We start from the raw sequence: 57,195 nt of genomic DNA on the forward strand, positions 1-57,195 counted from the left end.
GGCCGCTGCTCAAATCAGCGACAGCCGAAAAAGGAAAGATGGTGCTCTCCTTCGAATACGCCGATGGCCTGAAAGCCAAATCGGGCGAACTCGAAGGCTTCGCCATCGCCGGTACGGATGGCAAATTCGTCTGGGCCAGTGCCAGAGTCGAAGACGGAAAAGTCATCGTCTGGAACGAAAAACTCACCGATCCCAAGGCCGTGCACTACAGCTTTGCCGGCATGCCCAAAGGAAACCTGGTGAATGCCGCAAACATTCCTGCCTCCCCCTTTCGCACCGACGACTGGCAGTAAGATCCTCCATCAACAAAGGCGGAAAGTGCAGCGAAAGTCCGCGGGCGACGTCGTTAGAGGGCGTGGTTTTTCCTCCCTATGAAATGGTTTTCTTTTCTTCTGCTGCTCGGAATGGCGGTTCCATCGTTGAGCGACACCCCGGCGCGCAAACCGGATGTCCTCGTCATCCTGGTGGACCAATGGAGCCCGCGCTATCTGAGCTGGGAAAACCCGCAGGTGCGCACGCCGCATCTCGATAAGATCGCGTCAGAAGGCATGGTCTTTGACCGCTGCTACACCACCTCTCCGGTGTGCATGCCCGCGCGTGTGTCGCTGCTCACCGGACTGTATCCGCACAATGGCGGCCACGGCATTTGGGGCAATGCGTTGAATTACCACGTTCCGGCGGAGGAGGCCACCATGTTTCGCGACATCAAGGCCGCCGGTTACACCACCGCGCAGATCGGCAAGACCCACTGGACCTCCGGCCCCAGCGTTCGCGAAGCCTATCCAAAGCTCGAGGACTACCACCGTGCGCTCGGACTCGACTACGTCTTCGATGTCTCCGGCCCTGTGGACTCCGTCACCGAACGAAATCCCTATGCCGAGTATCTGCGCAAACTCGGCCTGCTCGAAAAAGTCGCCGAGGAGATGCACGACCGATACGTGAAGTGGGAGTTTCAGCCCAAGGCCAGCCTCGTCCCGCCCGAACATTACCACGATGTTTTTGTCAGCCGCGAAGCCGCCGACTTCGTTGGCAAACAGCCCGCTGACATACCCCTCTGCGTCGTGCTCAGCCTGCACTCGCCCCATCCACCGCTCGATGCTCCGGGTGAATACGCCACCATGTATAATGCCGGAAAACTCACGCTCCCTCCCAACGTCCCCGAGACCTTCCGTCGCGAGATGCGTACCATCGGCCATCCCGAAACCCGCGAGATGCTCGCCAACTACCTTGGAAAAATTTCCCTCGCAGACGACTGCATCGGCCGCGTGGTGGAGGCCTTCCAAAAGCGCGGCACCTGGGACCGCACCCTCGTCTGCTTCACTGCCGATCATGGCGAAATGATGGGCGCACACGGCATGCTCACCAAAGGCCGCATGTATGAGGAATCCGCACGTGTCCCGCTCGTGTTGCGCTTGCCCGGCCAGGTAAAGCCCTGCCACACCAAGGCGCCCGTGCAGATGTTTGATGTCTATCCCACCATCGTCGAAGCAATCGGCGGCACACTTTCGCCACATCGCAAGGCTGTCTCCCTGCTGCCAGTCGCGGCTGGAAGAAAAGAAAAGCTGCGTCCTTTCGCCATCAGCGAGATCGGCACACGCGCTCCCTTGAACATGATGGCCACGGACGGCCGCTGGAAGTGGTGGGTTGAGGAAAAAGGAGAGTTCCTTTTCGATCTCGATGCAGATCCCTATGAGATGAACAATCTCGCTGCCGATCCCGCTCACCTCACCACACTCAATCAAATGCGCGAGGGCATGCTCACGCACCTCCGCTCCACGCAGACAAACCTCTCCGAAGGCTACAAATCCAAGGTGCAGCGCATGCGCGAGGCTGAAGGAAAACCCGCCAAACCCAAAAAGAAGGCTGCCGAAAAACTCCCATGAAATTCCTCATTCACAGCCTTGCCGCACTGCTCATTTCGCTGGGTTCTCTCCACGCTGCCGAACAGCCGAACTTCATCGTCATCAACATTGACGACCTCGGTTATGCAGACATCGGCCCCTTCGGCTCAAAGCTCAACCGCACTCCCAATCTCGATCGCATGGCCCATGAGGGCAGAAAGCTCACCTGCTTCTATGCAGCGCCCGTGTGTTCTCCTTCTCGCGCCGCCCTCATGACTGGGTGCTACCCGAAGCGCGTTCTGCCCATTGGTGGCGTTCTGTTTCCGTCTGCGGCAGCAGGCCTGAATCCGCAGGAGCACACGGTCGCGGAACTCCTCAAAGCCACCGGCTACGCCACGGCCTGCATCGGCAAATGGCATCTCGGAGATCAGCCGGAGTTTCTCCCCACAAAGCAGGGCTTCGATTACTACCTTGGCATCCCTTATTCGAACGACATGGGCCCGCCTGAGGACGGCTCCAAGAGCAGCCTCGGCGACAAGCGGCGCGAGATTAAGCCCGGAAACGGCCCCAAAGATGACGAGAGCGGCATCCGCGATGGCGCCCGCCAGCCGCCGCTCCCGCTGCTGGAAAACGAAAAAGTCATCGCCCGTGTCAAAGAAGACGAACAGCAGGGCATCGTGCAGCGCTACACCGAGGCCGCCGTGAAGTTCATCAAAGCGAACGAGAGGAAGCCCTTCTTCCTCTACCTGCCGCACACAGCCGTGCACGGCCCGCTTTATCCCGGAAAGCAGTTCGCCGGCAAATCCCCCCACGGCCACTACAGCGACTGGGTGGAGGAGGTGGACTGGAGCGTGGGCCAGATTCTCGGTGCCCTGCGTGATCTGAAGCTCGATCAGAAAACTCTCGTTCTCTTCACCTCCGACAACGGCGGGACTCCACACTCGGTAAACACCCCTCTGCGCGGCTTCAAAACCACCACCTGGGAGGGCGGCATGCGTGTGCCTACCATTGCCTGGTGGCCCGGAAAGATTCCCGCAGCCACCTCCTGTGACGAGATCACCGGCATGTTCGATGTCCTTCCCACCCTGGTAAAACTCGGCGGCGGGACGCTCCCCGAGGGGCGCAAAATTGACGGTGCGGACATCTGGCCGCTTCTGGCAGGAATGACCGGAGCAAAATCCCCGCATGAATCCTTCTATTTCTACCGCGGCATGAAGCTCGAAGGCGTGCGCTCTGGTCCCTGGAAGCTGCGGCTCGCCTCCGCCGCCGAGCCAGCTCCGAAAGCCGAGGAAGCACGCGGAACCAAAGTGAAGGCCGGTGAGAACCAGCTATACAATCTTGAGTCCGACATTGGTGAATCAAAGAACGTTGCGGCAGATCATCCAGAAGTGATGAAGCAACTGCTCGCTCTCGTGGATGCCACAAAGGATGATCTGGGCCTCAATGATGCGGGTCCCGGCGTGCGTCCTCTGGGCCACGTGGAAAATCCAAAGCCAGTCCTGAACAAAGAAGGGCAGGTCGCCGAAGGCTTCATCGATGACCGCGCGAAGGATTCAGTCGCTCCTATGGCAAAAACCAGCCTGCCGCTGAATGTCCTCTTCATTATGGCGGACGACCTGCGCGCCGAACTCGGCTGCTACGGCGCAAAGCACATCCACTCGCCCAACATCGACAAGCTCGCCGCGCGCGGCACTTTGTTTGAGCGCGCCTACTGCCAGGTCTCCGTCTGCAATCCTTCGCGCTCCAGCCTTCTCGGCGGCGTCCGCCCGGACACCACGGGAGTGCTGGACAATCAGCACTTCCTCCGTCCGCAGCTTCCAGACATCGTCACGCTTCCACAGCATTTCAAAAACAACGGCTGGCACTCCCTTTCGCTGGGAAAAATCTTCCACCACAGCGAGCGCGAGCCCGGTGACGATCCGCAGTCTTGGAGCGAGCCCTCCTGGTATCACAGTCTGCCAGACCGGAGCTGGTTCTTGAAGGAGAACGACGACAAGCTGAAGGCCATCAAAAAACTCCCGCCGGACAAGCGCCCCAAACTCGTGCGCGGCCCACCCTTTGAAGCCGCGAACGAACCCGATGACGTTTACAGCGACGCCAAAACGGCCGCCAAGGCCATCGAAACGTTGCAGCGGCTCAAAAGCACCGAGAAGCCCTTCTTCCTCGGCGTCGGCTTCCACAAGCCGCACCTCCCCTTCACCTGCCCGCAAAAATATTGGGACATGTATCCGGCGGACACCATCAAACTGCCGGACAACTACAAGGTAAATGCGGACGTGCCCGCTCCTGCCTTGCACAACTGGTATGAACTCCGCTCCTACGGCGACGTGCCTCCTGCAGGCGGCATCCCGGACGAAATGGCCCTCAATCTCATTCGCGGCTACCGCGCCTGCACCACCTTTGTTGATGCCCAGATCGGTCGTGTGCTGGATGAACTCGACCGCCTCGGCCTGCGCGAGAATACCATCGTCGTTCTTCTCGGCGATCACGGCTACCACCTCGGCGAAAACAACATCTTCACCAAGATGACCAATTTCGAGCTCTGCACCCACGCTCCGCTCATCGTCAGCGCCCCGGGTCAAAAGCCCGGCCAGCGCACACGCGCGCTGGTCGAGTTCGTGGACATCTACCCCACGCTCGCCGAACTCTGCGGCCTTCAGCTCCCCTCACATCTCGAAGGCACCAGCTTCGCTCCTTTGATCGCTGATCCCGAACAAAAAGGAAAGCGCGCCGCCTTCAGTCAATACCTGCGTCCGGGCAAAGAAAAGTTCATGGGCCGCTCCGTCCGCACCGACCGCTGGCGCTACACCGAGTGGGCCAATGACAAAGACGAAATCGTCGGCACCGAGCTTTACGATGAACGCACCGATCCCCACGAAAATCACAACCTCGCCAAAGACACCACTCACGCGGAGACGCTGGCCGCCATGGCAAAGCAGCTTCACGAAGGACCAAAGAAAAAGGCGGCTCCAAAGCCCGAAGCACCCGCAAAGAAAAAAGACCCAGCAGCCCAGCCAAAGCCTGCCACCAAGGATGGCGACATCGTCCTGGGCGATTTCGAAGCCAGCGATCTCGGTGGCTGGACGCTCACTGGCAGGGCTTTTGCCCCGGCCCCCGTAAAGCCGGGAGATCGCGTGACTGCATTTGAAGGCACCGGTATCGAATGGAGCGGTGAAGAAGGACCCAAAAGCACCGGCACCTTGCTCTCCCCCGCCTTCAAACTGGAGCGCACATTCATCAACTATCTCGTCTCCGGTGCTCGCGATCTTCCCGCACGACTCGGTGTCGAACTCCTCATCGATGGCAAGGTCGTCCGCGCCGCCAGCGCCACCGAAATCAAAGACCCCTCAAAAGCCATGCTCTGGCGCACCTGGGGTGTGCGTGACCTCGCGGGAAAGACGGCACAGATTCGCGTCAATGATCAGTCCACACTCGCCAGCATCGCCGTGGACAGCTTTGCCCAGAGCGACAAGGCGAAAGGCCTGCCCGTCGATGCCAGCGTTCTCGGCTACGAATCCCTCCGCCCCCAATATCATTACACAGCTTTGTCCGGCTGGCTCAATGACGCCAATGGCCTGCTTTACTATCAGGGCACCTGGCATCTCTGTCATCAGCATCGTCCGCCGGAGGTTTCAGGCATCACCTGGGGCCACGCAAAAAGCACCGACCTCCTCCATTGGCAGCGTCTTCCTGAAGCCATTCAGATCGACAAAGGAAACGGCGTCGCCGCTTCCGGCTCCGGCATGGTGGACTGGAAAAATCACTCGGGACTTCAGCGCGGCGAGCGCCCTCCCTTGCTTTTCTTCTATTCAGAGCACGACAAATCCAAGGACGCAGACCGCATCAATCAATGCCTCGCCTTCAGCAACGATGCTGGCAAAACCTTCGAACTCTACCAGGGCAATCCGCTGCTCGTCACACCAGCCACCAAGGACCGCGATCCCAAAGTCTTCTACCACGAACCCAGCAGCGCCTGGGTCATGGTCCTCTCCCTCTCACGCGACAACAAGGACCGCGAACACGCCACCTATGGCATCTTCCGTTCTCCCGATTTGAAATCGTGGAAGCTCATTCAGGAGCTTGGCCCCGGCTCCTGGTACTGGGAATGCCCCGACATGTATGAGCTCCCCATCGACGGCGATCCTGCAAAGACAAAGTGGCTCCTCCAAAAAGGCAGCGGCGACTACATCATCGGCACCTTCGACGGCCACAAATTCACCCCCGAAACCGATCCCATCCGCACCAACTGGGGCGGCAACTTCTACGGCGCGCAAAGCTTCAATGACGCTCCCAATGGACGCCGCGTGCACCTCGGCTGGATGAGCACCGGCAAAGACGGCCCCAAAAGCTGGCCCGGCATGCCCTTCAATCAGCAGATGAGCTTCCCCCGAGAACTCACCCTCCGCTCCACCCCCGAAGGTCCCCGCCTCTTCAGCGAACCCGTCGCCGAAATCGAAAAACTCTACACCAAGACCCACGATCTAAAACCCGGCCCGCTTGCTCCAGGTACCAACGCCCTCGAAGGCATCTCCGGCGACCTCCTCGATATCGAACTCGAAATCGATCTGCAAAAAGCAGAGCAGCTCATCCTCAATCTCCGTGGCGATCTCATTTTCTACGACGTCACGGAGCAGCGCCTGCGCACCACCGGCCGCGACCGCGAATTCGCCATGCTTTCACTCAAGCCCAATAACGCCAAACTCACCCTGCGCGTCCTTCTTGACGCCACCAGCATCGAACTCTTCGGCAATCATGGCGAAGTCAATCACGCCCGCGACTTCTTCCCCGATCCCTCCAATCACACCCTCTCTCTCACCACGAAAGGCGCCCCGGCACAAGTGAGCAAACTCATCGTCCACGAGCTCAAATCCATCTGGCCTGCTTCACCATGATCAACCGCCGTCAATTCATTCATGGCGCGGGCGTGCTCGCTGCTGCTGCCAGGCTTCCTGCGGCCTCCTCATCACAGGCCGCGCCCCGCGTCCTCTACAGCAACGATACCACCAACATCTCCTCCTGCATCAGCCCCTTTCACAAGGAGCGCGAGCCCTTCCGCAAAGAAATGCTCGAAGCCACCGTCGATGAAGTCGCAGGCCTCGTGGACGCCCACCTGCTCCAGCCCGGCCTCGGCATGGTCCCCATGTGGCCCAGCAAAGTGATCCCGCTCGCGGAGCACTACGCCTGGATCAAGCAACGCTACGGCCAGAAGCCCGATCCATTCGGCCAGTTCGTGCTCGATGGCGGCGACATCGTTCAAGTCTTCATCGACCGCTGCCACCAGCGCAATCAATCCGCATTCATCTCCTTCCGCATGAACGATGCGCACCACAAGGAGTTCGCCGATCCCAAGCCCGGAGACAAACCCGGCGGCAGCATTGGCATGAGCGTGACGAAATTTTACGTCGAGCATCCCGAATACCGCATCATACCAGGATCCTTGCGCGGAGCCGATCTCGTCCAAAACTGGGCCGTTCCCGAAGTTCGAGCGCAAAAGTTCGCCCTCATCCGCGAACTCTGCGAAAACTACGACCTCGACGGCCTGGAGCTCGATTTCCTCCGCTTCTACAGCTACTTCCGCCCTGAGGAAACTCCGCTCGAGCAGCGCCGCGCCATCATGACCGCCTTCGTGCGCGAAGTCCGAACCTTGCTCGATCAAACCACACGCAATGGCAAACACCGCTGGCTCTGCGCCCGCGTGCCCTGCCATCTCCCCGCTCTCGACGTCCTCGGTCTCGATCTGAAATCCCTCGTCGCCGCCGGACTCGACATGGTCAATGCCTCCGAGCACTACTTCACCACCCAGCAGCACGATCTCGCCGCCATCCGCGCGCAGACACAGGGCGCCACACTCTACTTCGAGCTCTGCCACACCATTTGGAAAGGCGACAAGCTCTTGAAAGGCTACGATGTCTTCCCCTTCCGCCGCGCCACCCGCGAGCACCTCCACACCTCCGCGCACCTCGCCTACGCACGCGGTGCCAATGGCATCAGCCTCTTCAATTTTGCCTACTACCGCCAGCACGGCCAGGGCGAAGGCCGCGGCGTCTTTGGCGAGCCACCCTTCGAAGCACTCAAATCCCTGCGCGATCCCAAAACGCTCTCCCAAGAGTCGCAGCACTGGTTCATCGCCCAAGGCTGGCGTGCCCCCGGAATGAAGCCGCTGCCCGTCCCGCGCAAAGTTGAAGCCAGCAAACCCGCCAAGTTCAATTTCGATCTCGCCCCACCCACAGGCGGTTGGAAAAACGACGCCCGCATCCGCATCCAGACAGACCGGTCACTCGGCACCGATGAATGGACCGCCACCTTCAATGGCGCAGCCATCACCTCCACCCCCGATGTCTCCGAGCCATTCGCCGTTCCCTATCCCTCCATGCTCGCCAAGCCGGACGAACTGCGCGCATGGCTCATCCCTGCCAAACTCCTGCGCGAAGGCAAAAACAGCCTTGAGGTCACGCTCACCTCAGGTGCCCCCCTCTCCATCATTTTCGTCGATCTCGCCGTTGGTCAGCCTTCTTGACCAGCAAGGTGCGCCCTCGGCCCGCGTCTGATTTCGCTACCATTCATGAAGTCCTTTCTGCTCGTCCTTGCCCTCTCATCGTCTCTCGCCTCCGCCGCCGTGGTGGAGTCTGACATCTGCGTCTATGGCGGCACCAGCGGTGGCGTCGCCGCCGCGGTGCAGTCCGCGCGCATGGGCAAAAAAGTCGTCATCGCCGAACCCGGCAAACACCTCGGCGGCATGACCAGCGGCGGCCTCAGCGCCGTGGACATTGGCGATCCCCGCTCCGTCGGTGGCATCGCCCGCGAATACTTCACCCAGCTCGCCGCCACCGTGGGCGTCACCCTCGCGTGGGACAAAGCCTTTGAAAGCAAAGCCGGCGGTCCCGCCACCGGCGGCGCCTACGCCATCGAGCCTCACAAAGCAGAGCAGGTCTTCAATGACATGGCCCGCGAAGCAGGTGTAAAAGTGAGCCTCGGCGCACGCCTCGCCTCAGTCAAAAAAGACGGCGCACACATCACCGAATTCACCACCGAAGACGGCACCGTCTTCCGGGCCAAAGTTTTCATCGACGCCACCTATGAAGGCGATCTCATGGCCAAATCCGGCGTCAGCTACACCCTCATGCGCGAGGGCAATGCCAAATACGGCGAGACCTACAACGGCATCCACTACGTGGAAAAATTCATGCCTCACACCCATTACGAGCAGCCCGGCGAGAGCGGCCGGCTCAAAGGCGGCCAGGGCGTGTGGGACCGCGACTTCCCCCTCGATCCCTACGTGATCAAAGGCGATCCAAAAAGTGGCCTCCTTCCACTCATTCAGCCCGGCGAGCCCGGCACACCCGGCGATCCCGCTCCCGGCGTGCAGGCCTACTGCTTCCGCCTCTGCCTCACCACCAATCCGGCGAACATGATCCCCATAACACCGCCCACCGACTACGATCCCAAGCGTTACGAAATCATCGTCCGTTTCATCGAGGCCTGTCTCGCCAATGGCGACGCCATGGACCTCCGCTGGTTCTCCAAGCACGATGCCCTCCCCAATGACAAGTGGGACTTCAACACCGCCACCTTCGGCGGCAATCTCCCCGGCGCCTCCCACGCCTGGCCCGAAGCCTCTTATGCACAGCGCGAAAAGATCGCCAAAGAGCACGAAAACTACCACCGCGGCCTCCTCCACTTCCTTGCCACGGATCCACGCGTGCCGGAAAAAGTCCGCAAAGACATGCAGCGCTTCGGTTTGCCCAAGGACGAATTCACCGACAACGGCGGCTGGCCCCACCAGATCTACGTCCGCGAAGCCCGCCGCATGATCAGCGACCTCGTCCTCACCGAGCACCACACCTTCGGCCGCACTATCGCCCCAAAGCCCGTCAGCCTCGGCAGCTACGGCACAGACACCCATGAGATCCGCCGCATCGTGAAGGACGGCGTCGTCACTCGCGAAGGCAAAACCGCCGGTGGCCGCGATGGCGCACCACCCTACGGCATCGGCTACGCGGCCATCGTGCCAAAGCAAACCGAGTGCGACAATCTCCTCGTCACCTTCGCCCTCAGTTCCAGCCACACCGCCTTCAGCAGCATCCGCATGGAGCCTGTCCTCATGTGCACCAGCCAAAGCGCCGCCACCGCCGCCTCCCTCGCCATCGATGACAAAATACCCGTGCAGCAGGTCGATTACACCAGGCTAAAAGCACGCCTCGAGCAGGATGGTCAGGTGCTGGAGTGGAAGCATCCGGTTCCCGCAAAAAAGGCTTCCCACTGATCCGGCAAAACCCCTTGCCGTCGCACACCTGGCGCGGATGTATCGCACCACGAATGGAACGCGAAAATCTCCCTCTCGACCGCCGCCTGCGCCAGGAAATCCTCTTTGCCCGCGAGCGCGTGTACCGCTTCGGCCAGCCCACGCCCATCGAGCGCCTCATTCTCCCCGGCTCCGAGCCCGGTCCCGAAATCTGGGTGAAGCGCGAAGATCTCTCCCCCGTGAAATGCTACAAATGGCGCGGCGCCTGCAATGCCATGACCGAGCTCACACCCGAGCAGCGCTCCAAAGGAGTCGTCACCGCCTCCGCCGGCAATCACGCCCAGGGCGTCGCACTCGCCGCCAAAACCCTCGGCATCCACGCACGCATCTACATGCCGCGCTCCACGCCCAAAGTGAAACAAAACGCCGTCCTCCATCACGGCAGCGAATTCGTCCGCATCATGCTCGCAGGCGACAGCTACGATGAAGCCGTCACCGCCGCGCGCGAAGACGAGCGCACTAGCGGCGCCACTTACGTGCACGCGTATGATGACCTCAAAGTCATGGCAGGGCAGGGGACCCTTGCCGATGAAGTCGTGCTCTCCGGCCACGGCCCCTTTGATGCCGCCTATCTCCAAATCGGTGGCGGTGGCATGGCCTCCGCTGTTTCCTGCTGGCTCAAAACCTACTGGCCAAACATGGAAGCTGTTGGAGTCGAAGGCACCGGGCAGGCCTCCATGAAAGCTGCCCTCGCCGCCGAGAAACCCGTCGAACTCCACGACCTCGACATCTTCTGCGATGGCACCGCCGTGCGCAAAGCCGGCGTACTCCCCTTCGGCATCTGCCAGCAAAGTCTCGACCGCGTGGAGACTATCACTAATGCCGAAGTCAGCGCCGCCATCCGCGTGCTGTGGGAGACGCTGCGCTGCGTCTCCGAACCCTCCGGTGCCATGGGTCTCGCTGCCGTGCTGAAAAATCGCGCCGCTCTCGCAGGAAAGAAGGTCCTTATCGTCATCACCGGTGCCAACATCGACTTCCTCCAGCTCGGTCTCATCGCCCAGTCCGAAGGCTCCAGCAACACCGCTTCCCGCGCCCTCCGCGTCTGCATCCCCGAGCGCCCCGGCGCCATGCTTGCCCTCCTCGACTCCTGCTTCGAAGGTCTCAACATCGCCGACTTCCAGTACGGCCTCCATCGCGCCGACGAAGCCTGGCCCGTTTTCACCGTCACCGCCGAAAACGCCGAAAAACTCGCCGCTCTCCCCGCACGTCTCGAAGCCGGCGGCTATCGCTGGGAAGAACTCACCGGCGCTGTCGATGTCGCCTTCCGCGCCATCCCACTCCGCGGCGATCTCCTCACCCATCCTCTCTTTCTGCGTCTCGACTTTTACGAACGCTCGGGCGCCCTCCACGACTTCCTCTCCCGCCTCATCCGCGACCGCGCCAGCCTCTGCTACTTCAACTACCGCCAGTCCGGCGAGCGCATCGGCCGCGCCCTCATCGGCCTCGATTTCCCCTCCGCCGACTCTCGCGCCGCCTTCCTCACCGAACTCCCCGAACACGGCGAAGGCTACCGCTCCTGCAAACCCGTCGATGACGCCGTCATGGCCCGCATGACCGCATAAAGCATTTTAAATAGAGATATGCCCAGTCAACCCACCGCAGCAAAAGCATCCCCCTCTCCCCGCCCCTGAAAAACGAAAAAACGAATGCTTCTCTTCGGGGAGAGGGTTGGGGTGAGGGGCCGGGCTTGATTTCCTTAGGGTACGGCATGCCGCCAATACCACGTCATAGCTCAAAATATTCGAACCTGTGAAATATCTCATTCTCTTCCTCCTTCAGCTGGGTGTCCTGTTCAGCGCCCACGCAGCAAACGCCCCCCACCTCACCGTCACCCCTCTCACCACCGGCCCAAAACATCACTTCTTCGGCTACATCGGCCACGTGCGCACCATCCCCTGGAATCAAAGCGGCCGCTACATCGTCGCCCTGCAGACCGATTTTCAGGACCACATGCCACGTCCCGAAGACGCCGCGGACATCATCCTCATCGACACTCAGAACAACAACACCATCACCGTCCTCGATCACAGCCGCGCCTGGAATCCCCAGCAGGGCACCATGCTCTACTGGAATCCTCAGCAGGCCGAAACGCAGTTCTTCTTCAACGATCGCGATCCCGCCACCAACGAAGTCTTCTGCGTCCTCTACGACATCCAGTCACGCAAACGCGTCGCCGAATATCGCTGCAAAGGCACCCCCTTTGGCAACAGCGGCGTCGCACAAAACGGCGGCTCCTTTCTCGGCCTCAACTACGCCCGCATGGCCCGCCTCCGCCCCGTCACCGGCTACCCCGCCACCCACGATTGGACCATCGGCGTCGCTCAGCCCGAAGATGACGGCATCTTCAAAGCAAACATAGCCACCCAGGAGGCCCGCCTCCTCGTCTCCTTTAAACAGCTCGCCGATGCATTGCGCCCCACCCATCCCGAAGTCGATGGCAAAGAGCTCTTCATCAATCACACCCTCTGGAATCGCGACGACGACCGCATCTTCTTCTTCGTCCGCGGCGACTTCGACAAACCCGACCGCTGCAACATCCCCTGCATCATGAACGCAGACGGCACCGGCATCCGCCCGCTTGAAATGTTCATCGGCGGCCACCCCGATTGGGAAACCGGCCACCGCATGATCGGCCAGAAAGACGACCGCCAGATCATCTACGACACCGACACCATGATGATCGTCGGAGACCTCGGAACCCCGCAAATCTTCCCCAAACCCGGCGGCGATGTCGCCCTCTCACCCGACGGCCAATGGTTCGTCAATGGCCACGGCGACAAAGCCAAAAACCACTACACCATCCTCCGCCGCACCGACGGCGCCTGGGTTCGCTCCCCCGCCTTCGATCAAGGCACCTACACCAGCGGCGACCTCCGCCTCGACCCCGGCCCCCTCTGGAATCGCACTAGCACTCAACTCCTCGTCCCCGCCCTCGCCAAAGACGGCACCCGCCAGTTGTTCATCCTCACCATCCACCCATAGCCGCCCAACGCGGTTCTCCCTCTCCCCGCCCATGACGCAACCAATGGGGTATATTTCTCTTCGGGGAGAGGGTTGGGGTGAGGGGAAATCATCCGCCTCTGTCAGGCGAAGGTGACCACCGCCCTCCATGGTCCACTCATTTGACCAGCAACAACCCCACCCGCACACCGTCTTCAAACCATGCGCCTCCCGACCACCGCCGCACTCGCACTGCTCGCCCTTTCATCTCTCCACGCCGCTCCGCTACCCCCCACGCTAGACCTCTCCGAAGACACCTCCCGCCAGGTCATCATCGCCCAAGGCACCGCGTCAGAATACCAAGGCCACCCCACCACCCTCCTCCTGCCAGACGGCAAGACCATGCTCTGCGTCTGGACCCACGGCCACGGCGGCGGCTGCGGCCCCCTGAAGCGCAGCGAAGACGGCGGCAAAACTTGGAGCGCTCTCCTGCCCGTTCCAGAAAACTGGCAGCAAGTCAAAAACTGCCCTGCTCTCTACCGCCTCACCGATCCCCAAGGCACCGCGCGCCTCTTCGTCTTCGCCGGCCAGGGCCCCGACGGCACCATGCAGCAGTCCATCTCCACAGACGAAGGCCGCACATGGTCCCCCATGCAGAGCAATGGCCTCGTCACCGTCATGCCCTTCTGCACCATCATGCACGTGGATGGCGGCAAAAAACTCATCGGCCTCTCCAACATCCGCCGCCCCGGCGAAACCAAGGACAAAAAGTCCAACGTCGTCACCCAAAGCGAGTCCATCGATGGCGGCCTCACCTGGAGCCCCTGGCGCATTCTCGTCGATCTCGGCGACCTCAAGCCCTGCGAGCCCGAAGTCGTCCGCTCACCCGATGGCAAACAACTCCTCTGCCTCATCCGCGAAAACATCCGCACCGAGCCAGCCCACTTCATCACCAGCGACGACGAAGGCAAAACCTGGTCGCCCGTGAAAGCCCTCCCCCCCGGCCTGCATGGCGACCGCCACAAGGCTGTCTATGCCCCCGATGGCCGACTCGTCATCTGCTTCCGCGACGCTGGTTCCAAAAGCCCCACCAAAAATCACTTCGTCGCCTGGGTCGGCCGTTACGAAGACATCACCAGCGGTCGCGATGGCGAATACAAAATCAAACTCCTCCACAGCCACAAAGGCAGCGACTGCGGCTACCCCGGCCTCGAGCTTCTCCCAGACGGCACCCTCGTCGCCACCACCTACATCAAATATCGCCCCGGCCCGGAACAAAACTCCGTCGTCAGCACCCGCTTCACTCTCGCCGAAACTGACAAACTCGAAAAATCCACCGCCGCACCCGCTGCCACCACCAAAGCCGCCGGACTCGTGCTCGATGACACGGAAGCCACCTTCACCGGCAAGTGGGCCACCAGCGACAAACTCCCCGCACTCATCGGCTCCACCTACCACACCGCTGAGCGCAAGGCTCCTGCCAAAGCCACCTTCACCCCCCTCATCCCAGATTCAGGCCGCTACGAAGTCCGCCTCCTCTACACCTCCGCAAGCAATCGCGCCAGCAATGCTCACATCACCATCGGCTCCAAATCGCTCACCTTAAATCAACGCGAGCCTTGTATGGAGGACGGCATCCCTCACGCACTCGGTGTCTTCGCCTTCGAAAAAGGAGCCACCACCATCACCATCTCAAACACAGATGCCGATGGCTATCTCGCCGTCGATGGCCTGCAACTCCTCTCCGAAGCCGAAGCCACCGCCGAGCGCAACACCCGCACTTTCACAGGATTCCCAGCCCAGGAAAAAACATCCGCTGCTCCCGTTAAAATTCCCCCGCCCATGCTCCTCAAGAGCGCCGTAATGCCTCATGACGTAAACGGCAAATCCTACGACCTCGTCGTCATCGGTGGCACACCCGGCGGCATTACCTGCGCCGTGCGTGCCGCGCGCGAAGGCCTCAGCGTCTTGCTCGTCAATCACACCCAGCACCTCGGCGGCTTCAGCACCAGCGGGGCAGGCGGCTGGGAGGCACCCTATGACGGCCTGCGCTCGCCGCTCTATGCCGAAATCCTGCGCGGTGCCAGCGACTACTACCGCAAAACCTACGGAGAGAATTCCCCCCAGCACATCCTCTCCATGCCCAGCGCCACCAGCCGCGCCCACATCGACCGCCCCAAGATCGAGCCCCGCATCGCCGAGCTTCTCTTCAATCAGATGGTCGAGCATGAAAAATCGCTCACCGTCCTCCTCGGCCACATCGTCACAAAGACCACACGCGAGGGCCGCCTCCTTAAAACCGCCACCATTCAGCCCCTGCATGGCGGCAGCGAAATCACCGTCAGCGCTAACGTCTTCGCCGACGGCATGTATGAAGGCGATCTCCTCGCCGCCGCTGGCGTGAAAACCCAAATCGGCCGCGAGTCACGCACCCAATACAATGAACCCCACGCAGGCGTCATCTATTCCGAAGAGCGCCACAAAGAGCCAGGTCAGCGCGGCTTCCCCAAAGCCGCCGACGAAGGCACCCTGAACATCCGCTACAACAGCCACGCCACCGCCGGCATCGTTGAAGGCCCAAACAGCGGCGAGGCCGATGGTTCCGTCATGGCCTACAACTACCGCCTAATTCTCACGCGCGATCCCGCCAACCGCATCCTGCTTCCCAAGCCCGCCAACTACGATCCCGCCATCGCCAAAGCCGCTGGCGGCGGTGGCTTCGTTCCCAATCTCCCCAATCAAAAAGTCGCCTGGAACGGCGGCCGCCTCATCGGCCCACAAAACGAATACCCCGCCGCCGACTGGCCCACTCGAGAAGCCATTTCAAAGCGCTACCTTGAAGGCATGCTCATGCGCCTCTGGTGGGCGCAGAACGATCCCGCAGCCTCAGACGCAGACCGCAAACAGTTCGCCGGCTACGGCCTCGCCGCCGACGAATTCCCCGACAACAACCACGTCCCCTACGAGATCTATGTCCGCGAAGCCCGCCGCCTCGTCGGTCGCTACATTTTCAAAGAGCAGGACAACGTCATCGCTCCCGGCATCTCCCGCACTCCAATCCACACCGACAGCATCGCCATCACCGACTGGCCCGTCGATTCTGTCGCCTGTCTCCCGCGCAAAGCCCCCGGTGGCAACATGGACGGCATCCTGTTCCTCGGTGAAGAATCACGCTCCGCACAGGTGCCCTACCGCAGCCTGCTCCCGCAGGAGCTCGACAACGTCCTCGCCCCCGTCCCTCTCTCCGCATCCCACGTCGGCTGGGGCTCCATCCGCCTCGAACCCGTTTGGATGCAAACCGGCGAATCCGCCGGTTTTGCCGCCGCCCTTGCCATCAAAAACAAATCCACCCCCGCCGCACTCGATCCCGAGCATCTCATCCGCAAGCTCGCCTCCAGCCACGTCATGATCAGCTTCTTCAACGACATCGACGTCACCTCCAACGATCCCCGCATCGCCGCCGCCGAATACTTCGGCACCAAAGGCTTCTTCGACAGCTACGATGCCCGCCTCGACTCCCCCCTCACCACCGCCGTGCGCACCGCCTGGGAATCAGCCTTCAAACAAACCGCTGATCCCGCACAGACCGCCATGGCAGTTCACGTCGCCGAATCACAAAACTCCCCCGCCACCGATCAAACTCGCGGCGCCTTCCTGCTCACACTTTGGCAGCAGCTCAAACCATGAAGCCCATCCTTTTCATCCTCGCTCTTTGCACCTCACTCGCCTCTGCCGAGGACGGCCAGCTGCTGAACCTCATCGTCCCACCTACCGGCACCGATCGCTTCCAACACGCCGAATTCTCCTGCTGGCTCCCAGATCCCGCACAGCCAGTCAAAGCCGTCATCATCCACCAGCACGGCTGTACCAATGCCTCTCCCGATAAACACCCGCCCGTCACTCTCGACTTCCACTGGCGCGCCCTCGCCCGCCAGCACCACTGCGCACTGCTTGCGCCCATGTATCACGTAGCCGGCAGCTGCGATGAATGGAACGACCCCGAAAGCGGCTCCGAGCGCGCCCTCCTCTCCGCCTTGTCCGAATTCGCGCAAACCTCACGCCGCCCCGAACTCAAAGACGCCCCTTGGCTTCTCTGGGGCCACTCCGGTGGCTCCAGTTGGTCCGCGCAGATGATCACGCGCCATCCCGACCGCGTCCTCGCCGCCTCCTTCCGCGGCGGCTGTCACAAGCAGTTCGGCGATCCCGCCTTCCGCGCCAAATTCATCCCAGCCGCACTCAAGCTCCCGCTTCTCTTCGTCTGGGGAAAACGCGAGACCGTCCCCACCTCCAGCCACTTCGTTTCATGGGAACCCATGAGCACCATGTTTCGCGAGCTTCGCACCCAGGGCGCCACCGTCGGTCGCCTCATCGATCCTCTCTCAGAACACGGCTGCGATGACTCCCGCCTCGTCATCATCCCATTCTTCGCTGCCGTGCTTCAATCAAAAATCCCCGGCACGCTCGTGGACACCACCTCCCTCCAGGACCGTGAACTCAACGACTCAAACCTTCACGACCCCATCCTCGCCTGGCTGCCAAATCAAGACATCGTCAAACTCTGGCGCGAATTTTCCGAACACGGCAGCCTCCATCCATCACATCCCAAACTCCCCGCTCCCACACTCACCGCCACGCGCGATGCCACCGGCATCATCCAGCTCACCTTCACCATCACACCCGCCCTCGATGGCGGCCTGCGCACCCTCCGCATTCATCGCGATGGCATGCTCTGGAAAGAGCTCGGCGTCAAACCCGGCGCCCGCATCGCCACCTCCCGCGATGCACCACCCGAAGGCCTTCGCGCTTCCCCCATCACCGATGACTCCAAAGAGCCACACACTTACACTCTCACCTTCCTAGACGTCGCCGGCAACGAATCCCCACCCAGCCATCCCGCATCCGTGCCGAAATCATGAAAGCTCTCCTCGTCACTCTTCTGCTGGCCGCGTCATCACTCCACGCTGAAGAAGCCGACCTGTGCATCTACGAAGCCACCCCCGGCGGCATCGCCATGGCAGTGCGCGCTGCTCGCGAAGGCCTCAGCGTCGTCCTCGTGAATCACAATGCCCACCTCGGCGGCATCCTCTCCAGCGGCCTCGGCGTCTGGGACACACTATGGGAGGGCAAACGCTCGCCCATCTACGATGAAGCCCGTCAGGCCATCTTCGACCACTACCGTACGACCTACGGAGAAAAATCCCCTCAGTATCGAGATGCCCTCCCCGGCAAAAGCGGCCACACCAATGGCAAGTTCGAGCCCCACGTCGCTGAGGACATTCTGACCCGCCTCGTCACGCAGGAAAAAAACATCACCGTCATTCGCGGCTATTATCCCACTGCCGTCCAACGCGACGGCACCCTTCTAAAATCAATCACCATCCACGAACTCGACGGCACCGGTGAAAAACACATCACCGCAAAAATCTTCGCCGACTGCAGCTACGAGGGCGATCTTGCCGCCGTCGCCAAAGTCCCGTATCGCGTCGGCCGCGAGGGCCGCGCTGAATTCCACGAACCTCACGCCGGCGTCATTTACATGGCCGGCGTCAAAACCGCCCCCACTCCCGAAATCGAGCGCGCCGCCAAACTCCACGCCACACTGAACCTCCGCAAATTCAGCGGCCTTCAGGCCATCAAAGAACCCGAGAGCACTGGCGAAGCCGACGGCAACGTCCAGGCCTTCAACTACCGCACACCCCTCAGCTCCGATCCCGCCAACCGCCTCCCCGTCGAAAAGCCCGCCGACTACGACCCCGAAAAGCTCAAGCTCCTCGAGCACGGCTCTATCGTCTCCCCTATCCCAAATATGAAGCGCGGCTGGAATCGCCCCCAGCTCGTCGGCCTTCAGACCGACTACGTCGAGGCCGACTGGCCCGGCCGCCGCAAAGTCATGGACGCCCATTGGACCGCCACCATGGCCCTCCTCTACTTCCTGCAAAACGACCCCTCCGTCGATCCCGCACGGCAAAAATCCTGGCGCGACTACGGCCTCGCCAAAGACGAATTCCCCGACAACGCCCATCGCCCCTACGAGTTCTACATCCGCGAAGCCCGCCGCATCACCGGCCGCTACATCTTCACTCAGCACGATGCCATGCTCGCTCCCGGCCTTGAGCGCGCCCCGCTGCACTCAGACAGCATCGCTACCACGGAATGGTATCTCGATACCCACGCTTGCACCCCACTCCACATCCCCGGCGCTTTGGAAGAAGGCAAGATGATGCTCGATGTCGAAACCTTCCCTGGCCAGGTCCCTTATCGCGCCATCCTTCCCCAGGGCATCGACAATCTCCTCGTCCCCGTCTGCCTCTCCTCCACCCACGTCGCCTGGGGCACCATCCGTCTCGAACCCACCTGGATGAATATCGCCGAGTCCGCCGCTCACGCCGCCTCCCTCTCCGTCCGGCAAAACATCCCGCCCGCCCAGCTCTCCCCCGACCTGCTCCTGCGCAAACTCGTCACCCAGCACGTCATGGTCACCTTCTTCAATGACCTCGATGTCTCCTCAGACGATCCCCGCATCCCCGCCGCCCAGTATTTCGCCACCCAAGGCTTCTTCGCCGACTACAACGCACGTCTTGACGCACCACTCAAAGAAAGCACCCGCACCGTCTGGGGCCAGGGCCTCGCCGCCCTGCGCGCCGGCACCCTCCAGCCCATGGAATTCATCAAGCAAGTGCGCGATGCCGAAGCCGCCGACTCTCCCCTCCTCGACCGCCCGCGCGGCGAATCCCTCCTCCGCATGTGGAAGAGCCTGCAACCCGCAGCACCAAAACCAAAAGCTCACGTCACTCCCCTCCGCTCCTCACCTCCTCAGGACGTCGCCGGCACACACTACGATCTCATCGTCATCGGCGGCACTCCCGCTGGCATCGCCTGCGCCGTCCGCAGTGCCCGAGAAGGCCTCTCCGTCCTCCTCGTCCAGCACAACAAACACATCGGCGGTATGCTCACCAATGCCCTCATGCAGTGGGATTCACTCTGGGGCGGTCCCCGTGCCCCCATCTTCAATGAGTACGCAAAGAAGATCGAAGATCACTATCGCGAAACCTACGGCGCAAATTCCAAAGAATACGCCTCAGCTCGCTACACGCAGTCCCATTATCCCATGAGCCGCTTCGAGCCTTCCGTCGCCGAGCGCCTCTTCAATGAACTCGTCTCCGCCGAAAAAAACATCACCACCCTCCTCTCACACTACCCCGCCAAAATCGATCGCGAGAAAGCCAAGCTCAAGACCCTCACCCTGCGCGAATACGGCACCACCCATGACATTCGCGTCGATGCGGACACCTACGTCGATGCCACCTACGAAGGCGATCTCGCCGCACTGGCCGGTGTGCCCTGTCGCATCGGCCGCGAAAGCCGCGAAGAATTCGGCGAACCCCACGCCGGCAAAATCTTCACCAACATCACCCCCGAGTCCGGGCCGCAGGCCGTGAAGGACGGCACGTTAAATCTCCATCTCTACGCCCACACCCAGGGCAGCATCGATCCCACCAGCCCCTTCACCGCAGACGGCGCCATCCAGGCCTACAACCATCGCTTCTGCCTCAGCAACGAACCCGGAAAATTTCGCCTTCCCGAAAAGCCGCCCGGCTACAACCGCGAAGAATACCTCCACTACAATCGCAAAGGCATGGGCGGCGGTGCCATGCATGGCAAAAGCAGCTTCAACAGCGCCATCCTCCCCGGTGAAAATCACCTCTACCCCGCTGCCACCTGGCCCGAGCGCGAGAAGATCATCGAGCGCCACAAAAACTTCGCGCTCGGCCTCATGTACTTCCTCCAGAACGACGAATCCATCCCGCTCGCCAAGCGCGAAGGCTATCGCCGCATCGGCCTCCCCCTCGACGAATACCCAGACAACAATAACCTCCCCTACGAGCTCTACGTGCGCGAGGCACGCCGCATCGTCGGCCGCCACATCTTCACCGAGCACGACAACACCCTCTCCTCCGACTACGCCCGCACTCCCATCCATCCTGACAGCATCGCCTTCACCGACTGGTCCATGGATTCCCATGACTGCACCACCGACCGCCATCCCGGCTACGACTACGATGGCAAACTCATCCTCACCGAAGAGTCCCGCCCTGCGCAGATCCCTTACCGCTGCCTGCTTCCCCAGGACGTGGATAATCTCCTCGTCCCCGTCTGCCTCTCCGCCACCCACGTCGCCTGGGGCGCAGTCCGCCTGGAACCCGTCTGGATGCAAATCGGCGAAGCCACAGGCTGGGCCGCCGTCCTCTCAAAGCAGCATCACACCACCCCGGACAAACTCGATGCTGCAGTCCTTCTGCACACACTCGTGCAGCAGCACCACCACCCAAGCTTCTTCAATGACCTGCCGCTTGATGCCAGCGATCCGCGCATCCCCGCCGCCGAGTATTTCGCCACCCAAGGCTTCTTCGCCGACTACAACGCCCGCCTCGATGAACCATTGAAAACCGCCACCCACACGGCATGGCTGCAGAAGTTCGAACATCCGCGGATACGAGCCGCCGCCGTCGCTGCGGCGGAAAAATCGGATGCACCCTCTTCCGGCAAGACCCGGGGTGAGGTGCTGGCTGAGATGTTTAAAAAACTGCCGTGAAAGCCCCCTGCTGCTGAGCAGTCGCAGAGAGGCGGGCTGCCACCTCAGCACCTGCACGCCAAGCTCACGGCCACTGCCTTTACCGTTTGCTGACAATTCAGGGGCCGGGTGCTCATGGAGAGCTGACATGCCACCTCCAGCATGCGGTCGTATGAAAATGTCAGTCACACAGCTTCTGCCGCTCGTTTTTGCCCTGCCCCTCGTTGGCCTGGCCCACACTCCGGGCGCCACACCGGGTCGGCATGGAGAAACGGTGTACACCGAGGAACTGCGTCAGCACATTCTGGACGAATACCTCCAATCTTCCGCCGCACTGAAACCGCAGGCAAAGGCTGCCGCACCGCTGCCAGAAAAACTGCGTCGTCCGCTCATGGTGGCTTCCACGCAGGGGGCTCCCTCGTCGTTTTATTCGATGCTCATGGCCTCCATCGCACCGCTGGTCACGGCGCCTGCGGGAAACGGAACGCTGATGGCCGCCTCGTTCGCGCCTTTCAAGCCCAAGGTGCGATTTTATTGGGACGGCACCACCTTTTACGAAGAGTCTGACAACATGCCGGACAACATGCCCAACCGCATGGTCGGCATCAGCTCCTGGCAGCAGCAGATTCCGCTGCCGGTGGCCTACTTTGCAGGTGTGACCAACCCTGAGGGCACCGCAGCCTCTCTGGGCTTCGGTCAGCCCAACTACTGGCGACTTCCGCTGGTGCCCACTGTGGCGGCCTCTCCCACGCTGATTTTCACGCCCGGCTCCACCAACAACAACTTCCAGCGTGGCGCGGTGGCCCTCGCTTCGAATGGCGTGGCCATCTTCAATCCCGCCAACAACACCGGCCGCGTGTCCTACGAGATCGGCGAGCTTGACTACTACGGCGGCCATTGCGGCATGGCGGACGACTACCACTACCACATCGTGCCCATGCACCTCTCGGCGCGCTTTGGCGGTCCGCTCAGCGATGACAAGCCCATCGCCTGGGCACTCGATGGCTACCCCATCTACGGCTACGTGGAGCCGGATGGCAGCACACGCCAGACGCTGGACTCCCTGGGAGGCCACGACCACGGCAGCGGCTGGGGCTATCACTACCACGCCGTGGGCACCAATACCGTGGACTCCACCCACCCCTACGGCACACCGCAGACGCCCTACATGATGACCTCCTTCCGTGGCACCGTGGTTAACTTTGGCGGCCAGGTGGACGGCCAGCCGGAGATCTCCGCCATCCGCCAGTCGGGCACCGGCGGCTACACCGCTCAGCCGGTCAGCGGCGCGGGCTTCAACGCCAATGCCTACAAAAACCCGGTGGCGCTCACGACGGACGGCTCCGGAAATCTCATCGAGGACACCTCCCCCGGTGCAGTGGCTTCTGCGGACAACTACCGCCTGCGGGTGACCATCAACGGCACCGACTACGACGAGTGCTGGAAGATCAACCGCAATGCCAATCCCAAGACGCTTACCATCACCTGGCGCCTGCCCGGCGCGACGACCACGACCGTCTATACCCCGAGCGCGACGAGCAATGGTGGCGCACGCCTCACCACCTACCCCATGTCCGGCTGGAGCGAGATCAAGCTGCCCGACACCGGTTCGACCACCACCGTGTCCGGAGCGCCCTTTGGCCAGGATGCCGACTACACCATCAATCAGCCCTCGCTCACGGACAATGGAGACGGCACCATCACGGACAACGTCACAGGCCTCATGTGGCAGAAGATCGATGCCGGAGAGTCCACCTGGGGCAGCGCTGTGACGAATGCCTCCACGCAGACCACCGGCGGCTACTCCGACTGGCGCCTGCCCACACCCGCCGAACTCTTCAGCATTCTCAATCACAACAACAATCCTGCCTTCGACCAGACCAAATTCCCCAACACCAACAGCGCCGACTACTGGTGGACGAGCGACATCTACGGCACGGATGCCACCAAAGTCTGGTGCACCAATGCAGGCGGCGGCCTGGGGCCGAAGCCCATCACGGAAACCATCAGCGCAGGCGGCTCTCTGCGCTACAACGCGCGCTACGTGCGCGGCAGCAAGCCCGGCAACGGCCACAGCTACGTGAACAACAACGATGGCACCATCACCGATGCGGACACCAGCCTGATGTGGACGCAGCTCCCCGCCTCCGCCATGAACTGGCAGTCGGCCATCAGCTATGCAGAGAACCTCTCTCTCGGCGGCTACGGCGACTGGCGTCTGCCCACGGTCAAAGAACTGCAGACGCTCACGGATTACACGCTGGCCACAGCCTCCACCACCACGGGCATCAAGCCCGCGATGAACCGCACCCTGTTTGCCAAAACACTCACCGGCTGCGCCACCACGGCAGGCGGCACCACCATCACCTGCGCAGACACCACGGGCATGCTTCCCGGCATGGTGCTGGTGGATCCCAACAATGCTGGCGGCACCTACCTGCCCACCGGCACGCCTCCAGTCGTGGCCAGCGTCACAAGCGGCACCACCTTCACCGTCACCAGCGGCACGGGCATCCTCGCGGGAACCGGGCAGACCTTCAGGGCGCTGGTGCCGCCCACGGCTTACTGGACCTCCACAGCGGTGAAGTCCGGCACGGCCACGCAGGCATGGCTGGTGGAAATGGGCGTCAACAACTCCGTGCCAGCGCAGAGCGGCCCGGCGCGTGGAGCGCAGGGCATCATCAGCTATGAGGTGTTTGCCTCCACATATCCGGTCTTTGCGGTGCGCACCACCAGCGTCACCACGCAGATCGCCGTGGCGCAGGGCTCAAGCACGCTGACCGATGGTGTGAGCAGCGTGGGCTTCAGCGGACTGAGCACCAAGACCTTCACGATCACCAACAACGGCACCACCTCGCTGACGCTGAACGGCGTCACCATCGACGGTGCGAACGCATCCAATTTCTTCCTCGTCGGCGCGCCTGCCAATCCCACCACGCTGGCCGCCGGAGCCAGCACTACCTTTGGCGTCATGTTCAGCAATGCCAGCCCCGGCATCTCCTATGCGGGAGCATTGCACATCGCATGCAGCGACACCGCCGTGGGCTCCTCATTTGATGCCACCCTGACAGGCACCGTGCCTGTGATCGGCACACCCATCACCAATCCCACAAGTGTGGAGAACACCGACACCCCGTATGTGACCACGCAGATTTATCCGCCCTCCGGCACCACCATTTCCCAGGTGCAGCTCTCCTATAGTGTGGGCGCGCAGACCTCCAGCCAGGTCTTCAGCGAGACGATGACGCCTGTCTTGTATCCCCAGCCCTGGCAGGGCAGTGGCGCATTGAATGCCTGGACCACGGCCTCCGGTGGCAGCGGTCAGATCAGTCAAAATGGCAGCGGCAGCAATCACAGCACGCCGCTCAGCCTCACCGCCTGCACCACCACCAGCGGCAGCACCACCGTCACCTGTGCCAGCACCACAGGCGTATGGCCGGGCATGCTCGTGGCCGGCACCAATATTCCCACTGGCACCACCGTCAGCAGCGTGACCAATTCGACAACATTCGTGCTCAGCGCCAGCGCCACGGGCAGCGGCTCCGCGCTCACGCTTTACGCCGGAGGCATTACGCTCAGCGGCTGCTCCATCACCAGCGGCAGCGCCACCGTCACCTGCCCCAGCACGGCGGGTCTGATGGGCGCGACGACCGTGAGTCTGACCAACGGAGCCACCACCAGTGGCAGCGCCACCGTCACCTGTGCCAGCACCACTGGGCTGCAGGTGGGCATGACGCTCACCGGCACAGGAATTCCAGGCAATACCGTCGTCAAGTCGGTGACCAACGGCACGCAACTCATCATGAGCTCAAACGCCAATTCCACGAACACCGGCCTGGCCATCACCGCCACGCTCTCAGGTATGCCCATCACCGGCACAGGCATTCCCAACAACACCACCATCTCCGCCGTGAACAGCGCCACGCAGTTCACACTCAGCGGCAATGCTGCTGCCACCAATGGCAGCGCCACACTCACCGCCGCAGGAACTGGCCTGCAGTTTACCCGGGGCAGCGCGCTCTACACGGACAACACCGTCACCACCACCAATGCCATCCCCGCGTCGGGCCTCTCCGGCACGCTGCAATTTTACACGCAGACACAAAACATGGTCGCGGGCAATGGCTGGACCATGCAGCTCTCTCCCGATGGCGGCACCACCTGGAACACACGCCTGAGCGAATCGTACGCCGCCAACACGGTGAATCTCAGCGCGTGCAGCCTCACCAGCGGCAGCACCAGCATCACCTGCGCCAGCACGGCCGGCCTCACCGCAGGCATGAGCGTGGGCAGCCCCAGCCTCGTTCTCACGGCTTGCTCCACCACCACGGGCAGCGCCGTCGTCACCTGCGCCAGCACCACGGGGCTCACGGTGGGCATGGTGGTGACTGGCACCGGCGTGCCCAACAACGCCACCGTGCTTTCCATCACTGACACGACGCACTTTGTGCTCAGCGCGAATGCCACGGCAAACGGCTCCGCGCAGACCTTCAATGCCATCTCTGCCGTCATCCTCACCAGCGTGAGCACCACGAGCGGCAGCACCAGCGTCACCTGCGCCAGCACCAGCAGCCTGGTGGTGGGCATGTCTCTCACAGGAGCCAACAGCATCCCGGCCAACACGTATGTGAGCTCCATCACCAACAGCACTACCTTTGTACTGAGCACGGCGGCCACCTCTACGGCCACGGGTCAGGGCCTGGTGGCCACATATCTCGCTGCGGGTGCCACGGTTTCCTCGGTCACGGATGCCACTCATTTCGTCGTGAACACCGCCCCGGCGCTCACCCTTTCCACCATCGCACTGGCAGGCACCACGGTGAATCATGGCTACCAATCCTACAGCTACACGCTGCTCCAGAGCGAGCTGGTGAACATGCTGAAGATGCGCTTCCAGTACAGCGGCTACAATCCGCCCACGCCCACCCGGTCTCCCGTGTTCAATGTGGATGACATCACCATCTCTACGGTGCCCGGAGTCACGCTCACGATGTTTGATGATGGCGCGCATGGAGACGGCGCTGCGGGAGACGGCGTGTATGGCGCGCAGCTTCCCGCCTTTGCCTCCGGCACACAAATCAGCTACTCCATCCAGGTCAGGGACAGCACCGGCACCACCACCACGCTCGCCAATGCAGGCAGCTACACCGTCACCCTGCCGCTGGCCATCACCACCGCAACCGCCCTGCCGAATGCGCTCACCAGCGCCGCTTACACGCAGACTCTGGCTGCCACGGGCGGCTCTGGCAGCGGCTACACCTGGAGTGTCACCGGCGGCTCCCTGCCACCTGGCGTCACGCTGGGAACCAATGGCACCTTCAGCGGCACGCCCACAGCGGCAGGCACCTATGCCTTCAGCGCCACGGTGACAGACAGCGCCTCGCATACCGCCTCGCAGCTCTTCACCGTCAGCAGCAGCACACCGCCCAACGTCCTCATCATCGTGACCGATGACCAGGGCTGGGGAGACATCGGCTACCACACCTATGCGGGCCGCGTGCATGTGGACACGCCTGCCATGGACAGCTTTGCCACCAAAGGCATTCGGCTGGAGCGCTTCTACCCCACTGCCGTTTGCAGCGTCACGCGCTCCACACTGCTCACCGGACGCTCCGCCATCCGCACCGGAGTCAATAACACCCGCGGTTTGGATCTGAGCGAGCACATCATGCCTCAAACCTTCGCCGCCTCCGGCTACCAGACCTTCATGGCAGGCAAGTGGCATTGCGGCGGCGCGGACAAAAACATCGCCTACACGACGGTGAACGGCCAGAACACGCTCATCATCCAGGAGGGCACCGCTTACGCCCCCACCAACCGTGGCTGGGGCCTGCACTACGGCACCTATTCCGGGGCCATCGACTGCCTGACCCACCGCTCGGCGGAAACGTTGATCGACAATGTCTATAAACCCGACTGGTGGCTCAACAACGTGATCGTGGATGGCGCCAGCGAGCACACCGACTCACAGGGCCACGGCGGTTACTCGGGCGATCTCCTGACAGACAAGATCATCTCGCAGATTCAAAACCGCGACACCTCCAAGCCCTTCCTCGGCTACCTCGCCTTCAATACCATCCACGGTCCCATTGCAGCGCCCGCGGATGTCGTCGCCAAGTATGCCAACTCCTCCGATCCCACGCACTACATCTCCGATGTGCCCACGCGAACCCTCGCCGCGTCCGTGGACAACATGGACAAAAACATGGCCCGTGTGCTGGCCGCGCTGGACACCGCAGGCATTTCCAGCAACACCCTCGTCGTCTTCTTCAGCGACAACGGCGGCGAAAACGCCACCGGCGGCTCTGACCTGCCGCTGCGCGGTGCCAAGACCGATCCCTATGAAGGCGGTATTCGCACCCCTGCGGGCATCCGCTGGCCGGGCCAGCTAGCGGGCGGGCTTGCTGTCACCAACTGCGTGACCACCAGCGGCTCCACCAACGTCACCTGCGACAGCACCACTGGACTCTACAGCGGCATGGCCTTGTCCGGCATCGGACTGGCCTACGGCAGCACGGTGGCCTCCGTCACCGATGCCACCCACTTCGTGCTGAGCGCTGCGCCGGCCACGCCGAGCAGCCCTTCCTCCATCACCATCACCGCCGGTGTCATCAGCAACATGTACCTCTGGGTGGGCGACCTCTTCCCCACGCTTTGCGCCGCCACCGGAGTCACACCACAAAATACCAGACCGTTTGACGGCCTGAACATGTGGCCTGCTTTGAAGACCATCTCCGGCAGCGCACCGGATGGCACGCAGACCCGTTTCCAGACCAATCCGGACGGATCCAAGAACACCACGACCACCAACATCTCGCCGCTCGTCACCGTGGCCAGTCCGAATGTGGGCTTCAACGATTTCACCGATCCCCTCAGCGGCCAGACCAGGACCTTCAAGCTCATCTACAGTTCCACCGGCGGCGGTCGCGGTGCCAGCGCCACGGCCACCGTCTCCGGCGGTGTCATCACAAACATCACGCTGAACAGCGGCGGCACCGGCTACACCAACACACCCACCGTCAGCTTCAGTGGCGGTGGTGGCACCGGAGCCACTGCTACGGCCACCGTGTCCCAGGGCGCAGTCACCGCCATCAATCTGACCAACGGCGGCAGCGGCTACACCTCATCTCCGAATGTCCTCTTCAGCGGCGCTTTGCTCCTGACCAACAGCACCACCACTGCGGGCTCCACAGCCGTCACCTGCACCAGCACCGTGGGGCTGCAAGTCGGTGCCTCAATCTACGGTGTCGGCATCAAAGGCGGCGCCTCCGTGGCCTCCATCACCGATGCCACCCACTTTGTCATGAGCGATCCCCCCAACGTGGCCTACTCGGGCATCACGCTGAATGTGGGCTTCACCACCTACCAGCTCTTCAACATTCAGGACGACCCCTATGAAACCACCGACATCATGCTCGGTGCCAACGCCTCGTCCTATTCCACCATTGTCGCCTCACTGCAGTCCGCAATCAGCATCAATCCTGAAGTCTATCCGCCCTACATCGGGCCTGCGCTCATCACCAACACCGCAGCACAAGGAAGCACTGTGCAGCTCTACGCGCCCTTCACTTCGTATGCCAAGACCGCGCCCACCGTGCAGTGGCGTAAAAACGGCGTGAATCTCAGCGACGGCGGGCGCATCAGCGGCTCCACGTCCTACACCACCGCCGTGGCTCCGGATGGAAAAGTGTACGTCTCAGGCTCCAGCTACGCCATGCTGACCATCACCGGCGTGACGACTGCGGACGCAGGCTCCTACGACTTGGTCATCAACAACGTGAACACCTATGTCACGCCGAATGTGACCAACACCGTCACCAGTCCGGCGGGCACTCTCACGGTCGTGGTGGGCAGTCCGGCGCTGAGCACACTCCCTGCCTACAGCGCAGGCACCTCGCGCATAATCTCCTGGCCTGCGGTGACCAATGCCACCAGCTACACCGTGCAGGCGGCCACGGACGTGAACTTCACCAGCATCGTCTCCTCACAAACCGTCAGCACCACCAGCGTGACCTTCAGCGGCTTGACCAGCGGCACCCAGTACTGGTACCGCGCCACCGCTACCGATGGCATAACGACTTCCAGCTACAGCAGCACCGTAACCTCCACGCAGGATGCGGTGAATCCCGTCGTGGCCATCACCACGCCGACGGACGGCGCCACCAGCAGTCAGACGACCTTGAACGTCCAGGGCACGTCTTCAGACGCCCTCTCCGGCATCGCCTCGATCACCATCAATGGAGTAGCCGCCACCACGGCGGACGCCTACGCACACTGGTCTGCCGCAGTCCCCTTGAGTGTGGGCGGAAACACGATCACTGCCACGACCTCGGATGCCGCAGGAAATACCTCGTCCGCATCCATCTCCGTCAGCCTTTCCCCCATCACGCCCGTCATCTCCTCCGTCTCCACCGCACCCACATCCCCGACCTACATGGACAATGTTTACGTGGTCGCACGCGTGCAGGCCGGACAGGCGCCCGTGTCCAGCGTCAAGCTCTCCTACAACACCGCCACTCCCGTCAGCACCACCATTTGGCGCGAGGTCTTTGCCAATACCTCATCCAACAACTGGAACGGCACTGGCGCGATCAACTCATGGACCACTGTCGGCGCGGGCAATGTGCGCCAGGCCGTGAATAATGCCAACCGCAGCACGCCTCTCAGCATCACCGGCGTAGCCACCACCAGCGGCAGCACCGCTGCCACCTGCACCAGCACGGCGGGTCTGTGGCCGGGCATGCTTATAACCGGTACCAACATTCCCGGCAGCACCAGCGGTGCCTCCACGGGAAACACCACCATCGCCTCCGTCTCCAGCGCCACTGCCTTCACCCTTTCCCAGGCCGCATCAGGCACCGGCAGCGGGCTTACGCTCACAGCTGCGGGCGTTTCGCTGACCAATGCCACCACCACGAGCGGCAGCACCTCTGTCACGTGCGACAGCTCCGCCGGCCTCATCAATGGCATGGGTGTCTCCGGCGCCGGAGTGCCCAACAATGCCACCGTTTCCTCCGTGACCAACGCCACCACCTTCGTGCTGAGCACCGCAGCCACCGCCACCGGTAGCGCCCTCACGCTCACCGCCTCCGGATCGGCCGCGGAATTCAATGGCGGCACCACCAGCCTCACAGGCTCGATGTTCACCACCACAAACAACATCAACACCACAGGTACCGCAGGCTACGTGGAGTTTTACCTCCAGACGCTCAGCCTCGCCGGACCCACCACCACGGTGAATGTCTCCGGCACCCTGACCTCCGGCAGCGCAGTGGTCACCGGCTCCACCACCGCCTCTCTGGGTGTCGGCATGCTCGTGCAGGGCACAGGCATTCCTGCGGGTGCGAGCATCATCAGCATCGACTCCGCCACGCAGTTCACCATGAGCGCCGCCGCCACCAGCGCCGCCACCGTCACCATCACGGCCACCAATAACAACCAATGGGCCTTCCAGGTCTCTTCCGATGGCGGCACCACCTGGAACACTCGCCTCAGTGAAGACTGGAACAGCAAGACCCTCGTTCTCACCAATGGGGTGACCAACTCCACCGGCAGCGCCAGCGGCAGCACCACCGTCACCTGTGCCAGCACCAGCGGCCTCGTGGCCGGGCGCGCGCTCTTCGGTCCTACTGTGTATGTGACCGGCAGCACCACCAGCGGCAGTGCGGTGGTTACCACCAGCTCCACCTCCACACTTGCGGTGGGCATGTTTGTCAGCGGTGCCAGCGGCATCACCAATGGCACGCGCGTTCTCAGCATTGACTCAGGCACGCAGTTCACCATGAGCGCCAGCGCCACGGCCACCAGCGCCAGCAATGCCATGGCCGCCACCACCTTTGCGCCCAATACCACCGTTAGCTCCATCACTAGCAGCACCTCCTTCATCATCAACAGCGCCGCGTATGTCAACACCAGCGCCAGCCCCATCAACATCAGTGCCACCAGCCTCAATCACGGCTTTCAACTCTACCATTACGACCTCGCCGGCGCAGAAATCGGCACGCAGACAAAGTTCCGCTGGCAGTTTGCCGGTTACACGCCCACCACCCCCACTGCAAAGCCGCGCGTGGACATTGATGACATCGTGGTCGCCACCACCGCGCCTCCGGCCAATGTGCTGCTTACCATGTACGACGACGGCCTGCATGCGGACGGTGCTGCCGGAGACGGAATCTACGGCGTGCAGATCCCGGTGCAAAACGGCGGCACCACGGTGAATTTCACCATCAGTGCCACAGACACCTCCAGCGGTGTCACCGTCGGCCCTGCGTCCGGTTCCTACACTTACACAGTCGCTTCATCGCTCACGGACGCCACGATCAAGGGCGCTGAATTCCTCGGCATGCCATCAGATACCAGCATGACGCTCAATATCGTCGGCACCACGGATCTCTACGCCTTTGTGGAGTACGGCACCAGCCCCGGCAGCTACACGCAGGCCACCACGCCTCAGCGGTCTGCAGGCTGACACCGAGTGCTACTACCGCTTCAGGTACCGCGGCACCGGAGCCAGTTTATACAATGCGCGTGGCGAGCGCAGCTTCCACACCGCACGCGGTCGCGGCACCTCCTTCACCTTCACCCTCACGGCGGATCCGCATCTGGACGTGAACACAGACCTGGGCCTGCTCAACCGCGCCATGGCAAACATCGCCACCGATGCACCCGACTTCCACATCGACCTCGGCGACATTTTCATGACCGACAAAATGGAGGAGCCTCTCGCCAACGGCATCCCGGCCATCTGGGGCGGCGAACTCTCCACCGGCCAGCTCAATCAGTCCCTGCTCAACAACCGCGCCATCCTCCTGCGCAATCAGTTTGAACTCGTCTGCCACAGCGTTCCGTTTTTCTTCACCCTCGGCAATCATGAGGCGGAGTATGGCTACCTTTTCAATTCCGCCCCCGACAAGCTCAACAACATTCCCGCGTGGGATCTGCTCGCGCGCAAAGCCTACTACCCCACCCCGGTGCCCAGCACCTTCTACTCCGGCAATCCCACGCCGCTGACTTACACCGGCGGCTCTCTGGGCCTGCTCGAAGACTACTATGCCTGGGAGTGGGGAGACGCACTCTTCATCGTTCTCGATCCCTTCTGGAACACCACCATCAACCCTAACCAGGGCAATGACGCCTGGAACTGGACGCTCGGCCAGACGCAGTACAACTGGCTGCGCGACACACTGAAAAACAGCAGCGCCCGCTACAAGTTTGTCTTCATGCACCACATCGTTGGCGGATCCACCACGCTGGCCGATGGCGTCACGCCCAACGTGGCTGCACGCGGCGGCGTGGAGGTGGCAGGCTTCTACGAATGGGGCGGCCTCAATGCCGACGGCACCACCAATGGCTTTGCCACGCGACGCCCCGGTTGGGACATGCCCATCCACAATCTGCTGAAGCAAAACAAAGTCAGCGTCGTCTTCCACGGGCACGATCACCTCTATGGCTACCAGACACTTGATGGCGTTGTGTACCTCGAATGCCCACAGCCCGGAACCTCCAACTACACCACGCTCGGCAGCGCCGGGGACGGCAAATACACCCAGGGCCTCAGCAGCCTCCTGCTCGCAGACTCAGGACACATCCGCGTACGCGTCACACCTTCCCAGGTCGTGGCCGACTACGTGCGCGCCTACCGCCCGCAGGATGAAAACACCACGCGTCACAATCTCGATGTGAGCAACAGCTTCACCCTCCGCCCCACCGTCTTCCCACCCATCGAAATGGTTTCTGCGGGACCGGGGCAGGTCGTCCTTCGCTGGAACGCCACACCCAACAAGCCCTGCCAGATTCAATACAGCACCGACCTCGTCACCTGGCAGAACATCACCGCACCGCAAACCTTCACCAATACCAACACCAACGCCACCTACACCGATACCCTCCCCGCCCGCATCAATGGCCAGCGCGCCTTTTATCGCGTCAGCTACACTCCTTGAGTTTCGGCGAAGTGTGGAGCGGGTGATCAGAATCGAACTGACGTATGATGCTTGGGAAGCACCTGCTCTACCATTGAGCTACACCCGCGTTGCTTTTCAGCTGCCGGAGTGTGGCAGGCGGACGCGTCTTGTCAAATGCAGTGCATTCAGATTGCGGGGGGCATCGGCGGCATCATGAAGGCGCGGTTCATCCCACCCCGGCCGTAGCTGGCGGAAGGGGAGGCCATGAAGGAGTTGCGCCTCGAGGAATAGCTCCAGTACAACCGGCTGTAGGTCTTCGAAAGGCGCTGGCGCAGTGCGGCATTCTCGGGCGTTTTGGGCAGATCTCTCACCACACGCCGCAGGAAAAACATCGACTGCTCCATGTTTACATAGCGGATGTCCGGCCCCTCCGCAGGCGGCGTCTTTTTCGTCGTGCCAAAGCGGGCGATCACCTGCGTATCCTTGCCTTTGGGACCCAGCAGCCGCGAGGCGATTGGCTCGGTGCCAAAATCCTCATACGCAAACGGCGGCCCCGGTATCGCGTTCATCGTGTCGCTGCAGCTGGAGAGAAAAAGGAGGCTGCAGCAGGTGAAAAGCGTGAGGCACAGATAAGCTTTCATGCGGTCCCATAGCTCATTTGGCTGCGAATGCGAACATGAAAACGGGCTGCGGAAGATGAATCCGCAGCCCGCGAGTTTCATTCACACCTCAGTTCAGGTGCGGCACGGCTTTGTCCGCCCGTTGCTTCGTCAGCATCGCCATCAGCGCATCCATGATCCCGCCGCTGTTTGCCCCGCTGTTCACCAGCACATCCGGCACCACCCGCAGATTTTTGTCCGCGATGATCTGGAAGGCCTGCAGCATCCCATACATGTCAGCACCCAGTGCATTTACACCTGCCAGGTACGCGTCCGCCTTGGCCTGGCCCGTCGCGCGGATCGCCTCAGCCTCGCCGCTCGCGCGCAGTCGTGTGGAGGCGGCCTCGCCTTCGCTCTTTTTCACCGCTGCCGTGGCATGCAGTTCCGCGATGTTCACGCCCTGCTCGGCGCTCACCACCTGGTTTTGAATGTCTGCCAGCGAAGTCTGCCTCACCAGCTGCTGCCTCTGCTTCTCCGCAGCCTCCTGCATCTCATACGTCTTGCGGCTTTCCTCCGCCAGCTTGCGGTCCGTCTGCGTTTTCATCAGAGACTCCGGCGGCGTGATGTCACCGATCAGCGTGTCGATCCCCTCCACGTCATACTCGCGTAGCGCCGCTTCGATGTGGCTCGCCGCCTCGCCTTGGCGCTGGCTGCGCGCGCTCAGGAAATCCAGCACCGTATAGTCCTGCGCTGAGTTGCGGAAATAATTCCCCACGATCGGCTGCAGCACGTGATCAATCAAATTTTGCAGCGATCCCGCACGGCTGATCACCTTCGGCGCTTCATTCGCCCCAATGTGGATGATCTGTGACACATCCAGATTAAACGCAAATCCATCCCGCGATCGAACCGTGATGCTGCTCAGCTTTGCATCAAAATGATGCGACTCCGTGCGGGTCGCCCAGTTCAGCACGATGTTCGTCGTCGGCACCAGCTCCACACGCATGATCCTTGTGTTGATCGGGTGCTTCCCGGGCAGCAACGGCTTGCCCCACACACCCTTGTGGCCCACGTCCACCAGGTCCCCATGCTTGAAGTCAGGCCCGCTGATGTCCAGGTGCGCCTTCCCGACATAGGAAATCACCACCCCCACGTGCCCGATCGGTATCTCAAACATCGGCACCTGCTCGATCTGCGCAAACCACGGGTTGATGTTCCACTGCCCGCTCAGCAGCACCTGCTCCTGCAGACCGCGATGTCCGCCTGCGTCCAAAAACGCCTGCGCATTCTGGAAGTTGTCATGTCCCGCCACGATCGCACCTGCGATCTCCGTTTGTTCAATTGGCATGCCGTCCAGCGTGGTCACAATGCCCACCAGATCAGGGTCCACATGGCGGATGCGCAGCAGTCGCGGATCAAGCCCGTTCATCGCGGCATTCTCTGACGTGATGATCGTAAAAAGCGCCGGATTGATGCGATACGAACCCGCTGTGATCGTGCCCAGCTGCCGCCCCTTCTCGCCGCCGTTCTTTAAGAAGGCTCGCGCATCCTGGAAGTGATCACACGCCACCGTTCGCGCCAGAATTCGTCCCGGCGGAATCGCCGCGCCAGTCTTTGCCACCACCAGCGCCAGCTCCCCCTGCGGCACGCGGATCATCGGCACTTTTTCGATGTGATACTGCACGATCCAAAATCCAAAGTGCAGCCCCGGAGCCAGCGTATCCGCCTGGTATCCCGCCTCACCATTCAGGGCGATGATCTCTCCAGGCGGCAGGTTCTTAAAGGCGAAGCGTTTGACGACAATGCCGACTTTGCTCTCCGGGATGTAAACGCATGAGACGAAGTACAGCACCAGGATGCTGAAAACAGAAAGCGTGATGAGCCAGTGCTCGTAGGCAAAATGAAAGATTGAGTTCATGGACAAGATTTAAAAAACTTCAAAGCAGGCGGGATGTTGGGTTAGGAATGAAGGGATTGGGTCACTGCGCGGGCAAAGGCCTCCGGTTTGTCAGGAGACAGCACCGCCGTCCGGTTCCTCATGCGCACGATGACCGTGCGGTTCAGGTCCGTCACATACGCGCGGAAATGTCCCAGCTGCCTGTTCCAGTAATATCCGGTGAAGGAGTACAGCCCTCCATTGCCACAGGTGCGGAAGCTGCTGCTCAGCGCCAGCGGCTCCACTTCGACGGTCTGAATTTCAGCAAACGGCAGCACTGTGTTCCACCACAGCCTCTTGATAAGAATGCCGTCTTTCGTGATGACGTATCCGCGGATGACGAAGGGCAGGGCGCCCAGCGGAATGAGCAGCACCAGAAGGATTCCCAGCGTGCGGGATTCCGGCAGGCTCACAAACGCCGGCATCCGCAGGCCTGCGCTCAGTTCGAAGGCCACGCCCAGCATGAGCAGCGTCGTAAATACGGAGATGATCGTCAGGGTGCGGCCCCAGGGGGCTTTGAAATGGAAATGTGTCATAAAAATGGTAGTTTGTGGTAGGTTCAGGTTTGGAGTTCAGGGAGTGTTGATGTGCGTGGGTGTCATTCCGCCGCTCGTGTGGCGTTTGCCGCTGTCGGCCGTGCACCCGGTGGTGCAGCCTCCAGATCCTCTTCGCGTTCAGTTTCGTCGTCGCTGTGGTCGTAGATCACATGGATCCATTGCAGCGGTGTGAGTTCCGGTCCGGATGTCTGCTGGACAGTGGGCCTGACCAGGCCTTCAATCGTGAGGCTTTGGCCGTCGTGGTGTTTCATTGGGTTATGGGTCTCGGTTGCCCCCGGTTCCGCGGACGGTTTCCCGTCCGCACCCGGGTGCGGTGGTTCTCGGGAGACCGTGGTCCCGGCGCACTCGCGTCGGGCATAGGATCGCCCTTCCAATGTCGCCTGCGAGGTTAGCTGTCGGACTGGTCCTTGGAAGTGGACTGGTCGGTGATTACTCACCTTCCTTCGCCCCGCCCTGCGTCTTTCGACTCAGGGTTGTTGGGTCCCCCGCGCCACCACTCTGGAAGGAGCGGCAGCTTCGGCTGCACCCCCATTCACGCACAAATCGGCCGTTTTGTCAAAAATGCGCCCCCACTTAAACTTAGATCAGTCACTTGACACGACTCGTGGTTTTTTGGGTTTCGCAAAAAATTCCATCGTCTTTGGTCTGGCCGTTGCGCTAGGATTAGGGCGAACTACCCGCCCGTTTTTATGAGCTCCGATTCATCGCGCATAGGCTCCTCACCGAGTTCTCCCGGCATGTGGCAGCCGCCTTCCCTCCAGGACATGCAGGCACTGCTGCCGCAGTACCATTTTGAGTCGCTTCTCGGTCGCGGCGGCATGGGCGCTGTTTACAAGGCCGTGCAGATCTCTCTGGACCGCCCGGTTGCCATCAAGGTCCTTCCCGGAGATTTGATCGATGATTCAGACGCCCAGTTTGCCGAACGTTTCAAAAACGAGGCGCGCACCATGGCGAAGATGAACCATCCCAGCATCGTCAACGTCTACGACTTTGGCGAGACCCGGTCCGGCCTGCTGTTCATCGTCATGGAGTTCATCGACGGCACCGACGTGTCGAAGATGATCATCTCGCAGGGGAAGCTTCCTGAGGAATACGCGCTCTCCATCACTGCGCATGTGTGCGATGCTCTGAACTACGCTCACCGCAATGGCGTCATCCATCGCGACATCAAGCCCGCTAACATCCTCATTAACATGGAGGGCGCGGTTAAGGTGGCGGATTTCGGCCTCGCCAAGCAGAACGACGCAGGCGCCGGCGGCCTCACCAAGACAAACATGGCCATGGGCACTCCGGACTTCGTCGCTCCGGAAGCGCTCATGCCCGGCGTCCCTCTCGACGGGCGCGCGGACCTGTATGCCATCGGCGTCATGCTTTATCAGATGCTCACCGGCGAGATCCCACGCGGCATGTGGACCATGCCAGGCCTGAAGCTTGGCACAGATCCGCGCTTCGATGCCATCATCGCCAAGGCCATGCAGACAGATCGTGAGTCGCGCTATCAAAGCGCGGCGGAAATCCGCAAAGACCTTGATTCCATTTTGACCATTCCGCGGCTGCACACACAGCCCCAGCCTGCCACTTCCTCATCCCCGGCTTCGCAGCCGGCGCAGAAACCCGCTTCTCAGGGGCCGCGCGAGCCTCAGGGGAAAAGGCCCCACGAGAAGCCTCTGCCACAGTCTCAGTCATCTTCCGCCCCGAAAAAAAGCAGCCTCGGCCTCATCGTTGGCCTCGCCGCTGCCTCCGCCCTCGCCGTCGGCGGTTATGTGCTGCTCACGCCGCCGGCCGCAAAGACCAGCACCCCGGTCTCCGCCGATGCCTTCGCCGGCGAAGTCGCCAGTCTCTCTCCAGAGCAGCAGGTCGAGCAGGTGCGCCAGCGCATCATGCAGTTAAACAAAGGTGAGGACGTAAAGTTGAAGCCTGTGTTCAAGAACGGCTCCGTCGAGTCGCTTGACTTGAACCGCACCGGAGATGTCACGGATCTCTCGCCCATCGCTGCGCTGAAAAATCTGAAGGGCTTCGCATCCTACTACATGGGCGTCACCGATTTCCGCTTTTTGCGCGGTCTGCCGCTCGAGCGTCTCGTCATCATGCAGTCAAAGGTCACTGACCTCTCCATGCTTCAGGGCATGCCCTTGCGTCAGGTGCGTCTGGTCAACACCTACGCCACCGACCTCCACGCGCTCGCGGACTCGCCCGTCGATGATCTGACCGTCAATATGTCGCAGATCAGCGATCTTTCCTTCGTGCGGAAAATGCCGCTCCGCATCTTGAACATTGAGAAGACAAAGGTGCGCAATCTCTCCCCCGTCAAAGGCATGCCCATCGAGTCTCTCACCTGCGAGACCGAAGTCGCCGCAGATCTCTCGAACCGCGACACCCTGCGCTCTCTCACGCGGCTCAAGCTCATCAATGGCACGCCCGTGGCTGACTTTTGGAAAAACATCGACGCTGTCTCAGTCCCTCCGCCGGTCAGAGTTCCGGTCCAGACCATCGACCTCCTCGCCCTCACGGACCCCGTGAAAGACCGCGTGTCCGTACCCGGCTTGATCGACAAAAACCAGTGGAATCGCGAAGGCGCCGCTCTGGTCTTCGTTCCAGATGGCAAATCAGGAAAACTCGCCGCGCCCGTTGCGCTCCATTGCAGTGATTACGAAATGGAGTTTGTGGCAGACAAACACAGCGGCAATGACCGCATCCATGTCGATATCCCGCTGAAAAACGGCCGTATTCTGCCGCTGGTCCTCAATGCTCCGGGCCGTAAAGTCATTCACGAAAGAGAAGGCCTGGACTGGGGGGGCTCCTCCAGCGCATCCATTCACCTCAGCATTCGCGTGATCGACCGTGCCGGCGCCTTGGACCGCATCATCGTCGAGCGCAAAGTTCCCAATGTGAAACGCCTGGCAGACTGGACCGGAGACTTCGACAAGCTCGCCAAAGCCGGAGAAGATCATCCCTCATTCCCAAAGCAGCCCGTCGCTTCTGTCTTTGTCGTTCGGGACAAATATGAGATACGAACCTGGACCCTGCGGGTGTTTGAAGGCAGCGCCAGAATCTTGCGTGGAGGCGCCTCCCAGCCCTCCCAGCCTGCGCCTGTCACGCCGCCCGTTGCAGTCGTGGCTCCCGCTCAGCCGGCTGCCCCCATGCCTGTTCCCACCACTCCTGCGCCGGCTCCAGCACCAGGTCCAGCATCCGTTGCTCCACCTACCGCCCAGCCGGCAGATCCCGTCTCTCTGAAGCTCGCTGATCTCGAAGCAAAATTTCAGATCGCTTTCGACCGCGATGCTGGCTCGGCATACAAAGCTCAGCTCGCCACCTTGAACTCAGGATACTCCGCCGCGCTGGACCGCGCTCTTGCCGCCGCCTCCAAGGCGGGAGTGCTGAAGGATGTTCTCGCCTTGCGCGAGGAAAAGCAGCGCATCGCCGAAGGCAAAGCCCTTCCGCCTGAGGATCTGGACACGCTGCCGGACTCCTTGAAAAAACTGCGCGCCACCTGGCGCGGCTCCGAGTCTGGATTTGCACGGGCTAGAGACACCAAAGGTCTGCCATTGTTTGACACCTATGACAAGGCGCTCGAGTCCTTCCAGACCGAGCTTACCAGGCAGAACAAGATCGAGGACGCGCTGCGTGTAAAAACGGCACGTGATGATCTGGCTTCGCGGCGGGGTGCCACCATTCCACCTCCCGAGGATAAACCCGCCCCTCCAAAGTCCGGCAAATCGGCCCCGGCCTCCGTCGTGGGTGCGGGTGAGGCCAGCAGTTCGTGGCGGAAAGCCGCGGAGTGGGTTCTTTCTCTCGGCGGTGAAGTCCGCATTCGCGACACTGAGGGCAGGGATTCTTCGGTCAAAGATTCCGGAGGTCTTCCCGCCGGGCGCTTCGATATTATTGGCATCACCGTGGACATGGCGCCTGCGAAAGGTGGCAAAGTCACCGATGATGATCTCTCCCGCCTCAACGGCCTTCGCACCATCGAGTCCGTACGCCTCGCCCATCTCACTTCGCTCACCGGCAGCGGCTTCGCCGCATTCACTGCCAGTGCGGAATCCATGCGGATGTTCGCCATTTATAATTCTCCATTGCAGCCTCAGCACATGGGTTTCATCACCCAGTTCAAAAACCTGCGCACCTTGGAGTTGAACCGCGTCAACTCCTTGCCCGCAGAATCCTTGGCTCAAATCAAAGGGTTCAAGGAGCTCACTCAGCTCCGCCTTCTCGGCCAGATGAATGTGACGGACAAGGTGTTGCTGGAGCTTTCGGGCCTGGTCAGGCTCACAGACCTCAGTCTGCCCGGCGTCCTTGTTTCCGACGAAGGTCTGGCGGCCTTGAAAGGCATGAAGGCGCTGCTCAGTGTGGATCTCAGCGCCTGCAAAGGTGTTACCGGCTCCGGCTTCACGCATCTTGCCGGCGCCAAAGACCTCGTTCGCATCCGCCTCGATCATTCCGGCACCACCGACATAGGCCTCATGCATCTCTCCGTCCTCCCAGCGCTGCGGGAGATCAACCTGCATCAGACCGCCATCACGGACGACGGTATCAGGCATCTCGCCCTGCTCAAAGAACTGCAGCTGCTTGAAATTGGGGCAAAGGGGATCACAGGCTCCACTTTGCAGATGCTGAACTCTTGCAAAAATCTCGCCCGCCTGGACCTGTATGAGCGTGGCGCTCCCAACGTGACCAGCCTTGATGACGCCGGTTTGCAGTCTCTCGCCTCTGCCGCTCTGCCAAAACTGAACGAAATCGCTTTTGCCAGAACCTCCGTCACAGACGCTGGCTTGGCCAGCCTCAGTGCCTTGAAACTGACCAAGCTTCGCATCAATGAGCCTCCCGGACCCGAAGGACTGCGCCACATCGCGGCTTTGTCCACTCTTGAATCTCTCGAGATCAACGCCGGCGCTCTCACGGATGACGGCCTCGCCATTCTTGCCGCCATGAAGTCCCTGAAGTCACTCAGCATCCTCTCCTCCCAGATCACCGATGCAGGTCTCAAACCTCTTCATGACATGAAGAGCTTGAAAGCTCTCACTTTGAGAGACTCGAAGACCTCCCTGGCCGGTCGCGATGCCCTGGCCAAGGCCCGGCCCGATTTGAAGGTGGGCATCTGATTTATGGACAAAACCATCCCGTCGTCAGGGAAGGGGGGCCGCTTCGCGTTCGCGGGTCGGAGACGATTCAGAGAAGAGGTGTGTTTTCGGGGCTCACTCTCTTGGTTTGGGAGCCGTGGCACGCCTTTCACCTTGGCCGGCCACGTGCCAGGGGGGGGCATTCCTCCCCCTCAGGCTCGCCGCCTATTTGCGGGCCGAACGCATTTTGATGGTTGAGACGTTCCCTCCCGGACGTAGTTTTAGCCTATATGAAGCACGCGCCTCTATTGCCACTCGTCGCCAAAATCATCGCGGCGGTTCTGATCTCCTCTTCCATTCTCCCGGCGCAGCAAACCCAGCGCATCGACGAAAAGGAGCTCATGACCTGGGCTGATCGCGGAGATGCCGATGCCCAGTTTGAGATCGGACTGCGCAAGATCACCGGTGAAGGCGTGAAAAAAAACGTCGAGGAAGGCATCAAGTTTATTGAGAAGGCCGCAAAGCAGAAGCATCTCCGCGCTCAGCACGTCATGGGCACCCTCTATGAGGACGGTGTCGGCGTGAAGCAGGACCTAGCCAAAGCAGCGGAATGGTACCGCACCTCCGCGGAGCTCGGCTTTGCCCTCTCCCAGCACAGCCTTGGAGCTCTCTATGAGGAAGGCAAAGGCGTGAAGAAGGACCCCGCCAAGGCCGCCGAATGGTTCAAGAAAGCCGCCGACCAGGGCTACATGCAGTCCCAGACCGCCTACGCTGCCAAGCTCGAACGAGGAGACGGCGTCGCCAAAAGTTCTTCCAAGGCTGCCCTCTGGTACCTCAAGGCCGCTCAGCAGGACTTCGTCCCCGCCATGACTCGACTGGCAAATCTCTACTACACCGGCCAGGGCGTCCCCGTGGACTACCGCCGCGCCGGTGCCTGGTATCGCCGCGCCGCGCGTTCGGACGATCCTTGGGCCGCCAACAATCTTGCCTGGTTCCTCGCCACCTGCCCGGAAGACAGCCTCCACAATGGCGAGAGCGCCGTTCTCCTCGCACGCCGTGCCCTGAAGCTCCTCGCCGAAGTCGTCCAGAGCGATGAGCAGCCCTACGCCATGATCGATACCATGGCTGCCGCCCTCGCCCGCAATGGCGAATTCAAGGAAGCCGAGCTCTGGCAGAAGCGCTGCATCGCCCTGTTCAAGGAAGACAAGGAAAAAGACCTTCCTCCGGAAGAACGCCAGAAGTTGCAGGAGGAGTTTGATGCCCGCCTCAAGCTCTACCAGAAGTCCACTCCCTTCGCCGAGCCTGACCCAAAAGGAGAAGAAGGCGCCGAACCCCTCCCTCAGGACACCATCCTCCAGGATGAAGGCCTGCCCGAGACCAAACCAAAGAAAACCACGCCCAAAAGTGGTCGCGGCACGGTTGTTTGAGCCCTTTCTTCCCGGTCTTCTGACTGAACCTTCCTCCGTTCCTGTGTAGTCGCTGCGCAAGATTCGCACAGTTTGTCGCAATATCTGCAAGACAAAGCCCCTCTTACACGGTTAAACCGCTCACCTTCCTCCCCCGGCATCCTGCCCTTCGTCCCTTTCCCTCCATGTCCTCCGTCGTCGTTCGTTCTGCCGCTCTGCCGCCGCCCATTCCCGGGCTGAACCGCCGTATTCGCCAGCCGAAGAAAAACATCCCCCAGACCAAGCAGGACCGCGATCAGATCCTCGCATGGGTGCGTGCCTATGCCGAGGAGAACCGCCTCGTTCCCCCCGTACCCATTGCGGAGCTTCAGGAGCATACGGACAAAATCCTCGCCATCCACGCCATCGACAAAATCCACCGCGACTACGTCGGCGTGCTTCTGGCCAATGAAACCTGGCGCGAATCCCTCGCCACCGTCCCATTCGAAAAGCGCCTGCTGCTCATGCCGAAATGCCTCCGGGTGGAGAGCAAGTGCCCCGCCCCCTTTGATGAGTTTGGCCTTCTTTGCAAGCAGTGCGGCCTCTGCTCCATCCAGGACTTCCAAAACGAAGCCGAAAAGCTCGGCTACGCCGTTCTCGTCGCCGAAGGCAGCGCCATCGTCATGTCCCTCATCCAGACCGGCAAGATCGAAGCCATCGTCGGCATCTCCTGCCTGCCTGTTCTTGAGCGCACCTTCCCCTACGTGGAGGCCGCCGCCATCCCAGCCGTCGCCGTCCCTCTCCTCCAGGACGACTGCATCGACACCCTCGTCGATATCGACTGGGTCTGGGACTACATCCACCTCACCAGCGACGACAAAACCCGCCGCCTCAATCTCAACGCCCTCCACGACGAGGTCAAAACCTGGTTCACCATCGAGTCCCTCAACGCACTCATGGGCCCCTCCCGCGGCCACAGCGACGACATCGCCCGCGAATGGCTCGCGCGCGCTGGCAAACGCTGGCGTCCCTTCCTCACCGTCGCTGCCTATCAGGCCCTGCGTGAGGACCCCGAAGGCCCCATCTCAGACACCGTCAAGAAAGCCGCCATCGCTGTCGAAATCTTCCACAAGGCTTCCCTCGTTCACGACGACATCGAAGACGGCGATGCCGAACGCTATGGCGAGACCACCCTCCACACCGAGCACGGCATCCCCGTCGCCCTGAACATTGGCGACCTCCTCATCGGCGAAGGCTACCGCCTCCTCGCCGACAACGATGCCGCTGCCCACATCCGTAGTGCCTCCATTCTTGTCGCCGCCGAAGGCCAGCGTGAGCTCTGCATCGGCCAGGGGGCCGAGCTCCTCTGGACCCGCCACCCCGTCGCCCTCAGCAGCACGCAGGTGCTCGAAATCTTCCGCAGCAAAACCGCCCCCGCCTTTGAAGTCGCTCTCAAGGTCGGAGCCGCTCTCGCCGGTCAGCTCGATGAATGTGGCGACGTGCTTCACACCTACAGCGAAAACCTCGGCATCGCCTACCAGATCCGCGATGACCTCGACGATCTCGGCGAAGACTCCGCCGCCGGTAACGAATGGAACATGCGCCCCAGCATCGTCCTCTCCCTCCTCCGTGAGAAAGGCAAAGGCGAAGTCAAAGACCAGATGGAAGCCCTCTGGAACGGCGTCGCCAAAATCAAGCCCGACAACGCCACCTTCCGCCAGTGGGCGCTCGACAGCGGCGCCCATGAGAAGGCCATGACCCTCCTGGAAGGCTACAAAGAAGCCGCCATCCGCTCCCTTCAGGAAGTCGAACTCCCCAACCTTAAAGGCCTCCTCCGCCGTGTCATCGGCAAGATCTTCAACGAGCTTGAGATCAAAGGCTGGTGCCGCGAGTTCGAACAAAAAAATCTCAACGCCGACCTCCGCGCCGAAGCCGCCAAAGCCGCCGAACACCTCGTGCCCCAGGTCACCGCCTGAAGCTGGGCTGACATTCCCGTCCGCCCTCGAAATCTCTCAGGGGCTGCTGGCTTCCAGAAGCATCGCCTTGGGCGCCGCTTTCAGCGGCCATGAGTTTTCTAGGCCATAGTCTTCCCGTTTTTTTCCCAGACGGTCCAATCTGCCAGCCCCGTGTATGCGGCCAGGGTGTCGAGTTCTGCCGGCGTCGGGCCGCGGTTCTCTTCCTGAAGCGCTTCGAGTGTTTCGAGGGCCTTCTTGTTGCGGCCAAAACGAGCCTTTGGGCCGCCTCCTACGATGGACTCAGGATTGGTGAGCCAATAGTTTGATCGGTCGGGACTTTGTTCGGAACGATCAATCTTCCCACTTCGTCCTCGTAAGGCATCAACCCCAGTTTCTCCAAGTCCGCTTCCTCCAGCACGTTGCGGAGCCAGTTCGCCTCCTGTTCTGGGTAGCACGGAATCATTTCCATGCGCACCTGTGACAGGTTCTCCCGAGCGTCCCCCGGCATCTCGTTCGCCTGCTGAAGTGCTGTCTCGTTGAGGACGTTGGCGTACTGCATCAGTATCCCCGCTTCCGACAGCAGGCGGAACATTGTCGGGCATTCCTGCTCCCAGATTCTCATCAACTGGGTGTTGTCCGGACTGCGTGGCTCCGAGTGATCCCCTTCCTGAATCAGGAGATTCTGACGCCTGACCTGCGCCACGAATGCTGGGTTGAGTATCATCATTGGTAGATTGTGGTATCGAGGGTGGAATGTCAACAGAGGGCTGGGACGCCTCCGGAGGCTGTTTCTGCCCTTCAGCAACGGCCTGCCAGTCATGGGTGCCACGGAGAGATGGCTCGATGGCGCCGAGGTAGTCCCAGAGAGCCTGGGCGTATTTCATCAGCGAGCCGTCGGGGCGGGCCGTATTGAGCGCGGCGGCGAGTGCCTCCGGTGTTTTGACCCCATCGGCGAGAAGAGCGTCTGCGACATCGAGGAACGCGGCGCGGCGGTCTTTCGGAAGGCCTAGCTGCTGTGAGGCGGGGGCGCTGGCAAGGCCTTCTGCTTGTCCTGGAAGAACTGTGCCGCCTGATCCATGTCCGCCTTCAAGGATGCGAGCTCTGACTCGGTCAGCAGGCCGGAAGTTGGCGAGGTAACGGGCTTCGGACTCTGTGAGGGAGTCGAAACCATAACCTTGCTGCTGCTTGAAACTGGACTCAATGCTTCCATGCTGTTCACGGAGGCGTGCGATGGTGGCCTCACTAGGGGCCAGTTTCGCAATATAAGGCTTGCCCGTCAATGCCACGATGCCAACAACATGGCCGCCGCCTGCCACGATATGACTGGCAAGACCGGCAAAAGTACCGCCCTGAGTGAGGGTATCATCAAGGAGAAGGTAGCTCTGTCCTGGCTGCACAGGGCCGATGAATGGCACGGGTTTAAAAACACGGTCAAGACCTGATGCAGCACTGCGGTGCATCCTGGCGGCCTGAAAGTTGCCTCCTTCAACAGGCAAGCCCAGTATTTTGGCCAGTTGGTGAGCAGCCATTACCGGGATTTTGTTGTTCCCTGACTGCTCTGCCGCTAGCACGGGAACCACCACTGGCTTTTCAGCGCAGATAAAATTGATGCCAGGCACTTTATCTTGAAAGTAAGGCGGACATTCTCGTCCGTCGGTGTCAGCTGCTAGTTCCTCCAGTCGGGCTTCGTTTGAAGCCGACCATGAAGTTGCTCCGTCTCTGCTCCGTATTCCTGTTCACCGGCGTCATCCTCCACGCCGCCGACTCCCGCCCCAACTTCCTCTTCATCGCCATCGATGATCAAAACGACTGGATCGGCTGCACGAACTAAATGCCATTCATGTCTGCCAAATCAGACATGATCTGAATTATTTATATACCACCAAATAATGAAACGGGCTGTTGTTGGAACTCTCGGGATGTTTGGGTGCGCATTATTTGCCGTTTTGATTGTAGCTTTGCTTGGATTGGGTGGTGGCCGCAGCATGCAACCTGCTGCATCCTTGATGGCCGGGTTTGTTTTTTTGAATGCTGTTTGGTTGGTGGGGCGGGACAAATGGAGTTTTTCCCATCTGACTGGCGCCCTAATTCTCACGGAGTTTTTGATTTATGGATTCATTGCAATGGTCTCTGGCTTGGAGCTGGATTCATTCAATATGATTTGGTGGTGGGACATCAGTCGCTTTGTAGCTCCACCATGGATCGGCGGCGGTCTTGCTGTGATGGCGGTTAAAAAAGTTACAACCCGCAGCCGGGTTTGAACGCTGTTCAAGTTCAACCCGCAGCAGGCTCCTAAAACACCTGCAGGTGAAGTGACCTTGCCAGCCCTTGATCTCCCGAGCCCCAGAACACCAGGCCCTGTTTGAAAGCCTGTTCTGCATGATGGTGGCACAATAATACCACTCCATGGTATACTGTAAACCTCGCGCACTCTCTCTCCGAAAGCCCGTAGGGCTGGCACAAAAGTAGCCGTGGGTGACAACCCACGGAACCGCATCACCCACCCCTCCCAATGTCGTGGAACCGCGTAGCGGTGACACAATCCTCCGCCGCACTCAAACCTGACTGCGCCAGCGATATTGCCGATGAGGCAAAAGGCCGCTATAATGCGTTCGAACCTTTCGTTTGAAGCCGACCATGAAGTTGCTCCGTCTCTGCTCCGTATTCCTGTTCACCGGCGTCATCCTCCACGCCGCCGACTCCCGCCCCAACGTCCTCTTCATCGCCATCGATGATCAAAACGACTGGATCGGCTGCATGGGCGGGCATCCGCAGGTAAAAACCCCGTCCATCGACGCCCTCGCCAAACGCGGCACTCTCTTCGCCAGCGCCCACTGCCAGGCCCCTCTGTGCAATCCCTCGCGCAGCTCCCTCCTCACCGGCCTGCGTCCTTCCAGCACCGGCATCTACGGCCTCGCCCCCGGCATCCGCGAAGTCGAGCAAACGAAGAGCCACATCACCCTCCCGCAAACTTTCACTCAAGCCGGCTACTTCACCTTCAACAGCGGCAAAATCTACCATGACGGCTCCATGCGCGGTGGCGATCAAAAAGCAGAGTTCAATGAGTGGGGCAATCGCGGTCCCATGCCCAAGCCCAAAACCCCCATCGCCCATCTCCCCGGACCCGACCGCCATCCCGCCATGGACTGGGGCGTCTTCCCCGAGAAAGACGAAGACAACGCCGACTGGAAAATCGCCGACTCCGCGATCGACGCCATGAAGCGCGCTCCTGCCGACAAGCCCTTCTTTATCGCCGCCGGCTTCCGCCTCCCTCACGTCCCATGCTTCGCTTCGCAGAAGTGGTTCGATCTCTATCCCGATGCCACGCTGCAGATGCCTCCCGTCAAAGAAGACGATCGCGCCGATCTCCCCAAGTTCGCCGACTTCCTCCACTGGAAGCTCCCCGAGCCTCGCCTCTCCACCCTGCGCAAAGCCAATGAATGGCGCCCCCTGGTCCGCGCCTACCTCGCCTGCGTCAGCTTCATGGACAGCCAGGTCGGCCGCCTCATGAGCCAGCTCGAAGCCACCGGCCGCTTGGACAACACCATCGTCGTCCTCTGGGGCGATCACGGCTGGCACCTTGGCGAAAAACTCATGACAGGAAAAAATACATTGTGGGAGCGCAGCACCCGCGTCCCCCTCATTTTCGCCGGCCCCGGCATCAAGCCCGGCCAGGTCTGCACCAGCCCCGTCGAACTCCTCGACATCTTCCCATCCCTCCTCTCCCTCGCCAAACTGCCCGCGCGCTCCGACCTCGAAGGCCACAGCCTCATGCCCCAGTTTCAAGACGCCAGCGCACCCCGCGAATGGCCCGCCATCACCACTCACAATCAGGGCAATCACACCATCCGCACCAAAGACTGGCGCTACATCCGCTACGCCGACGGCAGCGAAGAACTCTACGATCTCAAAAACGATCCCAACGAGTGGACCAATCTCGCCAAAAAATCTGAGCATACCGCCAAAAAAGCCGAGCTTTCCAAATGGCTCCCCAAGATCGACAAAGCCCCCGTCCCCGGCAGCAAGAGCCGCGTCCTCACCTACGACCCCACCACCGGCGAAGCCATCTGGGAAGACAAGCCCATTGATAAAACCGCGCCTCTGCCGGAACCGTAGCGCGTGTCCGCCTCTCCTACAAAGCTCCGCCTCAGTCTCGCCCTGAGCTTTCTCGCCTTCGTCATGCTGGGCTCGGTCCTGCTTCTGGCTTGGCTGCAGTACCGCGAAGAACTCGAGTCCCGCCGCCTGTTCTCGGCCTTCGCCAAATCTCAGGCCGACTTTGTCCGTGAGATGCATCTCCCTCGCAGTCCGAAGCTCGCATCGGATTTGCAGCGCCTCTCCGGCGTGTCCATTTTCTTTCGCCAGGGAGACCGCATCAACGGCGCCAGAGTCCACATCCTGTCTGACGCTCCCGCCGACGGCCAGCTCCTCACGCTGCTCAAAGGCCGCGAAGCCATCATCCTGCGGCTCGACGATAAGGAGGACATCATCTTTGAACGCAGGCATCCCGGGTCAAGCCTCTCGCTCGACGATCCGGCCACGCGCAATGTCTTCCTCGCCTTCTGGGCCGTGTCAGGATTCGTCGGCTGGCTCCTCGCCCGCGAGCGCCTCAAGCGCGCCCAGTCCGAGCGCCTTGCCATGCTCGGTCGCGTTGCCACCAGCCTTGCCCACGACATAAAGAACCCCCTCGCCTCCATCCAGCTTCACGCCCAGTTGATGACCCCTCAAAACGAGGAAGACCGCCACGCCATCCGGCTCATCGAAAACGAATCCGCCGTCATCGCAGGTCTCGTCAATCAGTGGCTCCACCTCGCCAATCCCCTCCCGCCCAAGCTCGTCAAACTCGACCTCGCCGCCTGCATTCAGGACGTTGCGAGAAATCTCGATGCCCAGGCCCGTCATGCCAGCGTCGAGCTCCTCCTCACGCTGCCCGCTCCCATCTTCATCATGGGCGACTCCCAGCGCATGGCCCAGGCCGTGCGAAACATCATGGTCAACGCCATCCAGGCCATGCCCCGCGGCGGCAAACTCTCCGTGAATGCACACACCCTCGCGCACTCCTGCGAGCTCCGCTTCACCGACTCCGGCACCGGCTTCTCCGAATCCGCACTCGCTCACGGCACGGAACTTTTCTTCACCGAAAAAGAAGGTGGCATGGGCGTCGGCTTGAACATCGTCTCCAGCATCGTCACCGCTCACGGGGGTACCATGCATTTGCAAAATGACCCCAAGGGCGGAGCCGTCGTCATCGTCTCTCTCCCTCTTCTCACCGCATGAATCCCGCCATCCTCATCATCGAAGACGAATACGCCCTCGCAGCCGCCCTCTCCACGCTCGTTCGCCGCCTCGATGCCACGCCCGTCGTCGCAGCCTCAGGGCAGGGGGGCATCGACAAACTGGCAGGTCAGTCCTACGCCCTCATCATTCTCGATGTCGGCCTCCCGGACATCAGCGGCCTCAAGGTCCTCGAAAAAATCCAGTCTCTGCCCAGTCCTCCGCCCGTGATGATCATCACCGCCCACGGCACGCTCGATACCGCCCTCGAGGCACGCCGCCTCGGCGCACGCGAGTACTTCCTCAAGCCCCTCAATCTCGCCGACATGCAGCGCGCCGTCCGCGAAATCCTCTCTCCGGTAAAAGTCGAGCAGCGCGCCGAAACCACCATGATCGGCAGCAGCGAGCCCATGCAGCGCGCCTTCGCCGTCATCGCCCAGGCCAGCGGCAGCGATGCACCCGTTCTTCTGCAAGGCCCACCCGGCAGCGGTAAAAGCCTCGCCGCCCAGGTCATCCACCGCCACAGCTCCCGCTCCACTCAGCCGCTCGTCGTGTTTCGCGCTGATGAATGGCCCGCGGACCGCGCCGAGGCCGCCCTCGATGAAGCCATCGCCAAAGCAGGCGAAGGCGTCCTGTTTATCGATGAAATCAGCACCTGGTCAAAGCCCCTCCAGGCCGCCCTCATGCATCGCTTAAATGCAGGCACCTTGAAAGCCCGCCTCTTCACCGCATCCAGCCAGGAGGCCGCACCTCACCTGCGTGAAGACCTGTTCTACGCCCTCGCCGTTTTGCAGGTCACTCAGCCTCCGTTGTGCGATCGCACCATGGACATCCCCGCCCTCGCCGCAGCTTTTTTAGGCGAGCGCGTTCTCTCCGCCGAAGCCCTCGCCGCTCTCAAGTCCCACGCTTGGTCCGGCAACGTGCGTGAATTAAAAACCGCCATGGCCCACGCCTCCGCCGTCTGCAGCGGCAGCACCATCCTCCCTCATCATCTGCCCCAGAGCATCGTTCAGCCGGACGAGACCAATCATCTCGAAGCAACCATGAAGCGCAGCATCGCCGCCTGGCTCGATCAAAAGACCACCGGCTCCGACGAAAAAATGCCCGCCTACGACGACCTCCTCGAAACCGTCGAGTCCTTCATGCTCGAATCCCTCCTCCACCGCTTCGACGGCAAGCCCACCCGCCTCGCCTCCGCCCTGCGAATGAACCGCGCCACCCTCCGCCGCAAACTCCGCGAAGAGTAACCCCCCCCTGGGAGCTCGGCACTCCGATGCCGCTCTGGCAGCGCTCCCTTCAAAACTCCACGCGCCCACCTCGCGCGGCCCCATCTTCCGGAGCCCGCACCACTCCAGTCGTAGGGCAGCCGTGGTTGGTGTCGAAGCCATACACACACTTCGAAATCCCCTCCGCACAACCCTTCCGCCCCCTCTCTTTCACCTCAGGAAAAATCATTTTACCCTTTCCCGCCTCCCTCGACATCTCTGTTCTTGCCCCACGAATAACTTCAAACTCCCCGCAGCTTTTCTGAGTACATAGTTCGGGGTTCGCTTCGCGGCTTCGCAATAGCCCGCTCCGGAATCACCGCACCGCTCAAAATGCGAAGCCGTCTACTCCCCCTCACTTTCCATCCGCTTTTCCCGGCACCCGCGGATCATTCGCCGGAAAAAACAGCTTCTTCTCCCCGTCAAAAAAGATCGCCTGGCACGCCCCAAATCCCTCCGACTCCGCCAGCGTATGCCCCAGCGCCTTCACCCGGCTCAGCGTCCCCTCGCCAAATTTCTTCTCAATTTTCAGCTCATCCGGATTCCACTGATGGTGAAACCTCGGCTCCGCCAGCGCCTCCGCTGGCAGCATCCCGTCATCAATCACATGCGTCAGCAGCAGCAGCGCCTGCGTGATGATCGTCGGCCCGCCCGCCGCTCCCGTCACGATCACCGGCTTGCCATCCTTCAGCACAATCGTCGGGCTCATGCTTGAGAGCGGTCTCTTCCCCGGCGCCACCGCATTTGCCTCCGCACCCACCAGCTTGAAAGCATTCGGAATCCCCGGCTGCACCGCAAAGTCATCCATCTCATCATTCATCAGCACCCCGGTTCCCGGGATCACCACCTTGCTCCCAAACGCCGTGTTGATCGTCTGGTTCAGCGCCACCCAGTTCCCCTCCGCATCCGCCGTGCACAGAAACGTCGTGTGCTTGCCAAAGACATCCCCCTCCCAGTGCGGCGGCATGTTGTGACCGGTTACCTTCGTCGCGTGGTCCAGGTCGATCTTCTTCGCCAGCTCCGCCGCATAAACCGGATCCACCAGTCCCCGCGGCACCTTCACAAAATCCGGATCCCCCAGCCAGTACGCGCGATCCGCAAACGCCAGCTTCATCGCCTCCGTGATCACATGCACACGGCTGCTCGCACGGAAATGCCGGATCGGAAAATGCTCCAGGATATTTAAGATCTGCGCCACATGCACCCCGCCAGAGCTCGGCGGCGGCATCGTGATCAGATCATACCCCCGATACTTCGAGCGGATCGCCTCCCGCTCCGGAGCCTTGTAGCCCGCGAAATCCTCCGCCGTCATCAGCCCGCCATTCTCCTTCATCCACTCCGCCGCCTTCTTGGCAAACTCACCTTCATAAAACCACCCGATACCATTTTGTGCCACAGCCCGGTAGGTGGCCGCCAGATCCTTCTGCACCAGCACATCCCCCTTCTCCAGCGGCTTGCCATCCTTCAGGAAAATCGCCGCCGAAGACGGAAACTTCGCCAGCTTTGCCCCTGTTCCCGCCAGCTTCCGCGCATACACCGTATCAATCGGAAATCCCTTGTCCGCGATCTCCGCCGCCGGCAGCAGCACATCCGCCAGCTTCAGCTTCCCGTGCTTCTTCTGCGCCGCATCGCACGCCTTCAGGTATCCCGGCACCCCGGACGCCAGTGCTCCTGTCTTGCTCGCCTCATCGTCCAGCTTGCCGTTGATCACATACATGTCCCGGCTTGCCTTCGCCGGTGCCATCTCACGTCCGTCTATGCACGTCACCGTCCCATCCGCCGCGTGAATCACAAAAAAGCATCCTCCGCCGATCCCCGAGTTGTGTCCATCCACCACCCCCAGCGTCAGCCCCGCAGCCACTGCCGCATCGACTGCATTGCCACCTTTCTCAAACGCCTGCATCGCCGCCTCCGTCGCCAGCGGGTGCACACTCGCCACCGCGTGCTTCGGGTACGCAGCATCCGCCGCGGAGAGAAAAGGGGGAACCAGCAAAACAAGAGCAGCCAATGCTTTCATACCTCCGATGCTAGCCGAGCCCCTACACCTCCGTCGACTCAAAACCACTCACCAAAATAGGCGGTCCCTTCGCATCCCCCTCGTTTCCAAAACGCTTTCAAGAGCTTGCACCCCTCCATCCGTTAAACACACAACATCCCCTCCCACAGAAAGGCGCCTTCCTCCCACCGCAAGCCCGTAGGGCTGGCACAACCGTAGCCGTGGGTGAAACCCACGGGTCCGCACACCCACGACCCTCAAACCCCGTGGAACCGCGTAGCGGTGACACAAAATCTCTCTTTCGCCCCACCCCAATTCAAAATTCTTCTCTGCGTTCTCCAAATCTTTGCGGTGCAAATTTCCGGCCATCCTTTGCTCATCATCCTTTGCCAAAAAACATCACCCCCTTAGCGATCCACCTCACCCCTGCGTCCCACGCCTCCAGCTCACCCACGCACACCGGTAGGTAAACGCCATCGCCATGATCCCCGCAAACAGCAGCACCGTGCGTCCAGTGTCCGGCATCGGAATCGCACTGCCAAGACCCGCACCCGCCACTCTGAGGTCGGGTGCCGGTGTCAGGTTCGGCTCCGCGGCACCCACCGCAATAACAGCGGCGACAGTGCAGGCAAACCAGTAACTAAGAGATTTCAAAGACATTTAATTCGCCAATCCTTTATCAGGACCGGTTGGGTTACGACAAGGTTTTTTTTACTTCAAAATAATTCAATCGACTCATTTTCAGCGCGTCGTGTAGATGGGTTTAGGAGTTTTACTGAACTTTCCAATATCAGCCTTCTCCACTTGCGAGAGCCTCTCCCCTCCGCCATGTCTACGGCCCTTCAATCCAGGCCATTCCTCCATCATGTCCAACGTCAGTTCTCCACGTGCAATCAACATAGGTTTGGCAGGTTTAGGCAATGTGGGCGCTGGAGTGTTCAAGAATCTCCAAAAAAATCGGTCCCTCATCAGCCGCCGCATCGGTGCCGATCTCCAGGTCACCAGAATCGCCGTTCGCGATCTCTCCCGCCCGCGCGATGTCGAAGTCCCTGCCTCGCTGCTCACCACCGACTGGAAAGACCTCGTCAGCGATCCCTCCATCCCCGTCGTCGTCGAGCTCATCGGCGGCACCACCATCGCCTATGACATGGTTTCGGCCGCGCTCCGCGCCAAAAAAATCGTCGTCACTGGGAACAAGGCCCTCCTTGCCGAGCGCGGAAAAGAGCTCTTCGCCCTCGCGGAAGAGTGCGGTGTCCCCATCTACTTTGAGGCCGCCGTCGCCGGTGGCATCCCCATCATTCAGGTCCTTCAGGAAGGCCTCGTCGGAAATCACATCCGCTCCATCCACGGCATCATAAACGGCACCTGCAATTACATCCTCACCCGCATGTCGCAGGCAGGCCTCACCTATCAGGACGCCCTGCAGGAGGCTCAGGACAAAGGCTACGCTGAGGCAGACCCCACGCTCGACGTCAGCGGCTGGGACGCCGCTCACAAGGCCATCATCCTCGCCTCCCTCAGCTACGGTTTCTGGATCCCGCAGGACAAAGTGTACGTCGAAGGCGTGGATCGCGTCAGCATCACAGACTTCCGCTTTGCCGAGCGCCTCGGCTACACCATCAAGCTCCTCTCCGTCATCCGTGCGGATGAGAATGGCCTCGTCGAGGTCCGCACCCAGCCCACCCTCGTCCCGCTCTCCCACGTGCTCGCCAGCGTCAGCGGCGCCTTCAATGCCGTGCTCGTCAATGGAGACATCGTCGGCGAGACCCTTTTCTACGGCCGCGGCGCCGGTCAGGACCCCACCAGCAGCAGCGTCATCAGCGATCTCTGCGAAGCCGCCGCCGTCCTCATGCACGGCGCCCGTCACAGCGGCTTCGTCCCCCACGGCCTCTACGGCAAATCAAAGCCCATAGACGACACCGTCTCCCACTACTACCTCCGCCTCACCGTGGACGACATCCCCGGCGTTCTCGCCCAGGTCGCCACCGCCCTCGGAGAGCGTGGCATCGGCATCTCGTCCATGATCCAGCCCGAAGATCTCGAAGACACCAGCGGAGAGACCTCCCTCGTCCTCATGATCCACGACGCCCGTCTCGGCGACATGAAGGCAGCTCTCGCCGCCATCTCCCAGCTCCAGTGTGTCCGTGGTCAGCCCAGCTGGATGCGGGTCGAGACGCTGCAGGGTTAGCAAAATCAAAAAAAGGGTCGCTGAATCGGGCGCGGAACACGATCTTGATGAAGATTCCTTCCGCTTATGAAAATCTCGCTCTCCGATCTCGCAGCCCTTGTCGGAGGCACTGTGCTTTGCGGTGACCCCGTCGGTCAGATTACCGGCTTCGCATCCTTGAAAGAGGCCCTCCCGGGAGACCTCAGCTTCTTTCATGACGCTCGTTACAATGAGCGCCTCGCTCACACCCACGCCAGCGCGGTTCTGGTTCCTCTGGGCTGGACGGATTTTCCACCCCACGTCTCCTGCATCGCAGTTTCGGACCCCTCGCGCTCCTTTGAGCAGATCGTGGAGGCCTACGGCTTTCAGCCCGCTCCCTTCACCCCCGGCGTGCATCCCTCCGCCGTCATCGCGGACGGCGTTAAATACGATCCCCTCCGCGTTTCCATCGGGCCCCACGCCGTGATCGAATCCGGCGTCGAGTTGGGCGATGAAGTCGAAATCGGCCCCGGATGTTTTGTCGGGCGCAATGCGGCCATCGGCGCAGGTTCACGTCTCCACGCCAATGCCACCGTGCATGCCGAGTGCCTTCTCGGAGAACGCGTCTTTTTGCATTCCGGCGTCGTTATCGGCGCCGACGGTTTCGGCTATGAGTTCGGCCAGGGCCGCCATCGCAAAGTCCGCCAGGCTGGCATCGTTCAGATCGACAACGATGTCGAAATCGGCGCCGGCAGCACCGTGGACCGCGCCCGCTTCGGCCGCACCTGGATCGGGGAAGGCACGAAAATCGACAACCTCGTCCAGATCGGACACAATGTCGTCGTCGGCAGGCACTGCATCATCGTCGCCTGCGCCGCCATCGCGGGCAGCGTCGTCATTGGAGATTACGTCGTCATCGCCGCCCAGGTCGGCATTGCAGGTCACGTGCATGTCGGTGCCCAGAGCACCCTCGCCGCCCGCTGCGGCGTCACCCGCGATCTCCCCGCCGGTGGCACCTACCTCGGCTTCCCCGCCATCCCTGCCGGCGAAGAAAAACGCCGCCTCGCCAGCATCAACCGCCTCCCCCAGCTCCTCGGCCGCGTCAAAGAACTCGAGTCCCGCCTCCCTGCCGGAGACAAATAGAGCAGTCTTCAAAGGCAGTCCCCCTTCGCTCCTCCCGCTCATCGCGCGTCATACCACATCCTGGTATGGAACCCTGGGAGCGCGGCACCCCGATGCCGCTCTGGGCCGGCGCTCCGCCACATCCCACCAGAGCTGGTAGGGAACCGCTGCGTCCTAACTTTTACCCACAAGTTGAGACAGCTTCCAGGTCTCCGTCATGTCATGGAGATGGTGGAGACCGCGCCATAGGACCTCCGCTCCGGGAGGCGGATCGTTCTTGCGGTCCTGGTAACCGCCCAGGCGTGCGATCCAGCGCACGGCTTGAGCAATGGTGGGACCAGGACCTGC

31 protein-coding genes, 1 tRNA gene and 1 riboswitch (1 of these 33 cut by a window edge) are annotated in these 57,195 nt (G+C 61.3%); of the genes, 23 read left to right on the forward strand and 9 right to left on the reverse strand.

Annotated elements, in window-relative coordinates; translation table 11 throughout:
• From ACILSR_RS27445 to ACILSR_RS27500, 12 genes are all read left to right on the forward strand, one after another.
• Positions 1 to 293: the 3' portion of a sialate O-acetylesterase gene (locus ACILSR_RS27445; protein ID WP_395753016.1), read on the forward strand. 1,261 nt of this gene lie to the left of the window's left edge; the window shows 293 of its 1,554 coding nt (coding positions 1,262-1,554); its start codon lies off the left edge, out of view; it ends in the stop codon at positions 291 to 293.
• A gap of 78 nt (positions 294 to 371) precedes the next feature.
• The gene (locus ACILSR_RS27450; RefSeq protein ID WP_395753017.1) at positions 372 to 1,883 is read left to right on the forward strand and encodes a sulfatase; all 1,512 of its coding nucleotides are present in this window, start codon (positions 372 to 374) and stop codon (positions 1,881 to 1,883) included.
• Complete coding sequence (locus tag ACILSR_RS27455) at positions 1,880 to 6,733, forward strand: sulfatase-like hydrolase/transferase (protein WP_395753018.1); 4,854 nt, start codon at positions 1,880 to 1,882, stop codon at positions 6,731 to 6,733. Before ACILSR_RS27450 ends, ACILSR_RS27455 begins: the two co-directional genes overlap by 4 nt.
• Positions 6,730 to 8,358 (forward strand): hypothetical protein, encoded by a 1,629-nt coding sequence (locus ACILSR_RS27460; protein ID WP_395753019.1) that lies wholly within the window; start codon positions 6,730 to 6,732, stop codon positions 8,356 to 8,358. The genes ACILSR_RS27455 and ACILSR_RS27460 overlap by 4 nt, the downstream gene beginning before the upstream one ends.
• A gap of 45 nt (positions 8,359 to 8,403) precedes the next feature.
• The gene (locus ACILSR_RS27465; RefSeq protein ID WP_395753020.1) at positions 8,404 to 10,104 is read left to right on the forward strand and encodes an FAD-dependent oxidoreductase; all 1,701 of its coding nucleotides are present in this window, start codon (positions 8,404 to 8,406) and stop codon (positions 10,102 to 10,104) included.
• A 53-nt stretch (positions 10,105 to 10,157) separates the two neighbouring features.
• Complete coding sequence (locus ACILSR_RS27470) at positions 10,158 to 11,705, forward strand: pyridoxal-phosphate dependent enzyme (protein ID WP_395753021.1); 1,548 nt, start codon at positions 10,158 to 10,160, stop codon at positions 11,703 to 11,705.
• Positions 11,706 to 11,892: 187 nt separating this feature from the next.
• The gene (locus ACILSR_RS27475) at positions 11,893 to 13,125 is read left to right on the forward strand and encodes a hypothetical protein (protein WP_395753022.1); all 1,233 of its coding nucleotides are present in this window, start codon (positions 11,893 to 11,895) and stop codon (positions 13,123 to 13,125) included.
• A gap of 180 nt (positions 13,126 to 13,305) precedes the next feature.
• Positions 13,306 to 16,770, forward strand: a complete 3,465-nt coding sequence (locus tag ACILSR_RS27480; protein WP_395753023.1) for an FAD-dependent oxidoreductase — start codon at positions 13,306 to 13,308, stop codon at positions 16,768 to 16,770.
• The gene (locus tag ACILSR_RS27485) at positions 16,767 to 17,999 is read left to right on the forward strand and encodes a hypothetical protein (RefSeq protein WP_395753024.1); all 1,233 of its coding nucleotides are present in this window, start codon (positions 16,767 to 16,769) and stop codon (positions 17,997 to 17,999) included. Before ACILSR_RS27480 ends, ACILSR_RS27485 begins: the two co-directional genes overlap by 4 nt.
• Positions 17,996 to 21,676: an FAD-dependent oxidoreductase gene (locus ACILSR_RS27490; protein ID WP_395753025.1), complete on the forward strand. Its 3,681-nt coding sequence runs from the start codon at positions 17,996 to 17,998 to the stop codon at positions 21,674 to 21,676. Before ACILSR_RS27485 ends, ACILSR_RS27490 begins: the two co-directional genes overlap by 4 nt.
• Before the next feature lie 151 nt (positions 21,677 to 21,827).
• Positions 21,828 to 32,123 (forward strand): sulfatase-like hydrolase/transferase, encoded by a 10,296-nt coding sequence (locus tag ACILSR_RS27495; protein WP_395753026.1) that lies wholly within the window; start codon positions 21,828 to 21,830, stop codon positions 32,121 to 32,123.
• The gene (locus ACILSR_RS27500; RefSeq protein WP_395753027.1) at positions 32,056 to 33,597 is read left to right on the forward strand and encodes a metallophosphoesterase family protein; all 1,542 of its coding nucleotides are present in this window, start codon (positions 32,056 to 32,058) and stop codon (positions 33,595 to 33,597) included. The genes ACILSR_RS27495 and ACILSR_RS27500 overlap by 68 nt, the downstream gene beginning before the upstream one ends.
• 14 nt (positions 33,598 to 33,611) lie before the next feature.
• Here ACILSR_RS27500 and ACILSR_RS27505 read toward each other — a convergent pair.
• The 5 genes from ACILSR_RS27505 to ACILSR_RS27525 form a co-directional block, all read right to left on the reverse strand.
• Positions 33,612 to 33,685 (reverse strand) — tRNA-Gly (locus ACILSR_RS27505).
• Between the two features lie 58 nt (positions 33,686 to 33,743).
• Positions 33,744 to 34,199: a hypothetical protein gene (locus tag ACILSR_RS27510; protein ID WP_395753028.1), complete on the reverse strand. Its 456-nt coding sequence runs from the start codon at positions 34,197 to 34,199 to the stop codon at positions 33,744 to 33,746.
• A gap of 88 nt (positions 34,200 to 34,287) precedes the next feature.
• Complete coding sequence (locus ACILSR_RS27515; RefSeq protein ID WP_395753029.1) at positions 34,288 to 36,075, reverse strand: SPFH domain-containing protein; 1,788 nt, start codon at positions 36,073 to 36,075, stop codon at positions 34,288 to 34,290.
• Positions 36,076 to 36,116: 41 nt separating this feature from the next.
• On the reverse strand, positions 36,117 to 36,629 hold the full coding sequence (locus tag ACILSR_RS27520) for a PH domain-containing protein (RefSeq protein ID WP_395753030.1): 513 nt from the start codon (positions 36,627 to 36,629) through the stop codon (positions 36,117 to 36,119).
• A 62-nt stretch (positions 36,630 to 36,691) separates the two neighbouring features.
• Entirely contained in the window at positions 36,692 to 36,901 is a 210-nt protein-coding gene (locus tag ACILSR_RS27525; protein ID WP_395753031.1) for a hypothetical protein, read from the reverse strand.
• Positions 36,902 to 37,012: 111 nt separating this feature from the next.
• Positions 37,013 to 37,182, reverse strand: a riboswitch (cyclic di-AMP (ydaO/yuaA leader).
• A 205-nt stretch (positions 37,183 to 37,387) separates the two neighbouring features.
• Here ACILSR_RS27525 and ACILSR_RS27530 point away from each other — a divergent pair.
• The 3 genes from ACILSR_RS27530 (at position 37,388) to ACILSR_RS27540 (ending at position 45,068) form a co-directional block, all read left to right on the forward strand.
• Complete coding sequence (locus ACILSR_RS27530) at positions 37,388 to 41,749, forward strand: protein kinase domain-containing protein (RefSeq protein ID WP_395753032.1); 4,362 nt, start codon at positions 37,388 to 37,390, stop codon at positions 41,747 to 41,749.
• Positions 41,750 to 41,997: 248 nt separating this feature from the next.
• Entirely contained in the window at positions 41,998 to 43,134 is a 1,137-nt protein-coding gene (locus ACILSR_RS27535; protein ID WP_395753033.1) for a tetratricopeptide repeat protein, read from the forward strand.
• Positions 43,135 to 43,298: 164 nt separating this feature from the next.
• A complete protein-coding gene (locus ACILSR_RS27540; RefSeq protein WP_395753034.1) occupies positions 43,299 to 45,068 on the forward strand; it encodes a polyprenyl synthetase family protein in 1,770 nt (589 codons plus the stop codon).
• Positions 45,069 to 45,336: 268 nt separating this feature from the next.
• Here the strand turns inward: ACILSR_RS27540 and ACILSR_RS27545 are convergent, their stop codons facing one another.
• Complete coding sequence (locus tag ACILSR_RS27545; protein WP_395753035.1) at positions 45,337 to 45,774, reverse strand: hypothetical protein; 438 nt, start codon at positions 45,772 to 45,774, stop codon at positions 45,337 to 45,339.
• A gap of 349 nt (positions 45,775 to 46,123) precedes the next feature.
• Between ACILSR_RS27545 and ACILSR_RS27550 the strand changes: the two genes are divergently transcribed.
• The 6 genes from ACILSR_RS27550 to ACILSR_RS27575 all read left to right on the forward strand — a co-directional run bounded on the left by ACILSR_RS27550 (position 46,124) and on the right by ACILSR_RS27575 (position 51,565).
• Positions 46,124 to 46,489 carry a hypothetical protein gene (locus tag ACILSR_RS27550; protein WP_395753036.1) on the forward strand — a complete coding sequence of 122 codons (366 nt, stop codon included), beginning with the start codon at positions 46,124 to 46,126 and terminating at the stop codon, positions 46,487 to 46,489.
• Positions 46,490 to 46,749: 260 nt separating this feature from the next.
• Entirely contained in the window at positions 46,750 to 46,878 is a 129-nt protein-coding gene (locus ACILSR_RS27555) for a hypothetical protein (protein ID WP_395753037.1), read from the forward strand.
• Positions 46,879 to 46,936: 58 nt separating this feature from the next.
• A complete protein-coding gene (locus tag ACILSR_RS27560; protein WP_395753038.1) occupies positions 46,937 to 47,308 on the forward strand; it encodes a hypothetical protein in 372 nt (123 codons plus the stop codon).
• Positions 47,309 to 47,684: 376 nt separating this feature from the next.
• On the forward strand, positions 47,685 to 49,163 hold the full coding sequence (locus ACILSR_RS27565) for a sulfatase (protein ID WP_395753039.1): 1,479 nt from the start codon (positions 47,685 to 47,687) through the stop codon (positions 49,161 to 49,163).
• Between the two features lie 3 nt (positions 49,164 to 49,166).
• Positions 49,167 to 50,321 (forward strand): sensor histidine kinase, encoded by a 1,155-nt coding sequence (locus ACILSR_RS27570; RefSeq protein WP_395753040.1) that lies wholly within the window; start codon positions 49,167 to 49,169, stop codon positions 50,319 to 50,321.
• On the forward strand, positions 50,318 to 51,565 hold the full coding sequence (locus ACILSR_RS27575) for a sigma-54-dependent transcriptional regulator (RefSeq protein WP_395753041.1): 1,248 nt from the start codon (positions 50,318 to 50,320) through the stop codon (positions 51,563 to 51,565). The genes ACILSR_RS27570 and ACILSR_RS27575 overlap by 4 nt, the downstream gene beginning before the upstream one ends.
• 373 nt (positions 51,566 to 51,938) lie before the next feature.
• Here the strand turns inward: ACILSR_RS27575 and ggt are convergent, their stop codons facing one another.
• Both ggt and ACILSR_RS27585 read right to left on the reverse strand, forming a co-directional pair.
• On the reverse strand, positions 51,939 to 53,600 hold the full coding sequence (ggt, locus tag ACILSR_RS27580; protein WP_395753042.1) for a gamma-glutamyltransferase: 1,662 nt from the start codon (positions 53,598 to 53,600) through the stop codon (positions 51,939 to 51,941).
• Positions 53,601 to 53,999: 399 nt separating this feature from the next.
• Positions 54,000 to 54,239, reverse strand: coding sequence for a hypothetical protein (locus ACILSR_RS27585; protein ID WP_395753043.1), 240 nt, complete (start codon positions 54,237 to 54,239; stop codon positions 54,000 to 54,002).
• 205 nt (positions 54,240 to 54,444) lie between these two features.
• Between ACILSR_RS27585 and ACILSR_RS27590 the strand changes: the two genes are divergently transcribed.
• Together ACILSR_RS27590 and lpxD are read left to right on the forward strand one after the other, a co-directional pair.
• A complete protein-coding gene (locus ACILSR_RS27590) occupies positions 54,445 to 55,767 on the forward strand; it encodes a homoserine dehydrogenase (RefSeq protein ID WP_395753044.1) in 1,323 nt (440 codons plus the stop codon).
• A 66-nt stretch (positions 55,768 to 55,833) separates the two neighbouring features.
• Positions 55,834 to 56,868, forward strand: coding sequence for a UDP-3-O-(3-hydroxymyristoyl)glucosamine N-acyltransferase (gene lpxD, locus ACILSR_RS27595; RefSeq protein ID WP_395753045.1), 1,035 nt, complete (start codon positions 55,834 to 55,836; stop codon positions 56,866 to 56,868).
• A 153-nt stretch (positions 56,869 to 57,021) separates the two neighbouring features.
• Here the strand turns inward: lpxD and ACILSR_RS27600 are convergent, their stop codons facing one another.
• On the reverse strand, positions 57,022 to 57,177 hold the full coding sequence (locus ACILSR_RS27600) for a hypothetical protein (protein ID WP_395753046.1): 156 nt from the start codon (positions 57,175 to 57,177) through the stop codon (positions 57,022 to 57,024).
• Positions 57,178 to 57,195: the final 18 nt, after the last annotated feature.

This window comes from Prosthecobacter sp. (assembly GCF_044222565.1).
In the GTDB taxonomy this organism is placed as follows: domain Bacteria; phylum Verrucomicrobiota; class Verrucomicrobiia; order Verrucomicrobiales; family Verrucomicrobiaceae; genus Prosthecobacter.

Coding starts and splice junctions, on each gene's coding strand:
- ACILSR_RS27450 (WP_395753017.1), top strand. CDS start 372: ATGAAATGGTTTTCTTTTCTTCTGCTGCTCGGAATGGCGGTTCCATCG.
- ACILSR_RS27455 (WP_395753018.1), top strand. CDS start 1,880: ATGAAATTCCTCATTCACAGCCTTGCCGCACTGCTCATTTCGCTGGGT.
- ACILSR_RS27460 (WP_395753019.1), top strand. CDS start 6,730: ATGATCAACCGCCGTCAATTCATTCATGGCGCGGGCGTGCTCGCTGCT.
- ACILSR_RS27465 (WP_395753020.1), top strand. CDS start 8,404: ATGAAGTCCTTTCTGCTCGTCCTTGCCCTCTCATCGTCTCTCGCCTCC.
- ACILSR_RS27470 (WP_395753021.1), top strand. CDS start 10,158: ATGGAACGCGAAAATCTCCCTCTCGACCGCCGCCTGCGCCAGGAAATC.
- ACILSR_RS27480 (WP_395753023.1), top strand. CDS start 13,306: ATGCGCCTCCCGACCACCGCCGCACTCGCACTGCTCGCCCTTTCATCT.
- ACILSR_RS27485 (WP_395753024.1), top strand. CDS start 16,767: ATGAAGCCCATCCTTTTCATCCTCGCTCTTTGCACCTCACTCGCCTCT.
- ACILSR_RS27490 (WP_395753025.1), top strand. CDS start 17,996: ATGAAAGCTCTCCTCGTCACTCTTCTGCTGGCCGCGTCATCACTCCAC.
- ACILSR_RS27495 (WP_395753026.1), top strand. CDS start 21,828: ATGAAAATGTCAGTCACACAGCTTCTGCCGCTCGTTTTTGCCCTGCCC.
- ACILSR_RS27510 (WP_395753028.1), bottom strand. CDS start 34,199: ATGAAAGCTTATCTGTGCCTCACGCTTTTCACCTGCTGCAGCCTCCTT.
- ACILSR_RS27515 (WP_395753029.1), bottom strand. CDS start 36,075: ATGAACTCAATCTTTCATTTTGCCTACGAGCACTGGCTCATCACGCTT.
- ACILSR_RS27520 (WP_395753030.1), bottom strand. CDS start 36,629: ATGACACATTTCCATTTCAAAGCCCCCTGGGGCCGCACCCTGACGATC.
- ACILSR_RS27525 (WP_395753031.1), bottom strand. CDS start 36,901: ATGAAACACCACGACGGCCAAAGCCTCACGATTGAAGGCCTGGTCAGG.
- ACILSR_RS27530 (WP_395753032.1), top strand. CDS start 37,388: ATGTGGCAGCCGCCTTCCCTCCAGGACATGCAGGCACTGCTGCCGCAG.
- ACILSR_RS27535 (WP_395753033.1), top strand. CDS start 41,998: ATGAAGCACGCGCCTCTATTGCCACTCGTCGCCAAAATCATCGCGGCG.
- ACILSR_RS27540 (WP_395753034.1), top strand. CDS start 43,299: ATGTCCTCCGTCGTCGTTCGTTCTGCCGCTCTGCCGCCGCCCATTCCC.
- ACILSR_RS27545 (WP_395753035.1), bottom strand. CDS start 45,774: ATGATGATACTCAACCCAGCATTCGTGGCGCAGGTCAGGCGTCAGAAT.
- ACILSR_RS27550 (WP_395753036.1), top strand. CDS start 46,124: ATGTCCGCCTTCAAGGATGCGAGCTCTGACTCGGTCAGCAGGCCGGAA.
- ACILSR_RS27555 (WP_395753037.1), top strand. CDS start 46,750: ATGAAGTTGCTCCGTCTCTGCTCCGTATTCCTGTTCACCGGCGTCATC.
- ACILSR_RS27560 (WP_395753038.1), top strand. CDS start 46,937: ATGAAACGGGCTGTTGTTGGAACTCTCGGGATGTTTGGGTGCGCATTA.
- ACILSR_RS27565 (WP_395753039.1), top strand. CDS start 47,685: ATGAAGTTGCTCCGTCTCTGCTCCGTATTCCTGTTCACCGGCGTCATC.
- ACILSR_RS27575 (WP_395753041.1), top strand. CDS start 50,318: ATGAATCCCGCCATCCTCATCATCGAAGACGAATACGCCCTCGCAGCC.
- ggt (WP_395753042.1), bottom strand. CDS start 53,600: ATGAAAGCATTGGCTGCTCTTGTTTTGCTGGTTCCCCCTTTTCTCTCC.
- ACILSR_RS27585 (WP_395753043.1), bottom strand. CDS start 54,239: ATGTCTTTGAAATCTCTTAGTTACTGGTTTGCCTGCACTGTCGCCGCT.
- ACILSR_RS27590 (WP_395753044.1), top strand. CDS start 54,445: ATGTCCAACGTCAGTTCTCCACGTGCAATCAACATAGGTTTGGCAGGT.
- lpxD (WP_395753045.1), top strand. CDS start 55,834: ATGAAAATCTCGCTCTCCGATCTCGCAGCCCTTGTCGGAGGCACTGTG.